Source organism: Halosaccharopolyspora lacisalsi, assembly GCF_014137975.1.
Taxonomy (GTDB): Bacteria; Actinomycetota; Actinomycetes; order Mycobacteriales; family Pseudonocardiaceae; genus Halosaccharopolyspora; species Halosaccharopolyspora lacisalsi.
In genome coordinates, this window is sequence record NZ_JACGWZ010000002.1 from 57672 (window position 1) to 115342 (window position 57671).

The 57671-nt window shown below is 67.4% G+C and carries 47 protein-coding genes, 1 tRNA gene and 4 pseudogenes (2 of these 52 cut by a window edge); 35 read left to right on the forward strand and 17 right to left on the reverse strand.

The genetic code is table 11. The annotated features are described in order from the left end of the window. The 5 genes from FHX42_RS08070 to FHX42_RS08090 form a co-directional block, all read left to right on the forward strand. Positions 1-843, forward strand: partial view of a Gfo/Idh/MocA family protein gene (locus tag FHX42_RS08070; RefSeq protein WP_182543633.1) — the 3' portion only. Its footprint begins 339 nt before the window's first position; only the last 843 of its 1182 coding nucleotides appear in the window; its start codon lies beyond the left edge, outside the window; the stop codon is at positions 841-843. Between the two features lie 34 nt (positions 844-877). Continuing rightward, on the forward strand, positions 878-1876 hold the full coding sequence (locus tag FHX42_RS08075) for a sugar phosphate isomerase/epimerase family protein (RefSeq protein WP_182543634.1): 999 nt from the start codon (positions 878-880) through the stop codon (positions 1874-1876). A gap of 75 nt (positions 1877-1951) precedes the next feature. Further along, a complete protein-coding gene (locus tag FHX42_RS08080) occupies positions 1952-2809 on the forward strand; it encodes a sugar phosphate isomerase/epimerase family protein (RefSeq protein ID WP_182543635.1) in 858 nt (285 codons plus the stop codon). 61 nt (positions 2810-2870) lie between these two features. Then, positions 2871-4292: a sugar porter family MFS transporter gene (locus FHX42_RS08085; protein WP_182543636.1), complete on the forward strand. Its 1422-nt coding sequence runs from the start codon at positions 2871-2873 to the stop codon at positions 4290-4292. Positions 4293-4322: 30 nt separating this feature from the next. Continuing rightward, positions 4323-5321, forward strand: a complete 999-nt coding sequence (locus FHX42_RS08090) for a Gfo/Idh/MocA family protein (RefSeq protein WP_182543637.1) — start codon at positions 4323-4325, stop codon at positions 5319-5321. 564 nt (positions 5322-5885) lie between these two features. Here FHX42_RS08090 and FHX42_RS08095 read toward each other — a convergent pair. The 6 genes from FHX42_RS08095 to iolC form a co-directional block, all read right to left on the reverse strand. Then, on the reverse strand, positions 5886-7115 hold the full coding sequence (locus tag FHX42_RS08095; RefSeq protein WP_182543638.1) for a cysteine desulfurase-like protein: 1230 nt from the start codon (positions 7113-7115) through the stop codon (positions 5886-5888). 73 nt (positions 7116-7188) lie between these two features. Then, positions 7189-8685 carry a CoA-acylating methylmalonate-semialdehyde dehydrogenase gene (locus FHX42_RS08100; protein ID WP_328796051.1) on the reverse strand — a complete coding sequence of 499 codons (1497 nt, stop codon included), beginning with the start codon at positions 8683-8685 and terminating at the stop codon, positions 7189-7191. A 57-nt stretch (positions 8686-8742) separates the two neighbouring features. Beyond that, the gene (gene iolD, locus FHX42_RS08105) at positions 8743-10605 is read right to left on the reverse strand and encodes a 3D-(3,5/4)-trihydroxycyclohexane-1,2-dione acylhydrolase (decyclizing) (RefSeq protein WP_182543640.1); all 1863 of its coding nucleotides are present in this window, start codon (positions 10603-10605) and stop codon (positions 8743-8745) included. Then, complete coding sequence (iolB, locus tag FHX42_RS08110; protein WP_182543641.1) at positions 10602-11498, reverse strand: 5-deoxy-glucuronate isomerase; 897 nt, start codon at positions 11496-11498, stop codon at positions 10602-10604. Before iolB ends, iolD begins: the two co-directional genes overlap by 4 nt. A gap of 40 nt (positions 11499-11538) precedes the next feature. Further along, complete coding sequence (locus FHX42_RS08115; protein ID WP_182543642.1) at positions 11539-12420, reverse strand: Cgl0159 family (beta/alpha)8-fold protein; 882 nt, start codon at positions 12418-12420, stop codon at positions 11539-11541. Positions 12421-12449: 29 nt separating this feature from the next. Next, a complete protein-coding gene (iolC, locus tag FHX42_RS08120) occupies positions 12450-13412 on the reverse strand; it encodes a 5-dehydro-2-deoxygluconokinase (RefSeq protein WP_182543643.1) in 963 nt (320 codons plus the stop codon). Positions 13413-13675: 263 nt separating this feature from the next. On the opposite strand from iolC, the gene FHX42_RS08125 reads away from it, so the two are divergent. The 4 genes from FHX42_RS08125 (at position 13676) to FHX42_RS08140 (ending at position 17860) form a co-directional block, all read left to right on the forward strand. After that, positions 13676-14401, forward strand: a complete 726-nt coding sequence (locus tag FHX42_RS08125; protein ID WP_328796052.1) for a GntR family transcriptional regulator — start codon at positions 13676-13678, stop codon at positions 14399-14401. Positions 14402-14737: 336 nt separating this feature from the next. Continuing rightward, positions 14738-15661 (forward strand): sugar phosphate isomerase/epimerase family protein, encoded by a 924-nt coding sequence (locus FHX42_RS08130; RefSeq protein ID WP_182543645.1) that lies wholly within the window; start codon positions 14738-14740, stop codon positions 15659-15661. Between the two features lie 48 nt (positions 15662-15709). Next, positions 15710-16732: a Gfo/Idh/MocA family protein gene (locus FHX42_RS08135; protein ID WP_182543646.1), complete on the forward strand. Its 1023-nt coding sequence runs from the start codon at positions 15710-15712 to the stop codon at positions 16730-16732. Positions 16733-17509: 777 nt separating this feature from the next. Then, positions 17510-17860, forward strand: a complete 351-nt coding sequence (locus FHX42_RS08140; protein ID WP_182543647.1) for a peptidoglycan-binding domain-containing protein — start codon at positions 17510-17512, stop codon at positions 17858-17860. Between the two features lie 666 nt (positions 17861-18526). On the opposite strand, the gene FHX42_RS08145 is transcribed toward FHX42_RS08140, so the two are convergent. Next, positions 18527-19777, reverse strand: a complete 1251-nt coding sequence (locus tag FHX42_RS08145) for an erythromycin esterase family protein (protein WP_182543648.1) — start codon at positions 19775-19777, stop codon at positions 18527-18529. A 998-nt stretch (positions 19778-20775) separates the two neighbouring features. After that, positions 20776-21588 (reverse strand): SAM-dependent methyltransferase, encoded by an 813-nt coding sequence (locus FHX42_RS08150; protein WP_182543649.1) that lies wholly within the window; start codon positions 21586-21588, stop codon positions 20776-20778. A 1029-nt stretch (positions 21589-22617) separates the two neighbouring features. Here FHX42_RS08150 and FHX42_RS08155 point away from each other — a divergent pair. From FHX42_RS08155 to FHX42_RS27720, 5 genes and pseudogenes are all read left to right on the forward strand, one after another. Next, a complete protein-coding gene (locus FHX42_RS08155) occupies positions 22618-23310 on the forward strand; it encodes an HNH/endonuclease VII fold putative polymorphic toxin (protein WP_268898366.1) in 693 nt (230 codons plus the stop codon). Then, complete coding sequence (locus FHX42_RS08160; protein ID WP_182543651.1) at positions 23304-23735, forward strand: Imm50 family immunity protein; 432 nt, start codon at positions 23304-23306, stop codon at positions 23733-23735. The genes FHX42_RS08155 and FHX42_RS08160 overlap by 7 nt, the downstream gene beginning before the upstream one ends. Before the next feature lie 3 nt (positions 23736-23738). Then, positions 23739-24131 carry a hypothetical protein gene (locus tag FHX42_RS08165; protein WP_182543652.1) on the forward strand — a complete coding sequence of 131 codons (393 nt, stop codon included), beginning with the start codon at positions 23739-23741 and terminating at the stop codon, positions 24129-24131. Positions 24132-24666: 535 nt separating this feature from the next. Next, positions 24667-25071 (forward strand): Imm50 family immunity protein, encoded by a 405-nt coding sequence (locus tag FHX42_RS08170; protein ID WP_182543653.1) that lies wholly within the window; start codon positions 24667-24669, stop codon positions 25069-25071. 39 nt (positions 25072-25110) lie between these two features. Continuing rightward, a pseudogene (locus FHX42_RS27720) lies at positions 25111-25320 on the forward strand (transposase); the annotation flags it as partial. Positions 25321-25947: 627 nt separating this feature from the next. On the opposite strand, the gene FHX42_RS27725 reads toward FHX42_RS27720, so the two are convergent. Next, on the reverse strand, positions 25948-26673 hold the full coding sequence (locus FHX42_RS27725; RefSeq protein WP_407926211.1) for a DoxX family protein: 726 nt from the start codon (positions 26671-26673) through the stop codon (positions 25948-25950). 213 nt (positions 26674-26886) lie between these two features. Between FHX42_RS27725 and FHX42_RS08185 the strand changes: the two genes are divergently transcribed. The 3 genes from FHX42_RS08185 to FHX42_RS08195 all read left to right on the forward strand — a co-directional run bounded on the left by FHX42_RS08185 (position 26887) and on the right by FHX42_RS08195 (position 29678). Beyond that, on the forward strand, positions 26887-27465 hold the full coding sequence (locus FHX42_RS08185; RefSeq protein ID WP_182543655.1) for a carboxymuconolactone decarboxylase family protein: 579 nt from the start codon (positions 26887-26889) through the stop codon (positions 27463-27465). Beyond that, positions 27462-28325, forward strand: a complete 864-nt coding sequence (locus FHX42_RS08190) for an RNA polymerase sigma-70 factor (RefSeq protein ID WP_182543656.1) — start codon at positions 27462-27464, stop codon at positions 28323-28325. The genes FHX42_RS08185 and FHX42_RS08190 overlap by 4 nt, the downstream gene beginning before the upstream one ends. Before the next feature lie 213 nt (positions 28326-28538). After that, positions 28539-29678: a site-specific integrase gene (locus FHX42_RS08195; protein WP_182543657.1), complete on the forward strand. Its 1140-nt coding sequence runs from the start codon at positions 28539-28541 to the stop codon at positions 29676-29678. A gap of 816 nt (positions 29679-30494) precedes the next feature. On the opposite strand, the gene FHX42_RS08200 is transcribed toward FHX42_RS08195, so the two are convergent. From FHX42_RS08200 to FHX42_RS08215, 4 genes are all read right to left on the reverse strand, one after another. Continuing rightward, on the reverse strand, positions 30495-31817 hold the full coding sequence (locus tag FHX42_RS08200; RefSeq protein WP_182543658.1) for an ABC transporter ATP-binding protein: 1323 nt from the start codon (positions 31815-31817) through the stop codon (positions 30495-30497). Between the two features lie 23 nt (positions 31818-31840). Further along, on the reverse strand, positions 31841-33928 hold the full coding sequence (locus FHX42_RS08205) for a dipeptide/oligopeptide/nickel ABC transporter permease/ATP-binding protein (protein ID WP_182543659.1): 2088 nt from the start codon (positions 33926-33928) through the stop codon (positions 31841-31843). A gap of 13 nt (positions 33929-33941) precedes the next feature. Continuing rightward, the gene (locus FHX42_RS08210) at positions 33942-34958 is read right to left on the reverse strand and encodes an ABC transporter permease (protein WP_182543660.1); all 1017 of its coding nucleotides are present in this window, start codon (positions 34956-34958) and stop codon (positions 33942-33944) included. Positions 34959-35058: 100 nt separating this feature from the next. Further along, positions 35059-36636, reverse strand: a complete 1578-nt coding sequence (locus FHX42_RS08215) for an ABC transporter substrate-binding protein (RefSeq protein WP_182543661.1) — start codon at positions 36634-36636, stop codon at positions 35059-35061. 466 nt (positions 36637-37102) lie between these two features. Here FHX42_RS08215 and FHX42_RS08220 point away from each other — a divergent pair, with 466 nt between their 5' ends. Beyond that, positions 37103-37318 carry a site-specific integrase gene (locus tag FHX42_RS08220; RefSeq protein WP_182543662.1) on the forward strand — a complete coding sequence of 72 codons (216 nt, stop codon included), beginning with the start codon at positions 37103-37105 and terminating at the stop codon, positions 37316-37318. 106 nt (positions 37319-37424) lie between these two features. Here the strand turns inward: FHX42_RS08220 and FHX42_RS08225 are convergent. Beyond that, a tRNA-Pro gene (locus FHX42_RS08225) sits at positions 37425-37498 on the reverse strand. A gap of 93 nt (positions 37499-37591) precedes the next feature. After that, positions 37592-38221, reverse strand: coding sequence for a hypothetical protein (locus FHX42_RS08230; protein WP_182543663.1), 630 nt, complete (start codon positions 38219-38221; stop codon positions 37592-37594). Between the two features lie 118 nt (positions 38222-38339). On the opposite strand from FHX42_RS08230, the gene FHX42_RS08235 reads away from it, so the two are divergent. After that, complete coding sequence (locus FHX42_RS08235; RefSeq protein ID WP_182543664.1) at positions 38340-38723, forward strand: DUF5313 family protein; 384 nt, start codon at positions 38340-38342, stop codon at positions 38721-38723. 1 nt (position 38724) lies between these two features. On the opposite strand, the gene FHX42_RS08240 is transcribed toward FHX42_RS08235, so the two are convergent. After that, entirely contained in the window at positions 38725-40098 is a 1374-nt protein-coding gene (locus FHX42_RS08240) for an aminotransferase class I/II-fold pyridoxal phosphate-dependent enzyme (RefSeq protein ID WP_220480078.1), read from the reverse strand. Positions 40099-40236: 138 nt separating this feature from the next. Here FHX42_RS08240 and FHX42_RS08245 point away from each other — a divergent pair, with 138 nt between their 5' ends. The 9 genes and pseudogenes from FHX42_RS08245 to FHX42_RS08285 all read left to right on the forward strand — a co-directional run bounded on the left by FHX42_RS08245 (position 40237) and on the right by FHX42_RS08285 (position 48738). Continuing rightward, positions 40237-41079 (forward strand): nitrilase-related carbon-nitrogen hydrolase, encoded by an 843-nt coding sequence (locus FHX42_RS08245; RefSeq protein WP_182543665.1) that lies wholly within the window; start codon positions 40237-40239, stop codon positions 41077-41079. A gap of 29 nt (positions 41080-41108) precedes the next feature. After that, positions 41109-42440, forward strand: a complete 1332-nt coding sequence (locus tag FHX42_RS08250; RefSeq protein ID WP_235987140.1) for an aspartate aminotransferase family protein — start codon at positions 41109-41111, stop codon at positions 42438-42440. After that, positions 42437-43843: a dihydropyrimidinase gene (gene hydA, locus FHX42_RS08255; RefSeq protein ID WP_182543666.1), complete on the forward strand. Its 1407-nt coding sequence runs from the start codon at positions 42437-42439 to the stop codon at positions 43841-43843. The genes FHX42_RS08250 and hydA overlap by 4 nt, the downstream gene beginning before the upstream one ends. Before the next feature lie 16 nt (positions 43844-43859). After that, positions 43860-44858, forward strand: coding sequence for a TIGR03842 family LLM class F420-dependent oxidoreductase (locus FHX42_RS08260; RefSeq protein ID WP_182543667.1), 999 nt, complete (start codon positions 43860-43862; stop codon positions 44856-44858). Positions 44859-45133: 275 nt separating this feature from the next. After that, positions 45134-45310 (forward strand): hypothetical protein, encoded by a 177-nt coding sequence (locus tag FHX42_RS08265; RefSeq protein ID WP_182543668.1) that lies wholly within the window; start codon positions 45134-45136, stop codon positions 45308-45310. Positions 45311-45860: 550 nt separating this feature from the next. Then, positions 45861-46448, forward strand: coding sequence for a class I SAM-dependent methyltransferase (locus tag FHX42_RS08270; RefSeq protein ID WP_182544199.1), 588 nt, complete (start codon positions 45861-45863; stop codon positions 46446-46448). Between the two features lie 48 nt (positions 46449-46496). Beyond that, positions 46497-47269, forward strand: a pseudogene (locus FHX42_RS08275) (LamB/YcsF family protein). Between the two features lie 6 nt (positions 47270-47275). Then, positions 47276-47889, forward strand: a pseudogene (locus FHX42_RS08280) (5-oxoprolinase subunit B family protein). Then, positions 47886-48738, forward strand: a pseudogene (locus tag FHX42_RS08285) (5-oxoprolinase subunit C family protein). Before FHX42_RS08280 ends, FHX42_RS08285 begins: the two co-directional pseudogenes overlap by 4 nt. Here the strand turns inward: FHX42_RS08285 and FHX42_RS08290 are convergent. Then, positions 48739-49149 carry a hypothetical protein gene (locus FHX42_RS08290; RefSeq protein WP_182543669.1) on the reverse strand — a complete coding sequence of 137 codons (411 nt, stop codon included), beginning with the start codon at positions 49147-49149 and terminating at the stop codon, positions 48739-48741. Positions 49150-49563: 414 nt separating this feature from the next. Here FHX42_RS08290 and FHX42_RS08295 point away from each other — a divergent pair, with 414 nt between their 5' ends. The 7 genes from FHX42_RS08295 to FHX42_RS08325 form a co-directional block, all read left to right on the forward strand. After that, a complete protein-coding gene (locus FHX42_RS08295; protein ID WP_328796053.1) occupies positions 49564-50433 on the forward strand; it encodes an ABC transporter substrate-binding protein in 870 nt (289 codons plus the stop codon). Beyond that, positions 50430-51242: a methyltransferase domain-containing protein gene (locus FHX42_RS08300; RefSeq protein WP_182543671.1), complete on the forward strand. Its 813-nt coding sequence runs from the start codon at positions 50430-50432 to the stop codon at positions 51240-51242. The genes FHX42_RS08295 and FHX42_RS08300 overlap by 4 nt, the downstream gene beginning before the upstream one ends. A gap of 942 nt (positions 51243-52184) precedes the next feature. Continuing rightward, entirely contained in the window at positions 52185-53978 is a 1794-nt protein-coding gene (locus FHX42_RS08305; RefSeq protein WP_220480141.1) for a 2-oxoacid:acceptor oxidoreductase subunit alpha, read from the forward strand. Next, positions 53975-55036 carry a 2-oxoacid:ferredoxin oxidoreductase subunit beta gene (locus FHX42_RS08310; protein WP_182543673.1) on the forward strand — a complete coding sequence of 354 codons (1062 nt, stop codon included), beginning with the start codon at positions 53975-53977 and terminating at the stop codon, positions 55034-55036. The genes FHX42_RS08305 and FHX42_RS08310 overlap by 4 nt, the downstream gene beginning before the upstream one ends. A 166-nt stretch (positions 55037-55202) precedes the next feature. Further along, positions 55203-55958 (forward strand): polysaccharide deacetylase family protein, encoded by a 756-nt coding sequence (locus tag FHX42_RS08315; RefSeq protein WP_220480079.1) that lies wholly within the window; start codon positions 55203-55205, stop codon positions 55956-55958. Positions 55959-56048: 90 nt separating this feature from the next. After that, a complete protein-coding gene (locus tag FHX42_RS08320) occupies positions 56049-57410 on the forward strand; it encodes a nucleotide sugar dehydrogenase (protein WP_182543674.1) in 1362 nt (453 codons plus the stop codon). A gap of 13 nt (positions 57411-57423) precedes the next feature. After that, positions 57424-57671: the 5' end (the start) of a carboxylate--amine ligase gene (locus FHX42_RS08325; RefSeq protein WP_182543675.1), read on the forward strand. 1090 nt of this gene lie beyond the right edge of the window; the window shows 248 of its 1338 coding nt (coding positions 1-248); it begins with the start codon at positions 57424-57426; the stop codon falls past the right edge of the window.

The following is a 57671-nucleotide window of genomic DNA, read 5'->3' on the forward strand; positions in this document are numbered from 1 at the left end:
GATGCCGAGGCGATGGTCGCTGCCGAGAACGCCGCTGATGTGGTGACAGCGGTCGGCTACACCTATCGCCGGTCACCGGCGATCACGGCGATCCGGGACCACGTGCGCGACAACGAGCTCGGCGAGATGACGCTGTTCAGCGGTCGCTACTGGGCCGATTACGCCTGCGATCCGCAGGGCCCGCTGAGTTGGCGTTTCAGGGGAGGCCCCGGCAGCGGCGCGCTCGGCGACCTAGGTGCCCACGCCATCGACGTGGCCGAGTACGTCTGCGGGCCGATCGTGTCCGTCTCGGGCGGGGCGTTGTCGACGCAGATCCCGAAGCGGCCGCTGCCGCTGGGAGCTGTCGTCGGGCACAGCTCCGCGCCTGTCAGCGACGAGATGGGAGAGGTGGAGAACGAGGACACGGCCGTGTTCTCCGCGCGGTTCCGTTCCGGGTTCACCGGCTCGTTCTCGGTGTCACGAACCGCATCCGGCATGCCCAACGGGCTGGCCTTCGACGCCTGTGGGGTCGGCGGTCGGGCCGCCTTCGACTGGCACCGGCCGGCTGAGTACGTCTTCGACGACCCCCAGCCGGAGTCGCGCACCCGCGGTGCCCGGCAAATCATCGCGGGCCCGCAACTGCCGTACTTCGCAGGTGGGTATCCCATGGAAGCGCCCGGGGTCGGAGGCGGCAACGCCGAGATGTTCGTCTACCAGTGCCGCGCGTTCCTCGACCAGGTCACCGGCGCTCCCGCTCCGTTGCCGGCCTGCGCGTCCTTCGCCGATGCCCTGCGCACCATGCAGGTTGTCCAGGCCGTCGTCGAGTCCTCGAAGAACGACGGTGCGGCTGTCGACATTTCCTGACTTTCGCTCACTCGCACCGAAAAGGAGTTCGATCATGTCGCTCAAACTCGGCGCCTACACCGCATGCCTGCACGACCACCCGCTTGAGGACGTCCTCGACATCCTCAAGACCAATGGGCTGACGTCGGTGGAAGTCAACACCGGCGGTTTCCTCCCCGCCCCGCACTGCCCGGTGGACGAACTGCTGTCCTCGGCCGAGGCCCGCGAGGAGTACCTGGAGACCTTCGCCTCCCGCGGGATGGAGCTCACCGGGTTGAACTGCAACGGAAACCCGCTCAACCCGCTGCCGGGAACCGGACCCAAGCACGCCGACGACCTGCGCCGCACCATCGAACTGGCCGGCCTGCTCGGAATTCGCAACGTCGTGACCATGTCGGGCACCCCCGGGTCGGACCCCGGCGCGAAGTACCCCTCGTGGGTCGTCAACCCGTGGGATGGCGTCTACATGGACGTCCTCGACTACCAATGGGGTGTCGCCACCGGATTCTGGACCGACATCGACGCTCTCGCCCGCGAGCACGACGTCCGCGTGGCGATCGAGATGCACCCGCACAACCTGGTGTTCTCCCCCGTCACGCTGACGAAACTCGTGGAGCTGACCGGCTCGACCAACCTCGGCGCCGAGATGGACCCATCACACCTGATGTGGCAGGGCATGGACGTCGCCGCCTGCATCCGCCACCTCGGCCCGCTGGTGTTCCACGCCGCTGCCAAAGACGCAACGCTCTGTCCCGGAGTCGACATCCGCGGCGTGCTCGACACCTCCTTCGAGCGAGTGCCCGCCGACACGCCGGGCAAGGTTCCGACCGGCATCGGCTACTGGTGCAACTCCTGGCCGCCCGATCCGGCCTGGAAGTTCGTCGCCGTCGGTACCGGCCACGACACCACCTACTGGACCGAGTTCCTCACCGCACTCGCCGAGACCGACCCCGACATGGCCGTCAACATCGAGCACGAAGACGCCGCCCGTTCCCAGCTCGACGGCCTTGCTCTGGCCGCGGAGAACCTCCACGCAGCCGCGGCGAATCTCTGAGACGCGGGGTCCGCACCCTCTGCTCTGTCCCGTACCGAAACCTGAGACACCGCACCCGCCGAAAGAGGAACCGCCGTGCGAATCGCTCTCGACCCCCACATGTTCCGCAACGACGTGTCGGTGCTGGAATTGCCCCGGCTGGCCGCCGAGCTCGGCTACGAATGGATCGAATTCTCCCCGCGTGACGACGCGCTGCCGTTTTTCCACCACCCGCGCATGGACGACGCCACGGTGCGAGAGCTCCGCCGGGAACTGGACGCCACAGGGGTCGGAATCTCCTCGGTACTACCACTGTACCGGTGGTCCGGCCCCGACGAGGACGAGCGGCAGGCCGCCGTGCGCTACTGGAAGCGCGCCATCCGGATCACTCGCGATCTCGGTGTCGACACGATGGTCTCGGAGTTCAACGGCCGCCCCGACCAGGTCAGCCGCAGCGAGGGGCAGTTCTGGCGCTCGATGGAGGAGCTGCTGCCGATCTTCGAGTCCGAGGGCATCCAGCTGGCCCTGGAACCGCACCCGGACGACTTCGTCGAGGACGGCTACGCCGCGGTGGACCTGGTGCGCGGGATCAACTCGCCGAACGTGTCCTTTCTGTACTGCGCGCCGCACACCTTCCACATGGGCAACGACGCACGCGGCATCATGTCCTACGCCGGTGACCTGCTCACCCACGTGCACGTGGCCGACACCTTCGATCACACCGCCTCGTCGGGCAAGCGCTACATCGTCAACCCACCGGACTCGACCGCGCGCGTGCACCAGCACCTCGACATCGGTCAGGGCGAGGTCGACTGGGACGAGTTCTTCGACTCCCTGAAGCAGAACGACTTCGACGGAACCATGACCATGTGCGTGTTCGCCTGGGAGGAGCGCGCCCGCGAATCGTCGGTCTTCATGAGGAACAAGGCCGCCGAGTACATGAGGAACCGATGAGTACGACGAACATCATCCCGACGGCGTTCCGCACTCGCGACCACGACGGAGACCTGTACTGATGAGCACCCGAACACCCCGAAGAAACTCGTTGCCCGCTGAGCACTCCGGTCCGCACTCCAGGCGCCTGGGGATGGTCGCGTTCGTGGCCACCTTCGGTGGGCTGCTGTTCGGCTACGACACCGGAGTCATCAACGGCGCGCTTGCCCCGATGAAGGTCGACCTGGGACTCACGCCCGTCACCGAGGGCTTCGTCGTGAGCATCCTCATCTTCGGCGCCGCGCTCGGTGCCGCCGTCGGGGGGAAGTTCGCCGATCGGTACGGCCGACGGCACAACATCCTCGTGCTCGCCGGCGTCTTCGTCATCAGCACCCTCGGTTGCGCCCTGACGCCGACGTGGCAGGTGCTCGCGGTGTTCCGCTTCGTCCTCGGGCTGGCCGTGGGTGGCGCGTCCGCCACGGTCCCCGTCTACCTCGCCGAAGTGGCACCCGCGGAACGTCGTGGCAGCCTCGTGACCCGCAACGAGATCATGATCGTGTCGGGCCAGTTCGCCGCCTTCGTCATCAACGCGGTCATCTTCAACGTCTGGGGCGAGCACTCGTCGGTGTGGCGCTACATGCTCGTGATCGCGACGCTCCCGGCGATCGCCCTGCTCGTCGGAATGTTGCGGATGCCGGAGAGCCCGCGCTGGCTGTCCTCCCGCGGACGCGACGCCGCCGCGCTCGCGGTGCTCAAGCAAGTGCGTTCCCCGGAACGGGCGGAGGCAGAGATGGCCGAAGTCCGCGCGCTGGCGGAGGAGGAACGACGGTCGAAAACCGGAGGCTGGTCCGCCCTCGCCGTGCCCTGGATCCGGCGACTGGTCGTCATCGGAGCCGTCCTCGGCATCTTCCAGCAGTTCACCGGCATCAACTCGATCATGTACTACGGCACCCAGATGCTGCAGACAGCCGGATTCTCCAGCAGTGGTGCGATCATCGCCAACACCGCCAACGGCCTGTTCAGCGTCCTCGGGATCACCGTCGGCATCATGCTGATCAACAAGATCAACCGGCGCACCATGCTCATCTCCGGATTCGCGCTGATCACCCTGTTCCACATCCTGGTCGGGGCCTCGGCCATGTTCCTGCCCGACATCGCGGCCAAGCCCTACATCATCCTGTTCTTCGTCGTGGCTTTCGTGTTCTCCATGCAGGGAACGCTCGGGCCGCTGGTCTGGTTGCTGCTGTCGGAGATGTTCCCGCTGAGGGTCCGCAGCTTCGCCGTGGGACTGTGCGTGCTCATGCTGTGGTTGGGCAACGCCGGCGTCACCTTCGGCTTCCCCCCGACGGTCGACGCACTGGGCCTGGCTCCGACGTTCTTCATCTTCGCCGCCATCGGTGTTCTGGGGATTCTCTTCACCGCCGGCATGGTCCCCGAGACCCGCGGCAGGACCCTCGAGGAATTCGAGTCCGACATGCAGGCGCGGTATTCGAAGGCGACGTAGCCACCAGCACGGCACGAAAGGACGACGAGAATGAAGCTCGGACTCATCGGCTCGGGGCGCATCGGGGACATGCACGCGAGGGCGCTGGGCGAACTCGACCAGGTCGATTCCCTGGTGATCGCCGACGCCGACCCGGCACGGGCAGAGGGACTCGCGGAACGGGTCGGCGCCGACGCCGACACCGTGGACGAGCTGTACTCCTCGGGAGTGGACGGAGTGCTGATCGCCGCGGCCACCAGCGCCCACGCTCGGCTCGTCCACCAGGCTCTCGACAACCGGACACCGGTGTTCTGCGAGAAACCGGTGGCGCTCGACGTCGCCGGTACCCGCGAGGTCGTCTCCCACGCCGAGAGCTGCGGGGTGCCGGTGCAGATCGGCTTCCAGCGCCGTTTCGACGCGGGATATCTCGCCGCCAGGGAAGCCGTCCGCGACGGTCGTCTGGGATGGCTGCACACCCTGCGGGCGGTCACCGCCGACGAGACACCTCCGCCGGCCGACTACATCCCGACCTCGGGAGGCCTGTTCCGCGACTGCGGTATCCACGACTTCGACATCATGCGCTGGCTCACCGGCAGGGAGGTGGTGTCGGTCCACGCCACGGGAGCCAACCGGGGTGCCGCGTTCTTCACCGAGGGCGGTGACGTCGACACCGCCGCCGCGGTGCTGACGTTCGAGGACGGGATGTTGGCCACGGTGACCGCGACCCGCTACAACGGCGCGGGTCACGATGTGCGGCTGGAGGTCTGCGGTTCCGATGGCGCGATGTTCGTCGGCAATGACGAACGGGCACCGCTGCCGTCGGCGGAGCAGGACATCGGCTGGCCCTCCGGAACTCCCTATCGCACGTTCGTGGAACGCTTCGGGCCCGCCTATTCCCGGGAGCTGAGCTCCTTCGTCGAGGTGGTGGCGGGCAGGGCCGGGAGCCCGTGCAGTGCGGTCGAAGCGCTGGAGGCGCTCTACGTCGCCGAAGCCTGCCAGCTTTCCCACGACGAGGAACGGGTCGTGCGTCTCGACGAAGTTCGGGCCTGACGATGGTGAGGGGCGGCACCACGTTTCCATCACGCCGGTCGCGGCGGACCATCCGCGTTCGGCGGCGGTCGGGGTGGCCGTCAGCGGGGACGGGGCCGGTGCCCGGTGGTGATGGCCATGAGTGGTTCGTCCCTGCCCGGACCAAAACACGACGCTGCACCGACAGTCGACTCCGGCACGTCACCGGAGCGGATCGCGGTCGGCACGCAGGACCCGTGTACGAGGCGCCGCCGATGCCGGAGCGCGCCGAGCGGACGTGCCGAACGAGAGGAGAGGGCTCATGCCCACCGATGTCGTACACGACGGAACCACGCACATCTGCAAAGCGTCGTGGTGGGACGGACAGGATCGCTCGCTGTGCGGCGAAACGTTTCCCCGGGAAACTTCCGGGAAAAGTTTTCCGGGGCGGCGTGACCTGCCCGGAATGCAGGGACGTGGGGAAGGCCGGGAAAAAGCTCTGAGGACCGCTACCGATGACCGGCGGTGACGAGATCGTCGCGGTGGGCCTCCGCGAACCACGCGTGGTCACCTCGTGGCGTGCTGCCGTGGACGTGGCGATTCCGCTCACTCGCGCACCTCGTGCGAACTGGTGTGGTGCAGGAAGTCCGCCAGCCCTCCCAGGAGTCGGTCGACGTCTTCGGTGGTGTTGTACGGGGCCAGGCCGATGCGCAGCCCGCCGCCGTCTCCCAGGCCGAGCCGGCGGGAGGGTTCCAGGGCGTAGAAGGAGCCGGACGGCGCGTCGATCCCGCGGTCGGCCAAGTACCGGTAGGCCTCGCGCGTGCTGCGACCGTCGAGGGTCAGCAGCAGCGTCGGGGTGCGCTCGGCCGCGCGCGAGTGCAGCGTGACCGCGTCGAACTCGGTCAGCCCCTGCTCGATGCGGAGCCGCAGGGCGTCCTCGTGGGCTTCCAGCGCCGTGAACGCGGAGGCCAGCCGTTGCCGACGTGTGCCGTCACCGTGCGGGCTCAGCTCGGCCAGGAAATCCACGGCGGCGTGGGTTCCCGCGAGGAGTTCGTAGGGCAGGGTGCCGTACTCGAAGCGCTCGGGAACCGCGTCCGTCGAGGGCAGCAGCTTGTCCGGTTCCAGGGCATCCAGCAGTTCGGGACGGCCGGCGAGGACGCCCAAGTGGGGTCCGAGGAACTTGTACGGCGAGCAGGTGAAGAAGTCCGCGCCCAGTCGTTCGAGGTCGACGAGGGAGTGGGCGGTGTAGTGCACGCCGTCGACGTGGAGCAGGGCCCCGGCCCCGTGCGTGAGCCGGGCGATCTCCGGGATGTCCGGGCGGGTGCCGATGAGGTTGGAGGCGGCGGTGACCGCGACGAGGCGGGTGCGGTCGGACAGCACGGCTCGGACGTCGGCGGGGGTCAGTTCGCCGGTGGTGGGATCGAAGTCGGCCCATCGGACCGTGGCGCCGACCTCGGCCGCGGCTTGGACCCAGGGGCGGATGTTGGAGTCGTGGTCCAGGCGCGTCACGACGACCTCGTCGCCCGGTGACCACGTCTTGGCCAGGGTGCGGGAGAAGTCGTAGGTCAGTTGTGTGGCGCTGCGCCCGACGACGATGCCGGTCGGGCCGGTTCCCAGCAGATCCGCCAGGGCCTCCCTGGCCCCGGAGACGATGGTCTCGGCGTTGCGCTCACCGGGAGTGCCGGATCCCCGGTTGGACAACGGGTTGGCCAGCGCGTCGGTGATGGCCTCGATGACGGGTCGGGGGGTCTGCGTGCCGCCCGGACCGTCGAAGGGGGCGGTCCCCGCTTTCAGAGCGGGAAACTGAGCGCGGACGCCGGTGATGTCGTAGGACACGGGAAGCTCCTCGGCGGTCGGGTCACGGGGTCGGACCGTGGGCGGTGGTGGTGGCCACCGCCCGCGGGGCCGGTCAGCTGTTGCTGGGGAAGCCGAGGTCCACGCCGCCGTCGCTGGGGTCGGGCCAGCGGGTGGTGACGGCCTTGCCGCGGGTGTAGAAGTGCACTCCGTCGGTGCCGTAGATGTCGTGGTCGCCGAACAGGGAGTCCTTCCAGCCACCGAAGGCGTGGTAGCCCACCGGGACGGGGATGGGCACGTTGACGCCGACCATGCCGGCCTCGATCTCGAGCTTGAACCGCCGCGCCGCCCCGCCGTCTCGGGTGAAGATGGCCGTGCCGTTGCCCCACGGGGAGGCGTTCATCAGGGCGACGCCTTCCTCGTACGACTGGGCGCGCACCACGCACAGCACGGGCCCGAAGATCTCGTCGCGGTAGGCGGCCATGTCCGCGGTGACCTTGTCCAGCAGGCTCACGCCGACGAAGTGGCCGTTCTCGTGGCCGGGCACGACGTGGTCGGTGCCGTCGACGACGACCTCGGCGCCCTGCTCGCGGGCGTGGGGCACGTAGGAGGCGACGTGGTCGCGGTGTTCGGCGGTGATCAGCGGGCCCATCTCGGTGTCCGGGTCGGTTCCGGGACCGATCTTGAGAGCGCGGGCGCGCTCGGCGAGCTTGCCGACGAGCTCGTCCCCGACGGGCTCGACGGCCACGACCACCGACACGGCCATGCAGCGTTCGCCCGCGGAGCCGTAAGCGGCCGAGACGGCGGCGTCGGCGGCCTGGTCCAGGTTGGCGTCGGGCAGCACCAGCATGTGGTTCTTCGCCCCGCCCAGGGCCTGCACACGCTTGCCGTTGGCCGTCGCGGTCCGGTGGACGTGCTTGGCGATGGGCGTGGAGCCGACGAAGCTCACCGCCGCCACGTCGGGGTGTTCCAGCAACCGGTCCACGGCGGGCTTGTCGCCGTGCACGAGGTTGAGCACCCCGTCGGGCACGCCGGCCTCGGTGGCGAGTTCCACCAGCTTGGCGGTGGCCGAGGGATCCTTCTCGCTGGGTTTGAGCACGAAGGTGTTGCCGCACGCGATCGCGAGCGGGAACATCCACAACGGCACCATGGCGGGGAAGTTGAACGGGGTGATCCCGGCGACCACGCCCAGCGGTTGGCGCAGCGACTCGACGTCGACGCCGGTGGAGACCTGGGTGGAGGTGTCGCCCTTGAGGAGTTGGGGGATGCCGCAGGCCAGTTCGACGATCTCCAGCCCGCGGGCGACCTCGCCGAGGGCGTCGGAGTGGACCTTGCCGTGTTCGGCGGTGATCAGCTCGGCGATCTCGTCGCGGTGGGCGTTGATCGTCTCGCGGTAGGCGAACAGCACCTGCGTGCGCTTCGCCAGCGACGTGGTCGACCAGGTGTCGAAGGCCTTGGCCGCGGTGGCGACCGCGGTGTCCACCTCGGATGCGTCGGCCAGGACCACCTGGGTGGTGACCTCGCCGGTCGCCGGATTCGTCACGGACGCGGATCGCCCCGACGTTCCCTCGGTCGTCTTGCCATCGATGAAGTGCTGAACAGTGTGCACGATCGGAGTCCTCATCGGTCGGTCTGGATGGGTGGAGTTTCGGTCGGGTTGTCGGGACCCTCAGAGGTGTCGGCGTTGCGCGTTCTTGTTGTCGTCGTAGGTCTTGCGGGCGGACTGGGTGGTCGCGCGTTCCGAGACCTCGGCGACGGGTACGTCCCACCAGGCTTCGGGTGGGAGCTGGGTCTTGCTCGGGTCGGTGGCGACGTACACGGCGGTCGGACGTGTCGAGTCGCGGGAGGCGCGCAACGCGTCGCGGAGCTGCTCCACGGTCTCGACACGAAGGACCTCCATCCCGAGGCTGGCCGCGTTGGCCGCGAGATCGACCGGCAGGGGTGAGCCGGTGAACGCCCCGTCGTCGTCACGGTATCGGTAGGCGGTGCCGAATCGTTCGCCGCCGACCTTCTCCGAGAGCCCGCCGATGGAGGCGTAGCCGTGGTTGTCGACGAGGACGAGGTTGATCTTGATGCCCTCCTGCACGGCGGTGACCAGCTCCGTGTTGAGCATGAGGTAGGTGCCGTCGCCGACGAGCGCGAACACCTCGCGGTCCGGGTCGGCCAACCTGGCACCGATCGCGGCGGGGATCTCGTAGCCCATGCAGGAGTAGCCGTACTCGACGTGGTACTGCTTGCGCTCCCGGCAGCGCCACAGCTTGTTGAGGTCCTCCGGCATCGACCCGGCCGCGTTGACCACCACGTCGGTGTCGGCGACGACGTCGTCGAGCGCCCCGAGCACCTCTGCCTGACCGGGTCGTCCGCCGCCGTCACCGCGGGTCACCCGGTCCACGACCCGAGCCCACCGCTCGGCCCCGTTCCTGTACTCGCGCACGTACTCCTCGTCCACCCGGTGGTCGTCGAGCACGGTGCCGAGGGCTTCGAGGGTGGTGCGGGCGTCGCCGATCACCGGTGTGGCCGCTTGCTTGTGCGCGTCCGTACTCGTGATGTTGACGTTGACGAAACCGACCTCGGGGTGGGCGAAGACGGTCCGCGAAGCGGTGGTGAAGTCGGAGTAGCGAGTGCCGACGCCGATGACTAGGTCGGCGCGGCGGGCGATGTCGTCGGACGCGGACGTGCCGGTGTGCCCGATCGAGCCGAGCTCGCACTCGTGGTCGTAGCGCAGCGAGCCCCGACCGGCCTGGGTTTCGGAGACCGGGATGCCGGTGGACTCGGCGAAGGACCGCAACGTGCTCTCGGCGCCGCTGTGGTGCACACCGCCTCCGGCTACGATCAGCGGACGCCGGGCGGAGCGGATACGCGCGGCGGCTGCTTCGACCGAGCGCGGGTCGGGGCCGGGCCGGTGCACGCGCCAGATCCGCTCGGCGAAGAACTCCTCGGGCCAGTCGAAGGCCTCGACCTGCACGTCCTGCGGCAACGCCAGCGTGACGGCACCGGTCTCGACGGGGTCCGTGAGCACCCGCACCGCCTCCAGCGCCGAGGGCATCAGCGCCTCCGGCCGCCATATGCGGTCGAAGTAGCGCGACACCGGTCGAAGGGAGTCGTTGACCGACACGTCGCGGTCCCGCGGGTTCTCCAGCTGCTGTAGCACCGGATCAGCGGGCCGGGTGGCGAAGACGTCACCGGGCAGCAGCAGGACGGGGTAGTGGTTGATCGTGGCCAGGGCGGCACCGGTGACCAGATTGGTCGCGCCGGGACCGATCGAGGTCGTACAGGCGTAGGTCGACAGTCGGTCGCTCTGGCGCGCGTAGCCGACCGCGGCGTGCACCATGGCCTGCTCGTTGCGCCCCTGCAGGTAGGGCATGTCCTGGTCGGTCTCCAGCAGGGCCTGTCCCACTCCGGCGACGTTGCCGTGTCCGAAGATGCCCCAGCAACCGCCGATGAGGCGTCGGGTCCGCCCGTCGCGCTCGGTGTACTGGTTGGACAGGAAACGCACCAGTGCCTGCGCGACCGTCAATCGCCGTGTGGTCATCGGGAGGCCTCCGCAGGAGTCGGTGCCGTATACAGCGGCAACCGCGAATCGACCGGCTGCTCGGTCCAGCTTTCACGGACCCAGGCGTGGGCCGGGTCGTCGCAGATCCGCCACGCGCGCTCCGTGGACGGCCCCGCCATCACGTTGAGGTAGTACATGTCGTAGCCCGGCACGGCCATCGACGGACCGTGCCACCCGTCGGGCACGAGCACCACATCACCGCTGCGCACTTCGGCCAGCACGTCGGTGTCGCTGCCGGGTCCGGAGGGGTAGACGCGGTGGTACCCGACCCCTTCGGTGTCGCGGGGTCCGGCGACCTCGAAGTAGTAGATCTCTTCGAGCCGGGACTCGCCTTCACGCTCGGTGTCGTGCTTGTGCGGGGGGAAGGAGGACCAGTTGCCGGACGGTGTCAACACCTCGACCGCGATGAGCTTGTCGGCTTCGAAGACGTGCGCCGCCCCGAAGTTGTTCACCTGGCGGCTGCACTGCCCGGCGCCGCGCAGGTCCACCGGCACTCCCGAAGCCGGGCCGTAGCGCGCGGTCAACCGGTTGTCGCACCGTGCCCCCGTCAGGGCGAATCGGCCCCCGCCCGCGGAGTCGATGCGCACCTCGGCGTCGCGGGGTACGTAGGCGAAGTCGGTGACGCCGTCGAAGACGCTCCTGCGGCCGGCCAGTTCGAAGGTCCGATCGTCGCACCGGACCGTGCACGCCCCGGACAGGGGCACGATCATCCATTCGCCGTCGCCGGTGGCGAACTCGTGGTGCTGCCCGGCGGCCAGTTCGGCCACGCGCAGCGAGGAGTACCCCCAGCCCGCCGACTCCGGGTCGACGTAGGTCGCGTACCCGTGCCCGGCCGTGGAACCGGCCGGCCGGTGGAGACGTTGGTCGTGCATCCCAGCTCCCTGTGTTCGTGGTGACCGTCGTCAGCCGCTCTCAGAGCAGGTTGACGGCGGTGTCGACAGCCCCGGTGACGTTGCCGTCGGTCGGGTACAGCAGGGTCCGTCCGACGACGAGCCCGTAGACGTTCGGCAATCGCAGAGCCTTGCGCCAGCGGTCGTAGGTGGCGTCCGGGTCGGTGGAAACCTCACCGCCGAGCAGCACCGTCGGCAGCGTGGTGGCCTCCATGGCGCGCCCGATCTCGTCGAGCTCGTCGACGACCGGCACCTTCAGCCAGGTGCGTGCCGACGTACCGCCGATTCCGGAGGCGATGGCGATGGACCGGGCGACGGCCTCCACGGAGAGGTCGTTGCGGACCCTGCCGTCGACCCGGCGGGACAGGAACGGTTCCACCATGGCCGTCAGGCCGCGTTCGGCGAGGTCGTTGACCGCCTGCGCCGCCCCGGTCATGGTGTTCAGCGATCCCGCGTCGTCGAGATCGATGCGCAGCAGGAGTTTGCCCGCGTCGAAGCGCAGCCGCTCGATGTCGGCGGCGCGGTGCCCGGTGAAGCGGTCGTCGAGCTCGAAGGAGGAGCCCGCCAGCCCCCCACGGTTCATCGAGCCGATGACGACCTTGTTCTCCAGCGCGCCCAGCAGCAGGAGGTCCTCGAGAACGTCGGGAGTGCCGAGCACCCCGTCGACGCCGGGCCGGGCCAGCGCGACGCACAGCCGTTCCAGCAGGTCGGCGCGGTTGGCCATCGCCAGCGAGTCATCACCGGCACCGAGCGCGCCGCGGGCCGGATGGTCCGCCGCGACGATCATCATCCGACCGTGCTCGCCGAGCAGTGGGCGCCGACCGCGCCGCGTTGCCGCCTCGGCGATGGCTTCGGGACGCGTGGCGCGCACGCGGGGGAGATCGGTAATGGTCAGTTCGGACACACGTTCCCTCTCGCTCTCGAAGCAGGTGTTCAGGCGCTCCGCGCCGAACGGTTCGCAGCCAGCAGTTCCTCGACCTCGTGCGCGTGGGGCATCGCCGACGAGCACGCCAGCCTGGAGGCGACCAGAGCGCCCGCGGCGTTGGCGAACCGCATCGTGCGCTCGGCACCCCACCCGGCGAGCAGGCCGTGGCACAGGGCCCCGCCGAAGGCGTCGCCCGCTCCCAGGCCGTTGACCACCTCGACCGGCATGGCGGGCACGGTCGTGGCTTCGTCACGGGTCCGAGCCAGGACCCCCTCCGGCCCCTTCTTGACCACGGCGAGTTCCACGCCCGCCTCCAGCAGGGCCTCGGCGGCGCCTTCCGGATCGCGCGTGCCCACGGCGCGCTCGCACTCGTCGAGGTTGCCGACCGCGACGGTGACGTGCGCCAGCGCTTCCCGGTACCAGTGGCGGGCTGCTTCGTGGTCGGACCAGAACACGGGTCGCCAGTCCAGGTCGAACACGGTCGTTCCGCGCTTGGCGCGGTGGGCCAGCGCGGCCAGCGTCGCCGAACGGCTGGGTTCCTCGGCCAGGCCGGTGCCGGTCATCCAGAAGATGCCGGCCTCGGCGATGGAGTCGAGGTCGAGTTCGTGCTCGTGGATCTCCAGGTCGGGGGCCTTGGGTTCACGGTAGAAGTACAGCGGGAAGTCGTCCGGTGGGAACAGCTCGCAGAACGTCACCGGCGTCGGGTAGGCCTCGACCGGGGTGACCCACCTGTCGTCCACGCCGAAGTCGTGCAGGGCCTGATGGACGAACTCGCCGAACGGGTCGTTGCCGGTGCGGCTGATGACCGCGCTGCTGTTGCCCAGTCGGGAGGCCGCGACGGCGACGTTCGTCGCGGTCCCGCCGAGGTACTTGCCGAACGACTCCACCCGGGCCAGCCCGACACCGGTCTGGAACGGATAGATGTCGACCCCCATCCGGCCCATCGTGATCACGTCGAACCGATTGTTCATGCTGACCTCCGCCGTGGTCGGGAACCGCACTCGTCGGGAGCCGTGCGGGCTGCTCGCCGTGACGATCCTCTGTCTACGCTCCGGGGAAGTCTCATGTCAATACTTTGTCCGGACATTATTACTTAAAGACGTCCACGGTTTTTTGTTACGGTGGGCGAGTGGCATCGACGCAGCGCAGTTCGTCACCCGGGCGGTCGCCGAGAAATCGGGCGTCCGGTACTTCGACGCGAGTTCCCGAGTCATCGTGGGATCCGGCCGACGAGATCACGGTTGATCACTCCAGCCCGGTCCCGCTGTACTACCAGGTGGCCAGCCAGATCGAGGCGGCGATCGACTCGGGGGACCTGCCGGTGGGGGCGCGTCTGGGCAACGAGATCGACCTGGCCGGCAGCCTGGGGCTCTCGCGGCCCACGGTGCGGCAGGCCATCGGCTCGTTGGTGGACAAGGGACTGGTGGTCCGCAGGCGTGGTGCGGGCACCCAGGTGGTGTTCAACCGGGTCAAGCGCTCACTGGAGCTGTCCAGTCTGTTCGACGATCTCGCCGCCGTGGACCAGCAGCCCACCACCCGGGTGCTGGTCAACGAGGTCCGGTCCGCCACCGACGAGATGGCCCACCGACTCGGCGTGGCCGAAGGCACCGAACTGCTGTTCCTGGAGCGGGTGCGTTCTGCGCGCGGCGAGCCGATCGCCCGGATGCGCAACTACCTGCCCGTCACGCTGGTCCAGCCCTCCAGCGCCGTGCTTGAGGAGCGTGGCCTGTATCAGCTGCTGCGCAGCGAGGGCGTCCGTCTGCACGCCGCGCACCAGAGCATCGGCGCTCGTGTCGCCGAGCAGGCCGACAGCGAGCTGCTCGAAGAACCGGTCGGCGCGGCGCTGCTGACCATGGACCGCCTTACGTACGACCAAGCCGGCACCGTGGTCGAGTACGGCTCGCACGTCTATCGGGCCTCGCGTTACTCCTTCGACCTCTCCCTGCGCGGTGAGAGCTGAGCGGGTCCGAGCTCCTTCGCGTTGCCGCGTCCGCCTTTCGCGCGCCGACCTCGTTTCCGGTGAGGTCGGCGCTTTTCTCGTCGCACGAGCGCACTGCCGGCACGGTCGATTCACCGGCGACTCCGTCTAACCTTAAAGACGTAAATATGTAAGGACGAAGTCTTGACAGGTGGGTGCTGACGGTGAAAACTGCGGGACATCGAAGCAGGAGATGGCCGTCACAGTCATCGGTCTCGCATCGGCTGTGGCGCTCCGGCTCACCTCCCGACACCTGCCAACGCACGAACCCGGGTGTCGCTCACCCGAACCGTGCCCGCGAGAGGACCAGAGACTTCCATGAGCAACGACATCACCGGCAGTCACCGTTTGCGGGTCGGATCGGCCCCGGACTCGTGGGGCGTGTGGTTCCCGGAGGACGATCGGCAGCCGCCGTGGCGACGTTTTCTGGACGAGGTGGCCGAGGCGGGCTACGAGTGGGTCGAACTCGGCCCGTACGGCTACCTGCCGACCGACCCGAAGCAGCTGCACGACGAGTTGGGGCAACGTGGGTTGAAGCTCTCGGCGGGTACCTGCTTCACCGCCTTCCACCAGGGCGACGTGTGGGACTCCACCTGGGAGCACGTCAGCCCGATCGCGTCGTTGGCGGCCTCGCAGGGAGCGCAGCACCTGGTCGTGATCCCGGAGATGTGGCGCAACCCAGCCACCGGTGAGCAGCTGGAGGCTCGCACGCTCGACGACGGATCCTGGAAGTCACTGGGCACCGGCATCGACCGGCTCGCCAAGGCGCTGTACGAGGAGTACGGCATCCGGATGCGGTTCCACCCGCACGCCGACAGCCACGTCGACGACCAAGCCCACGTCGAGCGGTTCCTGGAGATGACCGACCCCGAGCACGTGACGCTGTGCCTGGACACCGGTCACATCTCCTACTGCGGCGGTGACAACCTCTCGCTGATCGCCAAGTACCCCGGCCGGATCGGCTACCTGCACCTCAAGCAGGTCGATCCCGAGGTGCTCAAGGGGGTCCACGACGAGGACGTCCCGTTCGGCCCCGCCGTCGGGCGCGGCGTCATGGTCGAGCCCCCCGCGGGCGTGCCGGACCTGGAGCCGATCATCAAGGCGTCGGCCGACCTCGACGCCGACATGTTCGCCATCGTCGAGCAGGACCTCTATCCGGTGGACTTCGACGCGCCGCTGCCCATCGCCCGGCGCACCAAGCAGTATCTGACCAGCTGCGGAGCCGGAGTCCCGCTGCGCTGAACCCGGTCGAGTCCCGAACAGTCGGCAGTTTCGCATCCAGGAGCAATGATGACCGAGCAGGATCTGCGCGTGGGTCTCGTCGGGGCGGGAAAGATGGGTGCCGACCACGCCCGCCGCCTCCACGAGCGCGTCAGCAACGCCAAGCTGGTGGCCATCGGTGACCCCGATCTCGACCGGGCGAAACGGGCCGCTTCCGGCATCGAGGGGTGTCGCACCCACGGGGATCCGGCGGAGGTGATCTCCACCTCCGACGTGGACGCCGTCGTCCTGGCCACGCCCGGTGCGACCCACGAACCGCTGCTACTGGCCGCCATCGAGCGGGGAATCCCCGTGCTGTGCGAGAAACCGCTGACCCCGGATTCGAAGTCGGCGTTGCGCGTGGTCGAGGCCGAGCAGGCCGCGGGGCGCCGGCTGGTGCAGGTCGGCTTCATGCGCCGGTTCGATCCCGAGTACCGCGAGCTCAAGCGGCTGCTGGATGCCGGCGATTTCGGGCGGGCGCTGCTGATGCACTGCGCGCACCGCAACCCGTCGACCCCACCCGGGTTCACCGACGAGATGATGGTGTTCGACTCGGCGGTGCACGAGTTCGACACCACCCGGTGGCTGCTCGACGAGGAGATCGCGGCGATCACCGTGCGCCACCCCCGCCGCTCGGCGACCGCGCCCGAGGGTCTGCGCGATCCGAAGCTGATCACGATCGAGAGCACCGGCGGTGTGGTGGTCGACGTCGAGCTGTTCGTCAACTGCGGGTTCGGCTACCAGGTGCGCTGCGAGGCCGTCTGCGAGCGCGGCACCGCCCTGGTCGGCGGCAGCGCCGGAATGTTCAGCCACACCGAAGGCCGCTGGGGTGGCGACGTCACCAAGGACTTCCGGGACCGGTTCATGCAGGCCTTCGACCTCGAGTTCCAGCGCTGGGTCCACGCCGCCCGGGGAGGCGGGATCGACGGGGCCAGCGCGTGGGACGGCTACGCCGCCGCAGCCGTGTGCGAAGCCGGCCTGGCCGCGCTGGCCGACGACTGCCGCACCGAGGTCGACATGATCGCCAAGCCCGACTTCTACTCGACCTCCTGAGACTCGGCGTGCCGGTTGCCGAATCACTCCTCCCGGAGAGGCTGTGTGCCTCTCCCGGTGCTCCGGCCGCACTTCGCGATCTTTGTGGTGTTTCCTGACGATCCTGTGGCGATGAGGGTCCTCCGGCGTAATAGGCGGCTTTGGAGGACTTGCCGGGGCGTTGACCGGTTTTATCGCGTAGAACCACGGTCCTGGGTGGTGGCCTGCTCAACGGGGCGACCTGGGAAGTCGAGGGGCATCCGCGATGACATCCGGCCCTGCGTGGACGTGCTGTGGAACCGGACCATCCCGGCGGTGGCCGGCAGCTCCCGCGCTGATCACCTTGTCGCCCCGGTACTCCCGACGGGTTCCGCACCGTCAGCAGGCGGCCACCGGCGCCCCCCATACACGCCACGAACGAGGAAGTGTCGCGTACATCGCACAGCTGTGATATCTGACTGTCCTGCTGTGCTTGTCAGGAAGAGAGTTCTGATACTGCACCTTACTGGTATGGGAGTGCTCTCCTGTTTTGTGGTTTCACTGCTTTTTGTGCGTTCGTGGGGGAACTTGCGCGGGAAAGTTGCATGGTTCGCGTTGCGGTTGCGTGTAGTTGGGAACCCGGTTCTGATTCTGTGATCGCTCGGTGCGACGGTGCGTTGCTCTCATCTGGTGAATCGGCGCGACTATTGGGTGAAACGGGGTGACGCACCTTGCTTTCCGGTTCGTGGTGCCGGAGGCTCTCAGTGCTCCCGTGCCGTGCGGAGTGCCAACAAGAAAGAGAAGATCGGAGAGGAAGTTATGCGCATACAGCTGGGAAGAGCATTGACGGTGGCGGCAGCGACATTGGCTGTCAGTGTAATCCCTGCTCTCTCCGGGGCTTCCGCTGTCGCCGATCCGGTAGCGGCGGCTCCGTACCCGTCGTGTGACTACGGCCAGACCAGCTACCCCACCCTGGGCATCGGTAGTCGTGGTCCTGTGGTCAAGCACGCTCAGTGCCTGATCAATCGCGTGACCTATATGCAGCTCACTGTCGATGGTATTTACGGGTCGGGCACGGAAACCGGTGTCAAGCACTTTCAGGCCAACGCGGGGCTGGCCGTCGACGGAATTCTTGGCCCCGACACCTGGGATGCTTTGCATAATTGGTAAAGATTTTCGGCAGTGACGAATGGCCGGGCGTGGCCTGCCCGGTCATTCGTCGTGTCTAGGTGCAGGTGGAGTTCGGCGAGAGTTTTTTGCCTCAGTCGTTCAGTTGCCACTTTTCAGTGTTTGCAGCAGCCGTCGGAGGAAGGTGTCGCCGTCGACGGCGTGGGCGACGTGGACGGCTTCGCGGGCCTCGGAGTCGCTGTTGAGGGTGTAGGGCGTAGGTCGGTGATGGTGCGGCCGCGGGTGCGGGTGCCGTTGAGTTCGACGTCGAGGGGCAGAGCGCGGTAGGTGGCCAGGGCCGGGTCGAGGGCGATGGTGGCGGCTTCGGGGGCGTGCCGGGTGTTGGTGTCGGCCTGGGCGGCGTCGTGGTGGGGGCGGTTGCTGGTGTCGCTGTCGTAGCGATGACGAGCCCCCTCGTCCCCGCGTACTGGATGGTCTTCTTTGGTCCGGCCACCTGTGCTCTGTTCGCTGCGCTTTTTTCGGGCTGCTGACCCGTTAATCGAGCTGCTCCGGCGTTTGAATCACCGCAGCGGGAGAATTGATTACGAGCCCGGGTCTTGGTGATCGTCGCGAATGAGGGCGGTGTCCCGCGCAAGTGATCTCGCCGCGATCGAGAGCCGACAGATGGTCTCTCGGACGTGGGGCAGGCTCGGGGTTGGAATCGTCGGGTCAGCTGGGGCGGCAGGCGGTCGGGGGACTGGTCCGGTGCACGTAGGCCAGGCCGTCGTATTCGGCGCCGGGGACCGTGGGTGTGAAGCCCATGCGGTAGAACGGTGATTCGAGCGCCCCGTGCTGCCGGGTCCAGGACCGTGTGCTGAGCCACGTTGTCACTGCTTGCGGTGCGTTGTCGTCGTGCAGGTCGATGAGGTGGTCACCGCCGTGTGCTCGGGCGAGGTGCCCTTCGGTCGTGGTCGGCGGGGCCGTGCCACGGTGGTGGCGCACCGGTGAGGGGGTGTAGCCGCGCACGAGGCGGGCGCGTTTGGCCCGGAAGGAACCGGAACCGAACACCAGGCCCAGCGCGTAGTAGTGCCGACCGAACTGTCTGCGCAGGTGCGCTCCCATGGTGGGCACCTGCTCGGGGCGCTGCCCGCTCTGGAGGTGGCCGTTGTGCGCCCATACGGCGACCGCGGGACCCGTGCCGGCCTGTGTGCTGGTCACCTCGGTGGCGGCCTCGGCCATCAGTCGGTCGCGCACGGCGTACATCGAGGCTTCTCCGGCCGCGGGGTCTCGCGGGGCGGTGGCCAGCTGCGCTGCTCGCACGAGGTAGGTGACGTGTTGGCGGGCGCGGGCGTGCTCGTCGGGCGAGCCGGCCGGTTCCTGCCGATCCAGGACCTCGACGATCTCTTCCGCACTTCGCAGGATCGGGTCCGGCAGTGCCGCTTCCGTCATGCGGGTCTGCGCCAGCGCTGTCAAAGCCTCGGCGAACCGCGGCAGCTGCGTGGGGAGGTTCTCGGAGAGGAAGGACTCGACCACCTCGACGGCCAGAGCCGGCAGCTGCGGGTCGATACCGACGAAGCGCACCTGGTGCTCGGGGGAGAGGTCGGCGTTGTGCGCGCGCAACCACTGCAGCAGTGCCAGGACCTCTCGGGTGTTCCACGTCCGGAAAACGAGTCCGGCCAGTGCTTGAGCCGGCTCGCCGCTGCCGCGCGTCACGAAGTCGTTCACCGCCGTGGCCGCCGACTCGCTGGCCTCCATCGCCACGACCCGCACGCCCAGCTCGACCACCAGGAACTCGATGAGGCGGTGCTTGAGGGTGAAGAACTCGCTCGTCCCGTGCGTGGCCTCTCCCAGCCCGATCACGCGGACGTCGGACCAGACGGGGCACATCGGCGCCAAGTCGGCGAGACCTGTCCCGGCCTCAACCGGGTCGAGCGGAACGGCGCGGTCGGCCAGCCACGAGAGTACCTCCGGATCGGGCATGCCACGCACCCTGGCAGCCCCGCCCACTCGGCAACCCCTCGCCGTGCCATTTCTCAGCCGAAAAAGACCAGCACGCTGCTCGTGCAGTCAGGTGCAGAGGAGGAGAAGGCGGGGCTGCCAACACACGAGTCGATCGTGTATCAACGATTACCGTGCTGCGACCTCCGCTGGTCGCTCGTTCTGACACAGTGGTGGATTCCGACGTTGTCGGTAGAACCTGACGGGACTAACAGTACGGCTCTTCGTCTCGTCCTGGAAGTGCAGGTGGGACCGCTGGGCTGGTTGAGGTTGCCGATGGTGGCTGGGAGTCGTCGGATCAGGAGTGGACGCAGTCGGACCCGCTGTTGCAGCAGGTCAAGCGTCGACGGGGTGGCCGGTGGCGGGATCATCGGCAGGTGGTTGAGGGCATGATGTTCACAGGATCGCATCGGTTGCCCGTGGCGGGATCTGCCGGAACGGTTCGGGCCGTGGCAGAGGAGTGCAGTCCCGCTTTTACCGATGGTCCGAGGACGGCACCCGGGAGCGCATCCCGACCGAGCTGCAGCGGGCGGGATGCCGCCGGCCAGCTGGATCGGACTCCTCAGCGCGTACTCCACCGTGGTCCGAGCGCATCAGCGCGCCGTCGGAGCAAAGGGGGCGCCCGCAGGCCCTCGGCCGGTCCCGAGGAGGCCTGAGCGCCACGTTTCACCTGGTCGTCGACGTCACCGTCGCCGACACCGAACTTGTCAGCCAGGAGGAGCACCTCGAGTTCCACTGGCTGCCGCTGCACCAGTTCGCCGACGTCGACGTACGCCCGGGCGTACGTCGACGTCGGCGAGGAGCACACCCCGTTCTGGCACGGCTGGGACGGTCACCGATGAGGCGGTGCGATTGAAGCGGGGCCCGGTTCCGTGGTGAGCGTCGATACGGGGTGCCTGAACGGCACCTCAAGATGGCGGTTCGGTCGTGGTACTGCGACGGACCCGCTTTCCGATGCCGGTGTGCGGTGACGCGCGTGGTCAGTTGACCCGGGCCAGGGCGGCCCAGCAGGCGATGCGGCCGGGGTCGGTGTCGTCGTGGGGATCGGGCCGCCACAGCGTCGGGGTGACCAGTCCCGGTTCGACTTGCTCGAATCCGTTGAGAAAGGCCGAGATCTCGCTGCGAGTGCGCCACCGGCTCGGTGGATTGGTGTTGGCGTACAGCTCGCGCACGTGTTGGGCGGTGTCGGCGTCGAGCTTGTCGGCGGTGACGTGGCTGAGCCCGACGTAGCTGCCGGAGGCCAGGGCGCTGGTGTAGCGCCGCACCAGGGCCGCGGGGACTTCGTCGTCGGGCACGAAGTTCAGCACCGAGATCATCAGTAGGCAGATCGGCTGGTTGAAGTCCAGCAGGCCGGCCACGCCCGGCGCGGTCAGCACCGCCTCGGGGTCGCGCAGGTCGGCCCGGGCGATGGTGACGTGGGGTTCGGTGTGCAGCAGGTTGCGGCTGTGGGCGACCGCGACGGCCTCATTGTCCACATAGGCCACCCGTGCGGTCGGGTCGTGACGATGGGCGATCTCGTGCACGTTGCCCACGGTTGGCACGCCTGATCCCAGATCGAGGAACTGGCTGATTCCCCGTTCGCAGCAGTAGTTGACCACTCGGCCGAGGAACGACCGGTTGGCCTGCATGGTCAGCACGGCGTCCGGCATGGACGCGATGACCTGGTCGGCGGCCTGGCGGTCCACGGCGAAGTTGGCCGAGCCGCCCAAATAGTAGTCGTACATCCGCGCCGCGTTCGGACTGTCGATGTCGACGTGGTCCGAGGCGGGGTTGTCCTGGTGTGATCTCGGCATGGTCGATCACCTCCGTAAACACCACTTGTCATGGCAGGACATTACCGGGCTCCGAGCTCGAACCGAAGTGATCGAGCTCCTCCTGTTATCCGGCCAGACCCGCCTGGGATCGCCTGGGATTGCCAAATGTCGCGGGGTACCGAGCTCCTCGGTACCACCAGGGTCGGGTGGGTATGCGGGGGTCGGGAGGGGTTTTGGCGAGGTAGCGCTGGTCCCACGGGTGGACCTGGTGCGGAGTTTGCGCGCGCGATGCTGCGGGAGGAATCCGATGGTTCGTTCGGTGCGCACTGATCGACTGGTTCGGACCTGGCTTCGGGGCGGAGGTTCATGCTTTTTCCGGTTGGGCTTGGTCGTCGCTGCCCGTGGTGGTATCGGCGGCCGATACGCATGAATTTTGCGCGCTTGAGTCGTCGATCAACCTTCTCGGGTTATCGTGTCCCGGTTCCAGGTCACCCGTGAACCGGTCGGCAATCCGCCCGAGGTCGTCACCGCCCGAGCGGAGACGAGCACCACCGCCGACCCACACCTACGAACCATTCGGCAGAGCCCGTGACACGTGCGAGCTCACCGAGTCCGCACCCGCCAACCCACTTCGCTTCACCGGTGAATACCGCGACGATGCGCTGGGGCTATACAACCCCCGGCTCGGAGGGGTTGTCCGGCTCGGCAAGGGCTTTCCCGTGCCGGGACCGGAATCCTGAGCGGTCTGTTGAACGTCGTCGAGGCCTTCCGCGTCATCTCCGAGGCCTGCGACCGCGGTCACCGACAGCTGGCGATTTTCGGTCGTGCTTACAGCGTCACCGGTGTCACCGCCTTCTGGGACCGGGCTCGGCGTACCTGGCCAAGCAGACCGACGCCCGGTTCAGCCACCTCACCCAGGCCGCCATCGTCTTCGGTACTCTCGGCAAACGTCCCCCCCCGACAGGAACGTCGCCCTCGACGGAGCGAAGAAGGACTTCGGCATCCCACGATCCCAACACCCCGACTCGGTGGTGCGGGTAGACATGACCGACCACAACAACAAAAGTCCTGGGATCAAACGGACTGCCCATCGTGACCCGTGAGCACCACTACGCTCGTCCCGATGGATCCCGAGGCATCATCCAGGACCACGGAGTCGACCACGATTTCGGCGCTCCCGACGGCACCGGTAACCGGGGTGCCCACTTCAACGGGCGCCCTCCGGACAAGCCCTGTACCGGGGCTGTCCCCTGTACAGGGCCGTTCCCGGAGCACGCGATCACTATCCTTTCGGAAGGCAAGCAGCATGAGCTGGGTCGATCTCGTCGATCGCAACGAGGAGCCAAGGCGATATACGGTGACCGCACGCCCAGTCTCGCCGGGCTCAACCTGCACGAAGTGGTCTTTGAGTACGACAGGACGCGTGTGATGCTCGTCTTCGGTTTTCCTGAGTTTCCCGCCGTGTTTCCGAAAAAGTGGAGGCAGCCAGGATGCGACATAGTGCAAATCAGAACGAGTTTCGTCGATATTGCCGACTTGTCGCTGCTGGAGCAGCGCGTCGACGCCGATGTTGGCCCGCATCCGGATGACTCGGGAGGCGGGATCGATATAACCGCCCGATCGATTTTGTTTGGGCTGGACACGAAGGCCGACTGTCCGCTGTTGAACTCCATGCCGGCCTGTCGTTCGAACTCTGATCGGCATTGGAGGAATCATTCTGCGATGTTCGACATCGAATCCTTGGAAGGTGATGCATGGTGAGCTGGATGGGTCTTGTTGACAATAGCGAGGAAGTTGAGAAAAGATACGGCGAGCATGTGCCCAGTCTCGCCGGAATCGATCTTGCCGAAGCGACCGTGCATTACGACGGCCCTGACGCAACACTGAGGTTCGACCTTCCCGAGCTTCCTGATTATCTGCCGTCGAAATGGAAACAGCAAGGATTTAACACAGTACAGCTGACAATAGTTTTTACGGGAATTTTTGAGTTTTCTATACAAGGGTGGGAGGGCGATGTGATCGCAGACTTGTGGCTGACGGAGGCTAAGTCTCAGATTCGGGCGATGGTGCGATCGAGCACTGTCAACCTGGACATGGTGGCCGGGTCGGCAAGGCTGAGCTCGCTGTCGGCCTACATCGATAGTCGGCGCAGTGAGATCGATCCACTTTACCCCGTGAAGGATTGATCCGTGGACTCTCCCGTGGTGGTGCAAACTTTGATCAGGAGTCGTGACGGATCCTTCAGGAGTCTCGATGAGTCCGGAGAATCACGCCAGGGTGAATACGTCGAGGGTGCAATCGTACTCACGGCATGGGGAACCGAAATCCTTGATACGGGTGTGTGGGATGACGTGGACTACTTGTGGTCTTATATATCCGACATCGTCAATGATCTCATCGAGGGGAGGGGGTCTTGCACGTGTTTTCCGGATCAACCTATCAAGTTGTCCTTCGAGAATGTTCCCCGTGGGGGCGTGGTGGCTTCTGTGGATTTGGGCGAAGAAAGGCGTATCATGGCAATTCCGAAGGAGGCGCTTGTCGATGCGCTCCGCGCGGCTGGCAACGATTTTTTGACTGGTTGATCCGCATGTCATCAAGGGATAGCAGTGAAGCGCGGGCACGATTGAATCGTTAAGTGAATTAATGGCATGAAATACCCGGTAGGTGATATATACTTGAGCTGGGTGGTTTTCTTCGGTGCGCGCTGTTCGGGTAGTACTAGTTGATTGTCAGGGAGTGGAACCTGACGCTCCACTGGTCACGCAGTCGCTGTTGATAGCACGTGGGCGAGTGGGCAGTCCGACCGTCGACCTCGATCTGGAAGTGCAGGTGGGCTCCGCTGGACTGGCAGCGGTTGCCGACGGTGGCTTGAATACGCGCCCAGAGGCCGTGGCCGGTGGCGGATCTGGCGGCGATGATGCGACCGACGTGGTCGACACGGAGGGAGATGCCAAAGGTGTGGCGATATCCGGTCCTTCATGGAAGCCGCTGGGGCGGGGTCCGTGAAGCTGACGGCACGGAAACCAAGGCCCCGCTTCAACGTGTGCCCTCCGGGCAGGCCCGTACCGATACCGTTCCCGGAACACACGATCACTACTCCTTCAGGAGGTAGACAGCATGAGTTGGGTCGATCTCGTCATCCACAGCAAGGGAATTAAGGCGATATACGGTGATCACACGCCCAGTCTCACCGGCATCGACCTGCACAAAGTAGTCTTTGACTATGACAGGATACACGTAACACTCGTATTCGATCTTCCTGAGCTGCCCGCTACCTTGCCTGCGAAGTGGCAGAAACGGGAGTGCGACGTCGTGCAGATCGAGATGGATCTGATAGAAATCAGTGATCTGTCCGCGCGAGTCTGGGGAAGCCGCACGAGCACGAGTATTCACATGGTGGAGTCACAGGGGAAGCTGAACGTGTCTGTTCAGTCGGAAACTGGCGAACTGAGCGCGACAGCGGATTTCGCCTCTCTGCAACGCATATCTGCCTACCGATCCGATGTGAAACGACATCGGTAAGATCTCCTGACGTATTGGTGGTCTTGGCTTGAGGTGATCTTGGTGATGGTTGCGCCGTGGGTTGTCTCGGACGAGTTGTGGTCCCTGATCGAGCCGTTGCTGCCGGCGTGTCCGGCCGGCAGGGCGGGCGAAGTCGTTGCCGGGCCGGCAGGTGTTGCAGGACATCCTGTTCGTACCGGCCACCGGTATCGGTTGGGAGGGCCTGCCGCAGGATCTGGTGCTCGGCTCCGGCAGATCTGCTGGCGGCGGCACTCCCCGGCCGTCGCGCTCACCGGCGGTACCCGGCACGGCATCAACCCTCGCGCTGCTGCACCAGTTCCGCCGCCTGACCACCTGATGGGAACGCCGCATCACTGTCCACCACGGCTTCCTCGCCCCGGCGACCATCCCCGTCTGCTGGCGTCGACTCCACCGACACCAAACCTGTCAGGAGTTCTCAGGGTGTTGATCAAGCTGCGGTCCGCGGCTCGAGTGTCGGGGCCTCGTGGAGTTGGGGCGAACAAGGATGCGTCGTCCATAGGTTGGCTTTGTGGGTTCAACGGCAGGAGGGTGTTTTGGTCGGGGACGCAGTCTTCCTGCCGGATGGCTCTCTTGTGGCCTCGAGCGCTTCCACCTGCCTTGATACGGGTTCAACCGTTCTCATTCGGCGTTAACGACCGTGACCGTCGGTACCGTTGTTGCCTGTTGGCAGCAGCTTGGGCACGTTCGGCCCACTCCGGCTGGAGTGGAGATCACCGCAACCCCGTATCGGCCCTGCGCCAAAGCCGGAGACCGCTCGCTCCGGTTTCGCTCCAGGTGGGCCCTGTGGATCACGTCCAAGCGGATCGGGCAAGATCCGCACCCGGATATGGAAAAGACCGCTGACCTGGTGTTTCATCACAGGTCAGCGGGCTTCACCGCTGGTCGGGACGGCGGGATCCGAACCCACGACCCCCTTACCCCCAGGCCAGTTCTTGCGGAGTTTTGACCTGCGAAAACGGAGAAAACGCAGGACATGCCACGGTTCGACACTGTTGAGCGCGGTTGTCGTCGTTTGGCGCGCACCCGTCGCACCGCGCGCTCCTGCTCCGGTTCCCGGTTCCGGTGCCGTGGTGTTTGCCCGGCGGCCCCGCTTTGAGACGTGTTTGCCCCGTTCAGGCCGAGGCCAGGTTCAGCACGAGCGCGGCCACGGCGAGGAGGGGAAAACCGGACGCCAGGTCGAGCTGGGGCGAGTAGGTGGGCGTGGATGGCGCAGGTGAAGAACAGGGTGATCGCGGCAGCTGCGCCGATCAGTGGTACGTCGAGAAGCCTGAGCACGAGTCCGGCTGCGCCTGCGGTCTTGAGGGGTCCGATCGGGAAGATCAGCCACGATTCCGGCACGCCCGCCTTGACGATGCCGGGATGATTCGTCGGAAGCGGGCCGGGTCCCGCAATGCCCGAGAGGATGTTGGCAGCCACCGCTGGGGGAAGACGATCGCGTGGGCGGTGACCACGTGCGCCGCACGACCCTCCGTTCGGCTTGGCCGGGTCCGCCGCCTGGCCGCGGTAGCCACCGTCGTCCTCGGCGGCCCAGGTGCGCTGTGCCCGAACCTGGATCCACCACCAGGCGGAGTGGAAGATCATTGCGGCCTGCGCCGTGTTCCTCACCGACGAGCTCGGAGACACCGGCGCCGGTACCCACGGTGGTTGAGCCAGCGACTTGGCGACCGATCAAGGCGGGTTCTCCTTTGACCAACGGCGGATCAACGGACATCCGGGTTTCGTCGGTCCGGGTGTCACAGTCGATTCGTGGCCGGTGTCTCCATGCCGAGAGCGAGCAAACGGCGAGGAGGAGTCATGGCCAGCAGTACCAGGATCCCGAAGGCGGAGCTGACCGGCATCTACGGCGCAGTGATCAAGCGGATGTCCCGCAGGATGTTCGGCGATGTGCCCGAGCCGGTCGGCGTGGCCTGGCACAACCGGAAGGTGTTGAACTTCAGCTTCAGCGTCGGTCGCAGCATCCGGAAGTGGGACCAGTGTGACGAGAACCTGAAGTCGTACGCGCACATGGCGGTGGCCAGCCTGGTCGGCTGCAGCTTCTGCCTGGACCTCGGCTACTTCCACGCCCACAACGAAGGACTCGACGTGGCCAAGGCTCGGGAGGTGCCGCGGTGGCGCGAGTCGGACGTCTTCACGCCGCTGGAGCGCGATGTCATGGAGTACGCCGAGGCGATGTCGCAGACCCCGCCGAGGGTCACCGACGAACTCTCGGCGAGGCTGCTGGAGGTGCTCGGCCCGGCGGCGGTGGTGGAGCTGACGACGTACATCGCGCTGGTCAACTTCATGACCCGCTCCAACACCGCGTTCGGCGTCGAGTCGCAGGAGTTCTCGGCCGCCTGTGACCTCGAGCCGCTCGCCGTAGCCTCGACGACATGACCGACGACCCGTTCGTGGCCCACCGCAGCCTGCTGTTCACCGTCGCCTACGAGATGCTCGGCTCTGCCGCCGACGCCGAGGACGTCGTTCAGGAGAGCTGGCTGCGGTGGGCCGACGTCGACCAGGCACAGGTGCGCGACCCGCGGGCCTACCTGGTCCGGATCGTCACTCGGCTGGCGCTCAACCGGCTGCGAGCGCTGGCGCGGCAACGTGAGGACTACGTCGGACCATGGCTGCCCGAACCGCTGCTGACCAGTCCCGATGTGGCTGTCGACGCCGAGCTCGCCGAGAACGTCTCGATCGCGATGCTCACCGTGCTGGAGACCCTCGGTCCGGCCGAGCGGGCCGTGTTCGTGCTGCGCGAGGTGTTCGACACACCGTATGACGAGATCGCCGAGGTGGTGGGCAAGACTCCGGCCGCGGTCCGGCAGATCGCGAACCGCGCCCGTGAGCACGTCGCTGCGCGGAGACCGCGGATGCGGGTGGACCGAGCCCAGCAGCAGGCAGCCGTCGAGAAGTTCACGGCGGCCGTCTCCACCGGCGACGTGCAGTCACTGGTGGAGGTGCTCGCCCCGGACGTGGTGGTGGTCGCCGACGGCGGCGGTCAGGTGGCGGCAGCTCGCAAGCCGATCACCGGGGTCGAGAAGGTGGCCGCTTTCCTGGCCCGCGCGGCCCGGGTCCCGGACCTCGCGGCGACCACTGCCTGGTTCAACGGGACGCCGGGCGCCCGGATCGACATCGGTGGCGCAGCCACCGCGGTGAGTCCGGTGGTCGAGGACGGCCGGATCACCCGGGTCTACGCGATCCGCAACCCGAACAAGCTGGGACGACTGGACGAGGTGGCGGAACTGCGCCGGTGACATCCTGCGTTGTGGCGGACTGATCCCCGGACGTGTCTGAATCGAACCTGGTACAGGCTGGTTTGCTCAGGGGCGGTGGTGATGGGGTCGAATCCGAATCGGGGTCGCGTGTACCCCCGGTGTGGATGCCGGGATGCGGATGGGCGCCAGCTGGGTGCGCGGTGTCCGCGGCTGGCCGGGTGCAGGCATGGCACGTGGGCGTTCGCTGTCGACATGCCCTCGACCAATGGCCGGCGGCGCACGATGCGGCGGAGTGGGTTCGCCACGAAGGCCCGGGCCGAGTTGATCCGGGTGCTGGCGTGTGAACGCACCGAGGTCGTCGTCGATGATCGCCGGAGCGTGGCCGAGTATCTCACCGGGTGGGTGGCGGGGAAGGCGTTGACGTTGAAGCCGACCGCGATGGCCAACTACCGCGACTACGTGACCAAGGACCTCATCCCCGCGCTGGGGACGGTGAGGCTGGAAAGCCTCACGCATCAGCATGTGATGCAGCTCGTGCACCGCCAGCTGGAGGGGTGCGGTGGCGGTACGCCGCAGTGGGGCGACGTTGTCCAGCGCGCTCAACGACGCGGTGCGTCAGCGCCGGTCGCAGGTCAACGTGGCGAAGTACGCCCAGCCCCAGGCGCCCCGTATCGCCCGACGTGTTGGACCTCGGAGCAGGCCGCGGCGTTCCTGCGCTACTGCGCCGAGGTCGACGATGCGCTAACCGAACTGTTCGAGGTCCTGGTCGGCACGGGTCTGCGCAAGGGTGAAGCGCTGGCTCTGCACTGGTCGGACGTTGACCTCGACGAGCGGGTGTTGTTCGTGCGCCACACACTGTCCAACGTCACCAACACGACGCCGGTGTTTTCCGCGCCGACAACGAGGATCAGTCTGGACGGGGTCGGGCTGTCGGCTCGCGTCGTGGCGGCGTTGCGCAGGCAGGCCGAGCGCCAGGGCCGGCAGCGGCTGACCGATGGGGCCGACTTGCCCCGGATTCGGGTGCACGCCCTGCGGTATCTCGTGGCGACGTTGATGATCGCCTCGAGGGTGCCGCTCGGGGTGGTGTTCAAGCCCATGCGGCACTCGGCCCCGTCGGTGACCGTCAACATCTACGGGCACCTCGCTCGGCACACGGCGCACGAGGCTGTCGAGGCCATGGCCGCCACCCTCAACGCGGCCGAAGCGTCAGCCGCACCGCAGAGGTCAAGCACCGACAGAACGGGATCGGATGCGATCACCGTGCGGCCACATCGTCCCGACATACGAAACCAGCGGGTCTACCTTTCGGTAAACCCGCTGGTCACAGCCTCGGGACGGCGGGATTCGAACCCACGACCCCCAGATATGTCCATAGGAGACAGCAACCTGTGAAAACCGAGACACTGCAGGGCAAATCCGTGCAGCTCGCTACCGTCCAGTGTAGTTCGATGCAGTTCAGGACGCGTGATCCTCCCGGTTCCCTCCCGCTCCATCTCGCCAGCGCCCAATACCCGGCTGAGCTCACACACAGTTAATGCTTGCTCAGCACGGCCGGGCGCCCACACAACGCGGTGGTTCTCACCGACGGCGAACGTGCAACCCTGGTGAGCTGGACGCACAGCCGTACTTACTCGCAAGCGCTGGTGTTACGCGCTTGAATCGCCGCGGACCTGTTGGTTCGAGGGATCACTGGCCGCTGAGGGAGTGGGTCATGACTATCGCCTTTCCAAGTGAATCGGCCGAGTACCGCCAGGTTCGTAACCGGCTGTAGGACGAGAGATCGGTTTGCGCCCGCCACCGAAGCAGTGGCCGGGCGCGCACTACCTCCCGGTGGCCCCATCGCAGGATCACGTCTTCGTTGGGTTGGACACGGACGGGTCCGCGATTCGGATCAGTATGTCGCAGCTGTTCGCACAGCGGCGAAACAGCACGGCTTGCCCTGGCCGAGGCGTCACACCCGTCCCACGCTGCGTTACTCGATCAGTTCGACGGTGCCGTCGAGTATGGCCGGCCATACCTGATCTTCGTCGTGGGCAAAGCACCGCTGCAGCGGTCTGCCACCTTCGGCCGCGAGGGGCGTAGCGGACCGCGCCGGCACGGCCCGCGGGTGTTCGATCCCTGGATCTGATCGAGTCGAGACGACAAAGTGTCGCACTCTTGCGCGGAAGTGGCCTTCACCGACCACGTTGACGCAAGAGCGTTGGACCGTTACCTGGCCGTCTGGTGCAACACCTCGGGGCCGCCGACGTGGACGCCGCTCTCGCGGACCAGCACCCCATGCAGGTGGCAGGCCACGTCGCGCCTGTCGACCTTCTGCATCGCCGGTTCCGGCCCCGCGCCGAACCGGACGAGGACGTGGCTCGACTCCACGCGCACCTCGGTCACCGCGGAGAACACGTTCGCGTGCAGGTTCGGGCCGTGCTCATGCAGCCACTCGGCCAGGTCCTCCGGGGCCGAGGCTGAGAACCGGACCGACTCCCGCGCGACCTCGGCGTTGTCCAGCTTGCCGAACAGCTTGGTCTCCCGCTCGTAGGTCTCCGGGTCGACCTGTGTCCAGCGCTCCTCCAGCGCATCGATGAGGTCCTGGCCCTCCCAGCCGCACACCTCGAACGCCTGTGGACAACGCGGATGGAACCGGCAGCCCGCGGGCGGCCGGGCCGCGTCCGGGATCTCGCCGCGCGGCAGGGTCTTCTCCCGGCCACGCCTGCCCGCCTCCGGTTGCGGGATCGCGGAGAGCAGCGCACGAGTGTAGGGATGCTGCGGGTCGGAGAACATCAGATCGGCGTCGCCGTACTCGACGAACCTGCCGAGGTAGAGAATGCCGATCCGATCGCACATGAACCGGGCCGTGGCCAGGTCGTGGGTGATGAACACGTAGGTGAGGTCGAGCTCTTCCTGCAGTTCCAGCATCAGCTCGAGCACTCGTGCGCGTACGCTCATGTCCAACGCGGCCACCGGCTCGTCGGCGATCACGAAGCTGGGCTTGGTGATCAGCGAGCGGGCGATCACCAGCCGCTGCTTCTGTCCACCGGAGAGTTCCTCCGGGTAGCGATCCAGGTAGTTCCGCGCGGGCTGCAGTCCGACCCGTTCGAGCATGTCCACCACCCACTCGCGGGCCTCCGCACGGGTCTCGACCATGCCGTGGATCCACAGCGGGTGCCCGACGCCCTGGGCGATCGTCATCGCCGGATTCATCGACGCGTTCGGGTCCTGGAAGATCATGCTCAGCTCGCGACGCATCGGGCGCATCTGGCTCTCCGACATCGGCACGAGATCCCTGCCCTGGTACCGGATCTCACCCGAGGTCGGCTGCACCAGCTTCAGCAGCGACCGGCCAAGCGTCGACTTGCCCGAGCCGCTCTCACCGACAAGCCCGAGCACTTCGCCGCGGTGTAGCTCGAAGTTCACCCCGTCGACGGCCTTGACCACACCCTGAGTGCGGCCGAGCAGGTTGCGCCCGGTCGTGAAGTGGGTGTTCAGGTCGCGCACCGACATCAACGGCTCCGCATCGGAGTCCGATCCGGTCACCACGTCCTCATCTCCTCGATACACGATCACACCTCCGACTTCTGCGGGTCGCCGGACGGCGTGCGCACGTCCGCGGGCACGTCCGCTCCGGCGCCCGGGTAGAGCAGGCAGGCCGCCTGCTGCTCCGGACCGACCGTGGTCAGTTCGGGATCGACCTTCGTGCAGTGGTCCATCGCGTAGGCGCAGCGGTCCGCGAACCGGCACCCGGTCGGTGGTTCGACAAGATTCGGCGGGTAGCCGCCGACCGAGTGCAGCTCGGTGGTGTTCAACGAGATGGTCGATGCCACCAACCCACGGGTGTAGGGGTGCTTCGGGTCGTTGAAGATCTGGTCAACCGGGCCCATTTCCACGATCCGGCCCGCATACATCACCGCAACCCGGTCGCAGGCTTCGGCGACGACGCCGAGATTGTGGGTGATGAGCAGGATGCCGACGTTTTCCTCGCTGCGCAGCCGTTCCAGAAGGGACAGAATCTGCGATTCCACGATGACGTCGAGCGCGGTGGTCGGCTCGTCCGCGACGATCGTGCGCGGGGTGAGCACGATCGCCATGGCCAACATGACCCGCTGGCGCATCCCACCGGAGAACTCGTGCGGATAGTTGTCGACCCTGGTCGGCGGGATCCCGACCTGCATCAGCGCGTCTCTGGCCATGGTGCGCGCCCGCTGCCGCGACGTCTTCGGCTGATGGGTGCGGATCATCTCAACGAAGTGGTCGGACACCCGCATGAGCGGGTTGAGCCGGGTCATCGGCTCCTGGAACATCAACGAGATGCCCTCGCCACGCATCTTGCGCACGGTGGACTCGGGAGCGTTGACGATGTCGCGGTCGTCGATCTCGACCTCGCCTTGCACCACGCCGCCGGGCGGCATGAGCCGCAGCATGGCGCGGCCCATCGAGGACTTCCCGCTGCCGGACTCACCGACAAGGCCGACGCACTCACCCGCCCGTAGGTTCAGGTCGACTCCGTCTACGGCCCACAACGGACCGTCCGAGGTCCGGTAGCCGACCCGCAGATCGCGGATCTTCGCGGCCAGCTTCTCCTGGGCCGCACCCCTTACCGCATCGGCGGAACGGGTCACTCCGCCATCGCCGTTCTTGCGCCGCGAGCGCGGCATGCCCGCGATCTTCCGGCCTGCCTTGCCGCGAGTGCGCAGCAGGGGGTTGACGACGTCGTTGAGGCCCTCCCCGACCAGGGTCAGGGCGGTCACCAACAGCACAATCGCCATACCGGGCCAGAACGCGGTCCACCAGATGCCCGCCGCGACGTCGTTGGTGGCCTTAGCGATGTCCAGGCCCCACTCCGGTATCGGGTACGGCACGCCGTAGCCGAGGAAGCCCAGCGCTGCCAGCACGAGGATGGAGTCGGCGGCATTCAGCGTGAGGATGACCGGAACGGTCTGCACCACGTTGAAGAAGATGTAGCGCCCGACGATCGTCCGGTCCTTCGCGCCGAACGACCGCGCCGCCTCGACGAACGGTTCCTGCTTCACCGAGAACGTGTGATTGCGCACCACCCGGTAATACTGCGGGATATAGACGACGGCGACCGCGGCCGCGGCGGAGAACACGCCCTGGGTCAGGATCGAACCGAGGACGAAACCCACGATGATCGCCATCACCAGCGAGGGGAACGCGTACACCGAGTCCATGACCGTGACCAGCGCCCGGTCGAACTTCCCGCCGCGGTAACCGCTGTAGAGTCCGAGCGTGACGCCTACGAGCATCGCTATCGACACTGCGATCGCCATCACCACGAACGCGAGGCTGGCCGCGTCGATGATCCTGGCCAGCACGTCGAACCCGTCCCTGGTGGTACCGAACGGGTGCTCGACCGACGGTGGGGCCAGCGCCGGGAACTTCACGAACTCGCCGGGCGCGACCTCCTTGCGGTACTGCGTGCCGCTGTAGGGATACAGCAGCGGAGCCACGAAGGCGACGAGCAGGAAGAACACAACCACGCCGAGGCCGCTGAAGATGAGCCCTCGGGAGATCCGGCTGGTCTGTCGGAACGGCCGGTATATGTGCTGCAACCGTTTCTTCAACGGGGTGCGCGAGTTGACCGCCGCGGAATGGGCGTCGGCAGGTGCCTCGCTGCCGTGCACAGTTGACATTTTGATGATCCTCTTAGTAGCGCACCCGGGGATCGATGATCCCGGTGATGATGTCGATCAGCAGCGATACGCCCACGACCACCAGCGCGATGAACGTGACGATGCCCTGCACCGCCGCGTAGTCCCGTGTACCGACGAAGTCGATGAGTTCGCGTGCGAGTCCCGGCCAGCTGAAGGTCGTCTCGGTCAGCGCGGCGTAACCCAGCATCAGCGCGAACTGCAGGCCCACGATCGTGATGATCGGGATGAGTGCCGTCTTGAACGCGTGCCGGAACAGCACGTTGCGTTCCGGAAGCCCCCGCCCGCGCGCCGCCTCGACGTAGTCGGAGCGCAGGGTCTGCAGCATGTTCACCCGAACGAGCCGAATGAACACGCCGCCGATCAGCAAGCCCAGCGTGACGGCCGGCAGTATCAGGTGCAGCAGACTGCTCTGCAGCGCTTCCCAATCGCCGGTGATGATCGAGTCGAACACGTAGAAGCCGGTGATCTGTTCGGGCGCGTCGAAGCCTCCGGCACGGCCGCTGCTCGGCAACCAGCCCAGCTTCACCGAGAACAGCAGTTGGCCGAGCAGCGCCGTCCAGAAGACAGGCGCGGCGTAGATGACGACACCGAACAGCCTGCCGCCGACGTCGAACGCGGTGTCGCGCAGCCTGCCCGCGATCGCGCCGACGACCACGCCGAGCGTGACCGCGATCAACATGCCCGCGGCGGCAAGCTCCAACGTAGCGGGCGCGGTTTCCAGAATGATCTCCACCACGCTGCGCGAGTCGGTCACCGGGTTACCGAAGTCGCCGGTGAGAGCCCCAGCAAGGTAGTTGAAGTATTGGACGTAGATCGGGTCGTTAAGTCCGAGCGTTTCCTGCCGCGCCGCGATCTCGGCAGGCGGCAACCGCCCACCGAGCGTGGCTGTCACCGGATCCCCTGGAGCCGCGTGCAACAGCAGGAACACCAGTGTCAGCAGGATGAACACACTCGGGACGGCGAGTAGTACCCGGGTGACCAGATAACGCCCCAGCGAACCAGTCTTCACGCCAGTACAACCTTCCTCTCCACGCGCAGGCCCGTAGGGGTGACCCGGTCGGTCGAACCACCCCTACAAGCACTACTGAAATCGATCTTCAGCGCTTGCGTCAGCCTTGATCTTTGTGGTGGATGGTGTAGTACCGGAAGACCTGGGAGGCGTCCATGGTCTTCTGCGCCCCCGTGATGTCGCTGCGCACGAAGGCCAGCGGGGTGTTCACCGCCAGCGGAACGATCGGCGCGTCCTCGGCGGTCAGCTGCTGGATCTTCGCGAAGGTCTGCGTGCGCGCCTGCGAGTCGATCGACTCGGCCGTTTGTTCCTGCTGGATCAGCTGATCCATTTTCGGATTGTCGTACATCCGCAGGAAGCTCTGCTCCGAGTGGTAGAACGGCTGGATGTAGTTGTCCGGGTCAAGGAAGTCCGGGTACCAGCCGAGCAGGTGCGCCGGGTACTGGCCGGTCGACCCCGGCACGTTGTTCGCGCTGAACTGCGCCCACGGCGCCTTCTTGATGTTCACCTCGAACATGCCGGTTTCCTCGAGCATCCGTGCGACCGTGCTCGCCAGCGACGACTCGGTGGCGCCGTAGTGGTTGGTGCCGAACCAGAGGTCAATGGTTACCTTCTTGTCGATGAAGTCGCTCGGCTTCTTACCCTCGTAGAGCTTCTTGAACGCAGGGACCGACACCTCGTCGAAGGTAGGCGGAACCATCGAGTACAGCGGCTTGCCTACACCGCCGTAGACCTCTTTGATGATCCGCTTACGGTCGATGGCCGCGGCGACGGCCTTGCGGACGTTCTTTTTACCGAACGGCTCCAGATAGGGGTTGAGCACCAGATAGCGGATCGAGGCGCCCTTGCCCTTGATGATCTTGATCTCGTCGTTGTTCTTCAGTGACTCGCGCTGCTGCGGCGTCAGGTTGCGGAACGCCACGTCGATCTCGTCCGACTTCAGCGCGGCCAGCATCTGCGCGGGTTTGGCGAAGAACTTGACCAGCACCTTGTTGTTCTTCGGGGTCTTGCCGGAGTAGCCGTCCCACGCCTGAAGCGTGATCGACTCGCCCTGGCGGCGGTCCGCCAGTTTGTACGGCCCCGCGGACGCGAGTTCCTCGCTGACGTACTTCTCGAACTCTGAGGTGGGGGCGTCGTCCGGAATCTTCTTGCCCGGCGACTTGTACTTCCCGGAGGGAAGGATCGTCGCGACGTTGTAGGCCAGCTTGGAGGTGAAGGTGATGTCCGGCTTGCCGAGGCTGATCACGACCGTCTGCGGGTCCGGGGTCTCGATCGTGTCGATGCCCTCGAGCAGGAACCCGGCACCCTCGGGGTGGTTAATCCAGCGTGCCCTGTTCAGCGAGAACTTGACGTCCTTGCTGGTGAGCTTGGAACCGTCCTGGAACTTGATGCCCTTCTTCAGGGTGAAGGTGTAGCTCGTGCCATCTTCGCTGATCTTCGGCGGTTTCGTCGTCAGGCTCGGGGAAGGCTTGGTCTCTCCGGGCTTGTAGCCGACCAGTGTGGAGCCGACATTGTCGATGATCGTGCCGCAGTAGTAGCTGTAGCACTTGGCTGGGTCGAGGCTGGGGACGGAGTCGGTCGTACCGACGATGATGCCTTCCTCACCACCGCCACCGGAGCCACTCCCGGCGCAGGCGCTGAGCGCCATGGTCAGGGCAGCGACGCTCGCGACTCCCACTCGCCGAAACGATCGTCGCCCGATCGAGCTATGCACTCGCGTACTGGTCATTTACGCACCTCGGTGTGTGTCCAATTCCCGTGGAATGGAGCACACCCTAAGGAAGAGATTTAGGTCACAGTTCACAATGCAGGTCACGATCTGACTACAAGTCAGACGTGTCACCCCGTGGGTCTGGAGGCTTCAACGCTGGAAGGGATGAGGCCTCATGTCAGGGAGTTGTCCAACGTCACCAACACGACGCCGGTGTTTTCCGCGCCGACAACGAGGATCAGTCTGGACGGGGTCGGGCTGTCGGCTCGCGTCGTGGCGGCGTTGCGCAGGCAGGCCGAGCGCCAGGGCCGGCAGCGGCTGGCCGAGGGGGAGTTCCGTGATCAGGAACTCGTGTTCTGTCGCTCCAACGGTGAGCCGTTGCGGCCGGAGTACGTGCTGCGTTCACTTCCACCAGCTGACCGATGGGGCCGACTTGCCCCGGATTCGGGTGCACGCCCTGCGGTATCTCGTGGCGACGTTGATGATCGCCTCGAGGGTGCCGCTTGGGGTGGTGTTCAAGCCCATGCGGCACTCGGCCCCGTCGGTGACCGTCAACATCTACGGGCACCTCGCTCGGCACACGGCGCACGAGGCTGTCGAGGCCATGGCCGCCACCCTCAACGCGGCCGAACAGGCTCGCGCCACATAGTTCAAGCTTCGACAGAACGGGATCGGATGCGATCACCGTGCGGCCACATCGTCCCGACATACGAAACCAGCGGGTCTACCTTTCGGTAAACCCGCTGGTCACAGCGTCGGGACGGCGGGATTCGAACCCACGACCCCCTGACCCCCAGTCAGGTGCGCTACCAAACTGCGCCACGTCCCGGTCGGTCGATCACGTCTGTTGACGTTGTGCGATCAGTTTACAATATCGGTTCACCGGCGCTGTGCACCGGGGGTGGTTTCCCCGACTCGCTGGTTATCCGCGCCCCTGAACTGCGGGAACGTCGGAAATCGTCACCTGCGGGCGGTAGCCGCGAGCGGTGTAGCGCTCGTGGAGCTCGTCCGCCGCCTTGTCGAGCTCGTCGGAGAGCGCGAAGTTCCCCGGTTCCTCGACCGGCTTCCAGCGGCGACCGCTGCCGACCTCCACGCCCCAGGCCCACATGCCGTGGTGGTGCGAGTCGGTGCGGTGTCGGGCGAGCTGCTGCCCGGCGTGATCGCTGACGATCCATTCCCAGCCACCGTCCTCGGCCGGATACAGCCGGATGTCGCGGTAGGTGACCGTGGGTGTTTCGGAGGCGTTCATGAGCCAGCTCAGAGTGGCGGGAGGCTCCGCGGGCTTCTCTTCGGCAGCGGGATTCCGGGCGGATTTCCGGGGTGCCGCTTCGGTGGCGCCGTGCTGCTGTTCCCAGAACTCGTAGACGTCGCTGGGGTGCAGCGGGCTCCGATTGTGCCGGTAGTGATACAGCGCGGCCGCGCGAGCGGTGTCGTGATCGACCGGTTCGAGCAGCAGCTGCCAGGAGTCCACGTAGTCGGGGTCGATCCGGGGGTGATCGGGATCCATCCTGCGGACGAAACCCATCAGGTCGGCGGTTTCCTGCTGCTCCATGCGAACCTCCCGGGTCGTCCCTGCACCGCGCCCGTCGAGTTTACCGCTCCCGGTGCCGATTTCTGACCTGCGCCGACGCAGCGGGATCGTCGCGTCGGCGCAGGATTATCCTGGGAGAATGGGCACGCATCGACCGAACCCGTTGCAGTGGGTTTGGTACGCCTACGGCGGGAAGCTGCCGGACCACCTCGCCGAATGGGTCCTGCACGACGTGACCTGCCGTACCTGGGTGCTGCGGCAGCTGGCTCGCGCGCTGATCCAGTTGACCCCGCTGTGCCTGGCGGTGCTGCTGTTGCCGGGGCCGCTGTGGATCCGCTTGTACGCGCTGACGCTGGGACTGCTGGTCGGCGTCTTCTACTCGCTCAGTGCCATGATCGAAACGGCCGAACACCGGGTCATCAAGCACGGTTACCCGCCGGGAATCGGCAAGGACACCCGTGAGATGCACAAGGACGTACGCCGCGCCACGCGCAACGCCGCCCGGCGGCGCGGGCAGGAGTGAGTCACCGTCCGACCCGGTGCCTGTAGTGCCCCTGAACGCGAGTGGCCTCGGCGATGCTGTCGGCCAGCCACGGGGCGTGCTCGGTGCGCAGGGCTGCGGTGGTGAGACGAACGTGCCCGCCGGTGTTCGCGCCCGGTGCGAGGAAGAAGGGTTGTCCGGGTGCCGCGCCGATGCCGTGGGAGGCCAGCAGCACCAGCGAGTCGCGTTCCTCCGGAACCTCGACCCAGACGTTGAACCCGTCCTCGCCGGTGGCCGCGACTCCTCGTCGATTCAGCGCCTCGACCACGGCGGCACGCCGGTGCGCGTAGGTCGTGCGCGCGCGCTCGACGGCCGCGACGCACTCCTGGTCGGTGAGCATGGTCGCCAGCAGTCGCTGGAGGAGTCGACTGGACCAGGCGGGCCCCAGACTGCGCCGGGCGACCAGCTGCTCGACGAGCTCGGTCGGTCCACCCACCGCGGCCAGTCGCAGGTCCGGACCGTGCGACTTGGAGAAGCTGCGGACGTGCGCCGTCCGCTCGGGCGCGTACCGGGCGAGACTGACCTGCTCGGCGGTGGCGATCGCACCGACGTGATCGTCCTCGACGGCGATCGTGTCCGGTGACCGGCGAAGTATCTCGGCGAGCTCCTGCGCCCGCTCGGTGGTCATGCTCGTTCCCGTCGGGTTCTGCGCGCGAGGCTGGAGCAGCACCACGGCGGTGCGCCGGTGCAGTGCCCGGTGCAGGTCCTCGGGGAGGATGCCGCTCTCGTCCGCACCGACGCCGACCACGGTGGCGCCGAGCACTTCCAACAGGTCCAGCAGCGGGGGAAAGGTCGGGTTCTCCACGACCACCCGGTCACCGAAGTGCACCAGGTGCCGCAGCAGTCGGTCGACGGCGTCGAGCGAGCCGTCCACCACGGTGACGGCTTCGGGCTCCCACAGCGGGCGCCATGCTTCGCGAAGCAGGGTCTCCAGCTCGGGCAGTACCGGTGGGTCGAGGTAGCCCAGCGGTGTTTCACCACGACCGGGCAGGGCGGGAAGTCTCGGCAGCAGTTCCGGATCCGGCACTCCCGTCGACAGGTCGCGTTCGAGCCGGCCGGCGTCCCCGGCCAGTCGCCAGAACCGCGACGGTCGTGCGGTCCCCGGTTGCTCGGCCACGAAGGAGCCGTTGCGTCCTTCGGTGCGGATCGCGCCGATCCGGCTCAGCCAGCGCCACGCCTCGTTGACCGTGGTCGGGCTCGTTCCCAGCGCCTCGGCCAGCTTGCGCACCGTCGGTAACCGGGTGCCCGGTGTGAGCTCACCCGCTCGGATCATGCGGTTGACGGCGGCGGCCACGCCCGTGGCGGAGCGTTCGGTGATGGCGGCCGCCATCACCGCCGCGGAGGGCTCCGGATCCACGATCGCGCTCCTTCCCACGATGAGGGCAGCAATGTTCTGTAACAAAAGTTCTATTGCACCAGTATGGCCGGGGTCATATGTTCGGTTTTCCGGGTGCTCGGACGGGGACCGGGCGGTGGACGACCGAAAGGATCGGCGATGTCGGAGCTCGTTCGGGCCGCGCTGGTGCAGGCGAAGTGGACCGGTGACACCGCTTCCATGACGGATCTGCACGAGCAGTACGCGCGGAGCGCCGCGGCGCGGGGCGCCGGGATCATCGGGTTCCAGGAGGTCTTCAACGCGCCGTACTTCTGCCAGGTCCAGGAGCCGGAGCACTACGAGTGGGCCGAGCCGGTGCCGGACGGGGCCACCACGCGCCGGATGCGCGAGCTCGCCCGCGAATTGCGAATGGTGATCGTCGTACCCGTCTTCGAGAGCGACGGTCCCGGCTTCTACTACAACACCGCCGCCGTCGTCGACGCCGACGGCAGCTACCTGGGCAAGTACCGCAAGCATCACCTACCGCACCTGCCGGGCTTCTGGGAGAAGTACTACTTCCGTCCCGGCAACCTCGGATGGCCGGTCTTCGACACGGCCGTGGGCCGGGTCGGCGTCTACATCTGCTACGACCGGCACTTCCCCGAGGGCTGGCGCGCTCTCGGACTCGCCGGTGCGCAGCTGGTCTACAACCCCTCGGCCACCAGCCGCGGGCTGTCCTCGCACCTGTGGAACCTCGAACAGCCCGCGGCGGCGGTGGCCAACGAGTACTTCGTCGCCGCCATCAACCGCGTCGGGGTCGAGGAGTACGGCGACAACGACTTCTACGGCAGCAGCTACTTCGTGGACCCCTCCGGACGGTTCGTCGGCGATCCGGCCAGTACCACCGACGAGGAGCTCCTGATCCGCGATCTCGACCTGAGCGACGTCGACGAGGTCCGGCGCACCTGGGCTTTCTACCGTGATCGCCGCCCGGACGCCTACGGCTCGCTGACCCAGCCCTGAGACCTCACGTCGACCACGAAAGGACCACGATGACGACCGACAACCCGATGGGTTCGCCGGGAGTGCACGCGGAGCTCGCCAAGCGGCGCAAGGCGGTGCTGCCGGACTGGCTGAACACCCTCTACGCCGAGCCCATCGACATCGACCACGGCGCGGGACGGCACGTCTGGGACGCAGAGGGGAACCGCTACCTCGACTTCTTCGGCGGCATCCTGACCACCATGACCGCCCACGCGCTTCCCGAGGTCACCGCGGCCGTCAGCGAGCAGGCGGGCAAGATCCTGCACTCCTCGACGTTGTACCTGAACCGCCCGATGATCGAGCTCGCCGAGCGGATCGCGGAGGTCTCCGGTATCGATGATCCGCGCGTGTTTCTGACCTCCAGCGGCACCGAGGCCAACGACACCGCGCTCTTGCTGGCCACCGGATACCGGGCGTCGAACCAGGTGCTGGCACTGCGCAACAGCTATCACGGTCGCTCTTTCTCCTCCATGGCCGTTACGGGCAACAGCAGTTGGTCCCCCACCAGCCTGTCGCCGGTGCAGGCCCAGTACGTGCACGGCAGTCGCCGCCCGGGCGCTCCGCTGGCCGACCTGTCCGACGCGGACTTCGTCGACGCGTGCGTCCGGGACCTGGAGGACGTGCTCGACCAGCTGCACGGCAACGTCGCCTGCCTGATCGCCGAGCCGATCCAGGGCGTCGGCGGCTTCGCCACGCCTCCGGACGGCCTGTTCGCGCGGTTCAAGGAAGTCCTCGACCGCCACGGCATCCTGTGGATCAGTGACGAGGTGCAGACCGGTTGGGGCCGCACCGGGGAGAACTTCTGGGGCTGGCAGGCCCACGCCGACAACGGCAAGCCGGACATCGTCACCTTCGCCAAGGGCATCGGCAACGGCCTGCCGATCGGCGGCGTCGTGGCCAGCGCCGAGGTGATGAACAGCGTCGCCGCGAACTCCATCTCCACCTTCGGCGGCAGTCCGGCGACCGCGGCGGGCGCCCTGGCCAATCTCGATTACCTGCTGGAGCACGATCTGCGGGCCAACGCCCGTCACACCGGCGCGATCCTGCGCGCCGAGCTCGACAGTGCTCTCGGCGGCATCCCCGGGGTGGCCGACGTGCGCGGCAAGGGGCTGATGATCGGTGTCGAGCTGAGGTGGCCCGACGGGCGGCCCGCCCCGGAGATGGCCGCCGAGGTCATGGAGGAGACCCGGCGCCGGGGAGTGCTCGTCGGTAAGGGTGGGCTGAGCGGCAACGTGCTGCGCATCGCGCCGCTGCTGAGCGTGACCGAGTCCGAGGCGCGGGAAGGGGCTCGTGTGCTGCTCGACGCGCTGCGCGAGGTCGGGGAGGCGCGATCGTCATGAGCCGGACGGTGATCCGCGGTGGTCTGGTGATCACCGCGACCGAGGAGGTCGTCGCCGACGTGCTCGTCGAGGACGAGCGAGTCGCCGCGGTGGCCGCGGCGGACTCCGGTCTCGCCGAGCAGTGGATGTCCGGCACCGACGAGGTCATCGACGCCACCGGCTGCTACGTCGTGCCCGGCGGCGTCGACGGCCACACGCACATGCAGATGCCCTTCGGAGGGACCTACGCCTCGGACACCTTCGAGACCGGGACTCGCGCCGCCGCGTGGGGCGGCACGACCACGATCGTGGATTTCGCGATCCAGTCGGTGGGGCGTTCGCCGCGCGAGGGGCTGGAAGCCTGGCACGCCAAGGCCGACGACCAGTGCGCGATCGACTACGGCTTCCACATGATTCTGTCCGATGTCGACGACCGGTCGCTGAAGGAGATGGACTCCCTGGTCGCCGAGGGCGTGACCAGCTTCAAGATGTTCATGGCCTATCCCGGCGTGTTCTACAGCGACGACGGCCAGATCCTGCGAGCGATGCAGCGGGCCGCCGACAACGGGGCGCTGACGATGATGCACGCCGAGAACGGCATCGCCATCGACGTGCTGGCCCGGCAGGCGCTGGATTCCGGCCACACCGACCCGAAATACCACGGGCAGGTTCGCCATCCCGTGCTCGAGGCCGAGGCCACGCATCGCGCGGTGCAGTTGTCGCGGGTGGCCGGCGCCCCGCTGTACGTGGTCCACGTTTCGGCGACCGAGGCCGTCGCCGAGATCGCCCAGGCACGCGACGCCGGGCTGCCCGTGTTCGCCGAGACCTGCCCGCAGTACCTGTTCCTGACCGCCGACGAGCTGGCCCGGCCCGGTTTCGAGGGCGCGAAGTACGTCTGCTCGACCCCGTTGCGTCCGGGCGAGCACCAGGAGGCGCTGTGGCGCGGCCTGCGCACCAACGACCTCTCGGTGGTGTCCACCGACCACTGCCCGTTCTGCTTCGGATCCCAGAAGACGCTCGGCTCCGACGACTTCACCAGGATCCCCAACGGAATCCCCGGGGTGGAGAACCGCGTGGACCTGCTGCACCAGGCCGTCGTCGACGGGCACATCAGCCGCAGGCGGTGGGTGGAGCTGACCAGCACGACACCGGCGCGGATGTTCGGGCTGCACCCGCGCAAGGGCACGATCGCCCCGGGCTCCGACGCCGACATCGTCGTCTACGACCCCTCCGCCGAACACGTGCTCTCCGCCGAAACCCACCACATGAACGTCGACTACAACGCCTACGAGGGTCGGCGCGTCACGGGTAAGGCACGCACGGTGCTCTCGCGCGGCGGTGTGATCGTCGACGACGGGCAGTACCTCGGGCACGCCGGCAGGGGACGGTTCCTGCGGCGGGACACCTGTCAGTACCTGAGTTGAGGGCGAGGAGGCGAGGATGGAGTTCGGGCTGGTCCTGCAGACCGATCCACCGGCGTGGTCGGTGGTCGAACGGATGCACCGCGCCGAGCAGGCGGGTTTCGGCTACGGCTGGACCTTCGACTCCTGCGTGCTGTGGCAGGAACCCTTCGTGATCCACAGCCAGATCCTCGCCCGCACCGACGGCATGGTCGTCGGGCCGATGGTCACCAACCCCGCCACCCGCGACTGGACGGTCACGGCCTCGACGTTCGCCACCCTCAACGAGATGTTCGGATCTCGCACGGTCTGCGGCATCGGTCGTGGTGACTCGGCCGTCCGGGTCACCGGTGGCAGGCCCAACACGCTGGCCACGCTGGAGCGGGCCATGACGGCGATCCGGGAACTCGGGGAGGGGCGCTCGACGGAGCTGGACGGAACTCCGGTGCGTCTGCCCTGGGTACAGCGGGGCCGGGTGCCGATGTGGATGGGAGCGTACGGACCGAAGGCGCTGGAGCTGGCCGGGCGGTGTGCCGACGGGCTCATCCTGCAACTGGCGGACCCGTATCTGGTCGGTTGGATGATCGACCACGTTCGCCGCGCCGCGATCGAGGCGGGGCGGGATCCGGAGGAGCTCACCATCTGCGTCGCCGCACCCGCCTACGTCTCCGACGACCTCGATCACGCGCGGGGGCAGTGCCGCTGGTTCGGCGGGATGGTCGGCAACCACGTCGCCGATCTGGTGCGCCGCTACGGCACCGTCGCCGAGACCGTGCCCAGGGCGCTCACCGACTACATCGCGGGCAGGAACGGCTACGACTACACCCACCACGGCCGGACGGACAACCCGAGCAGCGATTTCGTCCCCGACGAGGTCGTGGACCGGTTCTGCCTGCTCGGACCACCGCAGGCGCATGTGGACAAGCTGGCCGAGCTTCGCGAGGCGGGGGTGGACCAGTTCGCCGTCTACGCCATGCACGACGCCAAGGACTCCACAGTGGACCATTACGGTGAGAAGATCATTCCTGTCGTGACGTGAACTTCCCGGGCCCGTCGGGACCCCATTCGGGTCGACGGGACTCGGGTGCGGGATCTCGACTCCCGTTCGTACCGCCACTCGGGTGCGACGCAAAACACCCCGGGCCGCCTTTAAGAAGAATCCTGTCGGGCCTATCATCGAGGACGTAAGTGGGAGTTCGCCCCAACCTCTTTGCGGCTTCATGGTACGAGTGTCCCGGCCTGGCCGGGAGTCGCCTTCGCGCGTCCGCGCGCGGCCGAAAGTGGGCAAGGTTCGTGGAAGGGAGGCAACGAGACGTGGCTACGGTATGGGTGACCCTGGCAGCTGAAGCGGTCGTGCTGTTGGCGCTGGCGAGTGCGGCGATCACGTGGGTACGGCGGACTCCGGTGGAGACGGACGCCGTCGAACAGGTGAGCACGCCCGGCCAGGACGTGGGTCAGCCGGCGACTCCGCTGATGCAGCAGCCCGCCTGAAGTCCGCGAGCCCTCTCGTCGCGAGTCCTGGTGGGCTCGTGAACCCGGTGCACCGGATTGTGCCGGTGCACCGAAATATATTCTTCCCGACCGGCGCATTATCGCTGCCGGTTCCTTTTTCGCTACGCGTTCCGCGCGGATTCTTCCGCGAGCATTGCCGTTGGCCGGAAAGTCGGTGCCGCGCAGTGCTCGAACGGCGCAGCCCCCGGGCCGGAGGGTTCGTCGAACCGGGACCGCTGTCGTGCTCGCCCTGCCGACGGGCCTCGCCGACGGAGTCCTGACGATCTCCATCGCCGCCACGGCGGCGCTCGTTACTTCGTGCTGAGTACGCACTCGCGTGGTGTGGCCGGTCACGCCGATCCCGCTGACGAGCAAGATAGGCTGGGGACGTCAGGCCGGGCCGCCTCCGGCTGAGCCTCGCCGCCCGGTTCCACCGACCAAGAAGGCCAACGTGACAACACCTCCCCAGCACTTCGAGCAGCGAACCGAGACGAGCCCGTCGCAGCCCGGCTGTTCGGTCACGTCGACCAGGACCACGGCGGGTTCTCTCCTGGAGGAGTACCGCACCTTCGTGGCCAGAGCCTGGCGCGACCCCGCCACGGTGGGTGCGGTGATCCCGAGCTCGCCGGTGCTGGCCAGGGAGATCGCCTCGATCGTGCCCACCGCGGGCAGCCCGGTGGTGGTCGAGCTCGGCCCCGGCACGGGAGCGCTCAGCAGCGCGGTGGCCGAGCGGCTTCCCGCGGGCGGCAGGCACATCGCGCTCGAACTGGACCCCGGCATGGTCGAACACCTGCGCACCAACATGCCGCAGCTGGAGGTCATCGAGGGCGACGCGACCGACCTCGGACGGATCCTGCGCGAAGCGGGCGTGGAGTCCGTGGACGCGGTGGTCAGTGGTCTGCCGTGGTCGCTGTTTCCCGGTGAGTCGCAGGGCCGGATCCTGAGCGAGGTCGGTGGTGTGCTGGCACCGGGCGGTGCGTTCACGACCATCGCCTACGCGCTCGCGCTGGGGTCCACCGGCGCCCGCCTGTTCCGCCGCAGGTTGGAGCGCGGTTTCGACGAGGTCGTCATGACCCGCACCGTGTGGCGCAACATGCCGCCGGCCCGGACCTACATCTGCCGCCGTCCCGTGTCCTGACGGTCACCGGACAGTTCCCGTGACGGTGGACAGCCGGGAGGAACCAGGATGCGCATCGACGTGAACTCGGATCTGGCCGAAGGCTTCGGGCGCTGGAGTCTCGGTGACGACGCCGCCTTGCTGACCACGGTCACCAGCGCCAACGTGGCCTGTGGTTCCCACGCGGGGGATCCGAGCATTCTGCGGCGGACTTGCGAGCGTGCCGCGGTGGAAGGCGTAGCGCTGGGAGCTCAGGTCTCCTACCGTGATCTGGCGGGATTCGGACGCCGGTTCATCGACATGGACCCGGCCGAGCTGACCAACGACGTGCTCTACCAGCTGGGCGCCCTGTCGGCCTTCGCCCGGGTCGCCGGAACCGAGGTCACCTACGTCAAGCCGCACGGAGCCCTCTACAACGCGATCGTGGACCACCGTGAACAGGCCGTCGCCGTGGTCGAGGCGGTACGTCGCTACGACGACCGACTGGCCGTCCTCGGCCTGCCGGGTTCGTACTGGCTGGAGCTGTCGGAGCGGGCGGGCCTGCCGGTGTTCCGGGAGGCTTTCGCCGACCGGGCCTACACTCGCCGGGGCACTCTCGTTCCCCGGGCGAACCGGGCGCCGTGCTCGAAGAGCCCGAGGCGATCAACCGACGGTGCGTGCGCCTGGCGCGGGGGGGGGAGATCGAGGCCGAGGACGGGTCGATGATCCGCGTGTCGGCCGACTCCATCTGCGTGCACGGGGACAGTCCTGGCGCGGTTGCCGCCGCCCGCGCCGTTCGGGAGGGGCTCGAAGCCGACGGTGTCGAACTCGCCGCGTTCGCCTCCCCGAACGTTTCGGGATGATCACTCGTGCGGATGCTGCGGTGCGCGGACACCGGCCTGCTGGTGGAGCTCGACGATCTCGACGCCGTGCTCGGCCTCTACGCCGCTCTCGCCGGTGAGCTGCCCGCCGGGGGCACCGACCTGGTTCCCGCCGCTCGGACACTGCTGGTGAAGCTGGATCCCCGGATTGCCGATCCCGAGGCCGTGCGGTGTGCCGTGGAAAGCGCCCGGTCCCGTTCGGGCACTCTCGAGGACGGCGGTGACCTGACGGTTCCCGTGACTTACGACGGTGCCGACCTCACCGAGGTCGCCCGGTCGACCGGACTGTCCGAACGAGAGGTGATCGAGGCACACACGGGCACCGTGTGGACGGTGGCCTTCGGTGGTTTCGCTCCCGGCTTCGGCTATCTCGCCGGAGGGGACTCCCGGCTGCGGGTGCCTCGGCGCGACGAGCCACGGACGCGGGTGCCCGCGGGAGCCGTCGGGCTCGCCGGGAATTCAGCGGCATCTACCCGCGCCGCTCGCCGGGCGGGTGGCAACTGATCGGCCACACCGACGTCGAGGTCTGGCGCACCGATCGGAATCCTCCCGCCCTGCTGCGTCCCGGCGTACGAGTGCGGTTCGAGGGGGTGACCGGGTGAGCGCCCCGGAGCACGCGCTGGAAGTCACGCGGCCCGGCCCGCTGTCGACCGTGCAGGACCTGGGACGGCCCGGTCTGGCGAGCATGGGAGTCGGCCCGTCCGGTGCGGCCGATCGGTCCGCGTTGACGCTGGCGAACCGGCTGGTGGGCAACGACGAGTCCGCCGCGGCGATCGAGACGACGTCGGGTGGGCGGGAACTGCTCGCCCGCTCGGACGCGACGGTCGCGGTGACCGGTGCCCCGTGCCCGGTCGAGGTGGGCGGGTACGGCGCCTCGGTGAACACCGTGCTCCGGGTGCGGGCGGGTACCGGAGTGCGGTTGGGCACGCCGGCCAGTGGCCTGCGCAGTTATCTCGCCGTGCGGGGCGGTGTCGCGGTCGAACCGGTGCTCGGTTCCCGCAGTACCGACGCGCTCTCCGGACTGGGGCCCGGTCCGCTGGCGGTGGGAACGCCCGTTCCCGTCGGGGCGGCGCCGGGCTCCGTACCGACCGTGGAGGTCGCTCCGGTGCCGCTGCCGAGCAGCGGTGAGGTGCCGTTGCGGGCTGTGCCGGGACCGCGGCAGGACTGGTTCACCGATGCGGCGCTGAAAGCGCTGGTCACCGAGGCCTACGAGGTCACGACGGCCAGCGACCGGATCGGAATGCGACTGTCCGGGCCGGTCCTGGAGCGTGCCACCGATCGGGAGTTGCCCAGTGAGGGCATGGTCGCGGGAGCGGTGCAGGTTCCCCCTCCGAACAGCCGACCACCCCGTCACCGGGAGGTACTCGGTGATCGCGACCGCGACATCCGAGGACGTCGATCGTGCCGCCCAGTTGCGTCCGGGGCAGCCGGTTCGTTTCCGTCTCGGCTGATCAGCGATTCTCGCCGGGGTGCTCGCCGGATTCGTCGCCTTCGTCGGGACGGGCCAACAGTGCGAGGTTGAAGTCCGTGGCCATTTTGTACTGCGAGTAGGCCTCGGGGTCGTTCGGGCCTCCGGCGGCGAGCATGTCCTCGTAGGCGCGGGCTTGGGCCGCGAGCATGCTGTGCAGCAACAGCGCTTGCTGGCGGAGGTGGGACTTGAGCCCCCGCAGCCAGGTGGAGTCGAAGCCGAGCTCGTCCAGCCTGTCGCAGGCCGTGTCGACGTCCGGGTGGAACTGCTCGGCCACCAGCAGCCATCCGGCGGACTTGCTGCGCATGTCCTCGGCAAGTGCCGGATCCCCGCCGCCGTACTCGCCCGCGCCGCCGTGGTCGGGAGAGTCCTCGCGCGGTGCTGACTCGTCCATATCAACATCCTGTCACAGTCGGGGACGTTCGGACGGCTCGAAAGATCGCGGCACCGCCGGAGGAGAAGGGCGACCACCATGTGGACGATGATCCACCTGGGCGGTGTCCTTGGTCACAACTGCTAACGGTGTTTTGTCGCTATTGACTATTTCATCACTTTTGTTCCGGTGGTGTGGGTCATAGCAGGTGTGGGTGATGTTTCGTGCGACCTGGTGTTATGTCGCTGTGCTTATCTGGATGTCGACTCAGTCGCCCTGGGCGCGCTTCGTCGTCGTGAATCGCCGTCCGTTAGCGTGCGAACCGTGTCGCGCAGTTCATTGACCCGTCGCCGTTTTCTGGCCGCCGTGGGGAGCTCACTCGCCGTATCCGGGTGCGGACTCACCGGACAGGGATCGGACTCGGAACTGGAACCGGTGGAAGGGCTCGAAAAGCCGGAGGTCCGAGTCGGAGTACTACCCATCGTGGGGGCTGCTCCCCTCTACCTGGCCCTGGAGCAGGGCCTGTTCGAGCAGGTCGGCCTGTCGGTGCGGCTCTCCGAGATCCAGAGTGGTGAGTTCGCGGTTCCCTCGCTGGTTCGGGGCGAACTGGATATCACGTTCAGCAACTACGTGTCCCTGATCGGCGCCTACGCCGAGGGGGAGCAGACACGGATCATCGCCGAGGGCAGCAGGGCGGCGGAGGACAATTTCGCGGTGGTCACCCTGCCGGACTCCGCGTTCACCCACACCGAGGACCTGAACCAGGAAACAATCGGTGTCAACGCGATCGACAATATCGCGACACTGATGACGAACTCGAAGCTGAGCGCCGCCGGGGTTCGCCCGGACCAAGTGACGTACCGCGAGTTCGACTTTCCGCACATGGCCGCGTCCCTGAAGCGTGGTGACGTCGACGCGGCGTTTTTGCCGGAGCCCTTCCTGTCCCAGGCGAAGATCGAGTACGCGGCCCGGACGATGTTCGCCCCCGCTTCCGACGCCACGGCCGGGATCCCGATCGACGGTTACGCCACCATGAACGGCTTCGTCCGGGACAACCCTCGTACGGTGCGGGCCTTCCAGAAGGCGTTGCGCGAGGCACAGCGGCAGTGTGCCGATGACTCCGTCCTGCGTGGGCTGCTGCAAAGAGCGCTCAAGGTCGAGCCCGACGTGGCGGCGGTGCTTTCGCCCAGCCGTTACCCGATCACCCTCCACGCGCGCAGCATCCAGCGGGTGGCCGACCTGATGCGGTTGTTCGGGGCGGTCCAGAACCCGGTAGAAGTCAAGAAGATGGTGGTTCAGTCATGACCGAGTCCGTGACAGCGGATCTGCACGCCGGTTTTCGCCGGCCGGAACGTGGTGACGCCGACACCCTCGGCGGTTTCCTGCACGCCGTCGACCAACTGCCGGGTATTCGGCGCATTCACGAGGCGATGCGTTCGGCGATGGCCCCGCGGGCCGGGGAACGGTTGGTCGACGCCGGCTGCGGTCTGGGCATCGAGACCCGGCGGCTGGCCGAGCAGCACCCCGGGATCGACGTGGTGGGCCTGGACCGCAACGACGCTCTCGTTCGCCAGGCGGGCCAGCAGCGGCCGGACTCCGAGGTGAGCAACCTGAGCTGGCACACCGGGGACCTGCTGGCGCCGGAACTGGATGCCGGTTCGGTGGACGTGGTGCGTACCGAGCGGGTGCTGATCTACCAGCACGACCTCGGCGAGGCCGCGGACTCCCTGTTGTCCCTGCTGCGCCCCGGTGGACGTTTGGTGTCGTTCGAACTGGACTACGGTGCCACCCTGCTCGCGCCCGGGGAGGGCTCTCCCGAGACCGTCCGGTCGATCAGTGCCGCCATGGAGTCCTCCCTGCCGCAACCGTGGGCGGGCCGTCGGTTGCCCGCGTTGCTGGCAGAGCGAGGTGTCTCCGTGCGGGCCGAACCGCACGCCTTCGCGGTGAACCACGAGGTCTGGGACCGGATCGTGGGCGAGACCGTTCGCCAGGCCCTGCGGGAGGGGAAGCTGGACTCCACCGGTGTCGAGGAGTGGTTGGCTCAGCAGGTCACGGCGAACCGGCAGGCCGAGATGACGGCCTTCACCGGGGTGCTGACCACGGCCGTCGTCTGATCGCGGCGGCGGGACGCCCGAGGTACTGGGGTCTCATATTCTGGGAGGGTCACCGGTTTCCGGCGTATCGATTCAGTAAGTCGGGGGAGTGCTCGTGGTCGAGACGAGAACGGACGGCGGAACCGCGGGGCATCGACCGGTATGGCCGAAGTCACACCTCGCTTTTTCGTCGGTGCGTTCGAAGTGCGCGACGTGTTTTGCGTCCCCTTTCCGCCGGTTGTGCCGGAATTGTTTCCGCGAGTTCGTTCCGGGCCGGAGGAGTGGTCGTCGTTCGTCCCGCAGGATGTCCCGCCGCTTGCACGGAGGATTCGGCTCGTCGGCGATGCCCCTGGGGGTGGGGCCCGGTCATGCCCTGCGGTGGCGATGTGCGCGAGGGGACGCCGTTCGGTCGGGTCACTGCCGTTGTCCGGCTTCTTCCTTCCCAGGTCGGGCATGATTCCGAGTGGTGCTGCCGGCTCCCCGACGGCTTCCGCGGGAACGCGCCGTGGTCCCCGTCGAGGCGTCTGCGCCGGTGCGAGTCGCGGTGAGAGGCAGGGGCGGTGAATGCCGGAGCGGAATGGTTTCGACTTTTTGTGCGAGAGCTTTCGGGTTTTCCGTCCGGCAGGTGCTCCGATTCACTCCGATGGGTTCGAGTTGTCACTGAGAAACAGGAATCCCGCGGTTCGAAAAGATGAACCGCTCGATGTTCCGCGCTACCGATAGTAGGCTCTTGAGGTGGGTCGTGGTTGATCGGCTGCCGTGGCCCGGGGTACGACGGCGCAGTGGTCGTAGTGCCCTCACGACAACGGGCACTTCCGGTGAAAGGGAACGGATCAAGTGGCGACGACGAACGGGCACCAGCCCGCGGAGCAGGCACCAGCCGAGGACGCCCGCGGGTCACGGGAGACTGCCCGGAAGGTGAACCGTGTGGTGATCCGCTTCGCGGGTGACTCCGGGGACGGCATGCAGCTGACCGGCGACCGGTTCACCTCGGAGGCAGCGGCGTTCGGCAACGACCTGGCCACGCTGCCGAACTATCCGGCCGAGATCCGCGCGCCCGCGGGCACGTTACCGGGGGTGTCGAGCTTTCAGCTGCACTTCGCCGATTACGACATCCTGACGCCGGGGGACCGCCCCGACGTGTTGGTGGCGATGAACCCGGCGGCGCTGAAGGCCAACATCGGCGACCTGCCGCGCGGTGGAACGCTGGTGGTCAACACCGACGAGTTCACCAAGCGCAACCTGAAGAAGGTCGGCTACGAGGTCAGCCCGCTGGACAGCGGTGAGCTCGAACCGTACGCGGTCCACGGTGTGGCGATGGCCGAGCTGACCAAGGGGGCGCTGGCCGAGACGGGGCTGTCGCGCAAGGAAGCCGAGCGGGCCAAGAACATGTTCGCGCTCGGGTTGCTGTCGTGGATGTATCACCGGCCGACCGAGCGCACCGAGGCGTTCCTGCGGGAGAAGTTCGCCGGCAAGCCCGCCATCGCCGAGGCCAACGTCCTGGCGTTCCGGGCGGGGTGGAACTACGGGGAGACCACCGAGTCGTTCGCGGTGACCTACGAGGTCGCCCCGGCGACCCTGCCGCGGGGCACCTACCGTCAGATCACGGGAAACCAGGCACTGGCCTACGGGCTGGTGGCCGCCGGTCAACGCAGCGAGCTACCGGTGTTCCTGGGCAGCTACCCGATCACGCCGGCATCGGACGTGCTGCACGAACTGGCCAAGCACAAGAACTTCGGGGTCACCACGTTTCAGGCCGAGGACGAGATCGCCGGTGTCGGCGCGGCGCTGGGGGCGTCCTTCGGCGGATCGTTGGGGGTGACCACGACCTCGGGTCCGGGCCTGGCACTGAAGTCCGAGACGATCGGGCTCGCGGTGTCCCTGGAGCTGCCGTTGGTGGTCTGCGACATCCAGCGCGGTGGCCCGTCGACGGGACTGCCGACCAAGACCGAACAGGCCGACCTGTTGCAGGCGCTGTACGGGCGCAACGGAGAGTCGCCGGTGCCGGTGGTGGCGCCGTCCTCGCCCGCGGACTGCTTCGAGGTGGCACTGGAGGCGGTGCGGATCGCGTTGACCTACCGCACCCCGGTGCTGCTGCTGTCGGACGGGGCAACCGCCAACGGCTCCGAGCCGTGGCTGATCCCGGACGTCGCGGAGTTGCCGGATCTGCGCACGTCGTTCGCCACCGAGCCCAACGCTCCGGACGGTTCCGGGGAGTTCTGGCCCTACCTGCGGGATCCGGAGACCCTGGCGCGCGAGTGGGCGGTCCCCGGCACGCCGGGGGCCGAGCACCGGGTCGGTGGTCTGGAGAAGGTCGACGGCAAGGGCAGCATCTCCTACGACCCGGACAACCACGACACGATGGTGCGACTGCGGCAGCGCAAGGTCGACGGGGTCACCGTTCCGGACGTCGCCGTCGACGACCCCGGGGGCCAGGCACGGGTGCTGGTGCTCGGCTGGGGTTCCTCCTACGGGCCGATCGGAGCGGCGTGCCGCCGCGTGCGGGGGAGGGGAATGGCGGTGGCGCAGGCGCACCTGCGCTACCTGAATCCGATGCCCGCCAATCTCGGCGAGGTACTGCGGCATTACGACCGCGTGGTGGTGCCGGAGATGAACATGGGCCAGCTGGCGATGCTGTTGCGAGCGCGCTACCTGGTGGACGCCGTCAGCCACACGCGGGTCGCGGGCCTGCCGTTTCAAGCCGAGGAACTGGAAAACGTGCTCACCGACATGGTGCAGGGGGTCGACAAGCAGTGACGACCAATCTGGGTATTCCCGCGCTGGGTGGACTGGACGAGGTACCCACCACCGACGAGCAGCAGAAGGCCAAGGACTTCACCAGCGACCAGGAGGTGCGCTGGTGCCCCGGTTGCGGGGACTACGCGGTGTTGGCCGCAGTGCGCGGGTTCCTGCCCGAGCTGGGCATCAAGCGCGAGAACACCGTGTTCGTCTCCGGCATCGGCTGTTCCAGCCGGTTCCCGTACTACATGAACACCTACGGGATGCACTCCATCCACGGTCGTGCCCCGACGATCGCCACCGGCCTGGCAACCACCAGGCCCGACCTGAACGTGTGGGTGGTCACCGGTGACGGCGACGCCCTGTCCATCGGCGGCAACCACCTGGTGCACGCGTTGCGACGCAACGTCAACCTCACGATCCTGCTGTTCAACAACCGGATCTACGGGCTGACCAAGGGCCAGTACTCGCCCACGTCGGACCAGGGCATGGTCACCAAGTCCACCCCGGTCGGTTCGCTGGACACCCCGTTCAACCCGGTGTCGCTGGCGCTGGGTGCCGAGGCCAGCTTCGTGGCTCGCACGCTGGACTCCGACCGCGCGCACCTGACCGAGACGCTGCGGGCCGCCGCTAACCACCGCGGCTCCGCGCTGGTGGAGATCTACCAGAACTGCCCGATCTTCAACGACGGTGCTTTCGACGTCCTCAAGGACAGCGACGAGAAGCAGCGCCGCCTCATCCCGCTGTCCCACGGTGAGCCGATCACCTTCGGCCCCGAGGACGAGCGCTACGGTGTCGTCCGCGACTCCGGAGGCCAGTTGCAGGTGGTCAAGCTCTCCGAGGTCGACGAGTCCGACGTCGTCGTCCACGACGCCGAGGCCGACGACAGCGCGCACGCCTTCGCCCTGTCGCGGCTCGGTGGTCAGGACCTGGATCCGACCGTGACCGGAATCTTCCGTTCCGTCCAGCGGCCCACCTACGACGACCAGGCCCGGCGCCAGACCAGCCAGGCCGCCGAGAACAACCCTCCCGACCTGCAGAAACTACTCACCGGAAACGACACCTGGACCATCTGAGACGAGTCCGTCCCGGAGTGATCGCGGGCACCGCGCCGCGGCCACTCCGGGAGAGACGTTCCGGGTTCCCTCGAACGCGGTAGTTTCACTACGTCGTCGAGGGGAGTCCCGACCGCCCGCTCCCACGTACCGTGCGGCTTATCCGCCGCACCTCGTGGAGTGGTCCATGCTCGAGCAGTTCACCCGCCGTACCCGCCGGACCGTGCGGGACGGTGCCCTTCCGTACATCCTGATGTATCACTCGGTGGCGAGCCCGGCGTGGGACCCGTACCTGGTGACCGTCAGTCCGAAGCGGTTGGAACGCCAGCTGCGGTGGTTGCGGCGGCGCGGACTTCGCGGCACCTCGATCCGTGAGCTGTTGTACGCGTGGGAGCGTGGTCGGTCACGCGGCCTGGTCGGTCTGACGTTCGACGACGGCTACGCGGACTTCGCCGAGACCGTCGCGCCAGCACTGGTGCGTCATGGTTGCACCGCGACGGTCTTCGTGCTCGCCGGGCGTCTGGGCGGTTCGAACGAGTGGGATGCCGGTGGTCCGCGCAAGGAACTCATGACCGCCCGACAGGTTCGGCAGGTCGCCGAGGCGGGTATGGAGGTCGGGTCGCACGGCATGTGGCACCGTCCGCTGTGCGCGTTGAGCTCCGTGGAGCTGCACGAGGAGGTCGAGCACAGTCGCAGCGTCCTGGAGCGCGTCACCGATCGCGAGGTGGAGGGGTTCTGCTACCCGTACGGGGAGGCGAACACCGCCGTGGTGGAGGCGGTGCGTTCCGGCGGTTACGACTACGGGTGTGCGATCTGGTGGAGCGAGCTGCGTGGCCGACACGCCCTGCCGCGCACGTACGTGGGGGACAACGATCACTCGTGGCGACTGCTGGCCAAGCATTTCCGCCATGACCTGAGGTCGCGAGTCGTGCGCAGTACGTAGACAAGCTCACGCAGTTGAGGGAGGAGTTGTCGGCCACGGGCTGCCAAGCTCGTCGTGGATCCGCACCACGGCGATCTGGGGAGGAAAACTGTGGCGCAACACCCGCTCGCGCTCGCGATCAACGGTAGGGAAAGCCAGCTCCGAGACCGCCTGGTCGAGTTCAGTGAACCGGCCGGTGGCAACGGACACGCGGCCCCTCCCGAGTCGGTGGCCATCGTGGGACTGGGGTATGTCGGCCTGCCCACTGCTTGCGCGCTGGGGGGGAACTGGTCGTCGATCGTCGGCATCGACAGCAGCCCCCGGAGGTTGGAAGCCATCCGTCGTGGTGAGGTCGACCTGCCGGAAGCGGATCGCGAGTGGATGGCCACCGCGCTCGCCAGCGGGGAACTCCGACTGTGCGATGACGGCTCCGCACTGTCCGAGATGGACGTCGTCATCCTGTGCGTGCCCACCCCGGTCGACGAGGATCATCAGCCTGACCTGCGTGCGTTGCGCGAAGCGTGCCGGACCGTGGTGGCCGCGGCCGGCAGCGGCCAGACGATCATCCTGGCATCCACGACCTTCGTCGGTACCACCCGCCAGCTGCTCGTGGAGCCGCTGCGACAGCGGGGACTGGTGGCGGGCACCGACATTCACGTGGCCTTCAGCCCGGAACGCATCGATCCCGGTAATCCCGACCACCGGCACCGCGACACCCCTCGCGTCGTCGGCGGGGCCACGCACCGCTGTTCCTCGCGGGCCGCTCGGGTCATCGGGGGGATGACCGACTCGGTGTACTTGGTCAGTTCTCCCGAGGCGGCGGAGTTGACCAAGCTCTACGAGAACATCTTCCGCGCCGTCACGCTGTCGCTGGCCAACGAGTTCGCCGACGTGTGCGGCGAGTTCGAGCTGGACCCGATCGAGGTGACCGTCGCGGCGGGAACGAAACCCTACGGTTTCCTGGGAGGCTTCCCCGGACCCGGTGTGGGCGGCCACTGCATCCCGTGCGATCCGCACTACCTGCTGTGGCAACTGGATCCCCGGAACCGGCCGACGCCCCTGATCGAGCAGGCGATGCGCTCGATCGACCAGCGTCCGCAGCGGGTGGTCGACCGGGTGGCCGAGATGCTGACCGAGTCCGGAACGGACCCCCGGCGGGCACGGGTGCTGCTCGTCGGAGTCAGCTACAAAGCGGGAGTATCCGACCTCCGCGAGTCGCCCGCCCTGCCGATCATCGCGGGACTGCGGCAGCTCGGCGTTGACGTCGCTTACCACGATCCGCTCGTACCCCACGTCCGGCTCCGTGACGGGCGGGAACTGTCCAGCCGCTCCGACTTCTCGGCCGCGGACTGGGACCTCGCGGTGGTGCACACCGTGCATCCCGGTGTCGACTACGAGTGGGTCCGCGCCTGCCCCCGGGTCCTCGACACGACCTACCAGTTCGACGCCGCACCGCACCGCCAGATCGTGTGAGGGGAGCCCGACGATGACCGATTCGGCGATGAGACCTGTTCGCACCACGGAGCTCGACACCACGACTCCGGCCGTGGTGCTCAAACTCGATCCGAACGTGTTCCATCACGGAGGACTGGGTGTGGTGCGCAGCCTGGGACGGCTGGGTGTCCCGGTCTACACCGTGCACGAGGATCCCCTCGCACCGGCCGCGCACTCGCGTTACCTGCACGGCCGCTGGCTGTGGAGCCCCGATCCGGAGGAGACGGACCGGCTGCTGGA

Excerpts from the sequence above, each read along its gene's own strand:
- FHX42_RS08075 (WP_182543634.1), top strand. The coding sequence starts at position 878 with ATGTCGCTCAAACTCGGCGCCTACACCGCATGCCTGCACGACCACCCG.
- FHX42_RS08085 (WP_182543636.1), top strand. The coding sequence starts at position 2,871 with ATGAGCACCCGAACACCCCGAAGAAACTCGTTGCCCGCTGAGCACTCC.
- FHX42_RS08090 (WP_182543637.1), top strand. The coding sequence starts at position 4,323 with ATGAAGCTCGGACTCATCGGCTCGGGGCGCATCGGGGACATGCACGCG.
- iolD (WP_182543640.1), bottom strand. The coding sequence starts at position 10,605 with ATGACCACACGGCGATTGACGGTCGCGCAGGCACTGGTGCGTTTCCTG.
- iolB (WP_182543641.1), bottom strand. The coding sequence starts at position 11,498 with ATGCACGACCAACGTCTCCACCGGCCGGCCGGTTCCACGGCCGGGCAC.
- iolC (WP_182543643.1), bottom strand. The coding sequence starts at position 13,412 with ATGAACAATCGGTTCGACGTGATCACGATGGGCCGGATGGGGGTCGAC.
- FHX42_RS08130 (WP_182543645.1), top strand. The coding sequence starts at position 14,738 with ATGAGCAACGACATCACCGGCAGTCACCGTTTGCGGGTCGGATCGGCC.
- FHX42_RS08135 (WP_182543646.1), top strand. The coding sequence starts at position 15,710 with ATGACCGAGCAGGATCTGCGCGTGGGTCTCGTCGGGGCGGGAAAGATG.
- FHX42_RS08140 (WP_182543647.1), top strand. The coding sequence starts at position 17,510 with ATGCGCATACAGCTGGGAAGAGCATTGACGGTGGCGGCAGCGACATTG.
- FHX42_RS08145 (WP_182543648.1), bottom strand. The coding sequence starts at position 19,777 with ATGCCCGATCCGGAGGTACTCTCGTGGCTGGCCGACCGCGCCGTTCCG.
- FHX42_RS08150 (WP_182543649.1), bottom strand. The coding sequence starts at position 21,588 with ATGCCGAGATCACACCAGGACAACCCCGCCTCGGACCACGTCGACATC.
- FHX42_RS08160 (WP_182543651.1), top strand. The coding sequence starts at position 23,304 with ATGGTGAGCTGGATGGGTCTTGTTGACAATAGCGAGGAAGTTGAGAAA.
- FHX42_RS08170 (WP_182543653.1), top strand. The coding sequence starts at position 24,667 with ATGAGTTGGGTCGATCTCGTCATCCACAGCAAGGGAATTAAGGCGATA.
- FHX42_RS27725 (WP_407926211.1), bottom strand. The coding sequence starts at position 26,673 with ATGATCTTCCACTCCGCCTGGTGGTGGATCCAGGTTCGGGCACAGCGC.
- FHX42_RS08185 (WP_182543655.1), top strand. The coding sequence starts at position 26,887 with ATGGCCAGCAGTACCAGGATCCCGAAGGCGGAGCTGACCGGCATCTAC.
- FHX42_RS08190 (WP_182543656.1), top strand. The coding sequence starts at position 27,462 with ATGACCGACGACCCGTTCGTGGCCCACCGCAGCCTGCTGTTCACCGTC.
- FHX42_RS08195 (WP_182543657.1), top strand. The coding sequence starts at position 28,539 with ATGCCCTCGACCAATGGCCGGCGGCGCACGATGCGGCGGAGTGGGTTC.
- FHX42_RS08205 (WP_182543659.1), bottom strand. The coding sequence starts at position 33,928 with ATGTCAACTGTGCACGGCAGCGAGGCACCTGCCGACGCCCATTCCGCG.
- FHX42_RS08230 (WP_182543663.1), bottom strand. The coding sequence starts at position 38,221 with ATGGAGCAGCAGGAAACCGCCGACCTGATGGGTTTCGTCCGCAGGATG.
- FHX42_RS08235 (WP_182543664.1), top strand. The coding sequence starts at position 38,340 with ATGGGCACGCATCGACCGAACCCGTTGCAGTGGGTTTGGTACGCCTAC.
- FHX42_RS08245 (WP_182543665.1), top strand. The coding sequence starts at position 40,237 with ATGTCGGAGCTCGTTCGGGCCGCGCTGGTGCAGGCGAAGTGGACCGGT.
- FHX42_RS08250 (WP_235987140.1), top strand. The coding sequence starts at position 41,109 with ATGACGACCGACAACCCGATGGGTTCGCCGGGAGTGCACGCGGAGCTC.
- hydA (WP_182543666.1), top strand. The coding sequence starts at position 42,437 with ATGAGCCGGACGGTGATCCGCGGTGGTCTGGTGATCACCGCGACCGAG.
- FHX42_RS08260 (WP_182543667.1), top strand. The coding sequence starts at position 43,860 with ATGGAGTTCGGGCTGGTCCTGCAGACCGATCCACCGGCGTGGTCGGTG.
- FHX42_RS08290 (WP_182543669.1), bottom strand. The coding sequence starts at position 49,149 with ATGGACGAGTCAGCACCGCGCGAGGACTCTCCCGACCACGGCGGCGCG.
- FHX42_RS08300 (WP_182543671.1), top strand. The coding sequence starts at position 50,430 with ATGACCGAGTCCGTGACAGCGGATCTGCACGCCGGTTTTCGCCGGCCG.
- FHX42_RS08305 (WP_220480141.1), top strand. The coding sequence starts at position 52,185 with ATGCAGCTGACCGGCGACCGGTTCACCTCGGAGGCAGCGGCGTTCGGC.
- FHX42_RS08315 (WP_220480079.1), top strand. The coding sequence starts at position 55,203 with ATGCTCGAGCAGTTCACCCGCCGTACCCGCCGGACCGTGCGGGACGGT.